The 55,310-nt window shown below is 71.1% G+C and carries 54 protein-coding genes (2 of these 54 cut by a window edge); 25 read left to right on the top strand and 29 right to left on the bottom strand.

Annotated features, from left to right (window positions below; translation table 11 throughout):
* Together H343_RS0106190 and H343_RS29135 are read left to right on the top strand one after the other, a co-directional pair.
* Positions 1 to 107, top strand: the final stretch of a protein-coding gene (locus H343_RS0106190; protein ID WP_028430436.1) for an arsenate reductase ArsC. It extends 307 nt beyond the left edge of the window; the window shows 107 of its 414 coding nt (coding positions 308-414); the start codon falls outside the window, past its left edge; the stop codon is at positions 105 to 107.
* A 127-nt stretch (positions 108 to 234) separates the two neighbouring features.
* On the top strand, positions 235 to 897 hold the full coding sequence (locus H343_RS29135) for an arsenate-mycothiol transferase ArsC (RefSeq protein ID WP_486586803.1): 663 nt from the start codon (positions 235 to 237) through the stop codon (positions 895 to 897).
* A 75-nt stretch (positions 898 to 972) separates the two neighbouring features.
* Here the strand turns inward: H343_RS29135 and H343_RS0106180 are convergent, their stop codons facing one another.
* Complete coding sequence (locus tag H343_RS0106180; protein WP_028430435.1) at positions 973 to 1,635, bottom strand: NAD(P)H-dependent oxidoreductase; 663 nt, start codon at positions 1,633 to 1,635, stop codon at positions 973 to 975.
* Between the two features lie 111 nt (positions 1,636 to 1,746).
* Between H343_RS0106180 and H343_RS0106175 the strand changes: the two genes are divergently transcribed.
* Genes H343_RS0106175 through H343_RS0106165 form a run of 3 tightly spaced genes read left to right on the top strand, consistent with a single transcriptional unit; the run spans position 1,747 to position 3,505 of the window.
* Positions 1,747 to 2,145, top strand: coding sequence for a winged helix-turn-helix transcriptional regulator (locus H343_RS0106175; protein ID WP_051264639.1), 399 nt, complete (start codon positions 1,747 to 1,749; stop codon positions 2,143 to 2,145).
* A gap of 51 nt (positions 2,146 to 2,196) precedes the next feature.
* Complete coding sequence (locus H343_RS29130; RefSeq protein WP_486586802.1) at positions 2,197 to 3,147, top strand: J domain-containing protein; 951 nt, start codon at positions 2,197 to 2,199, stop codon at positions 3,145 to 3,147.
* 16 nt (positions 3,148 to 3,163) lie between these two features.
* Positions 3,164 to 3,505: a rhodanese-like domain-containing protein gene (locus tag H343_RS0106165; protein ID WP_028430433.1), complete on the top strand. Its 342-nt coding sequence runs from the start codon at positions 3,164 to 3,166 to the stop codon at positions 3,503 to 3,505.
* A gap of 71 nt (positions 3,506 to 3,576) precedes the next feature.
* On the opposite strand, the gene H343_RS0106160 is transcribed toward H343_RS0106165, so the two are convergent.
* The 5 genes from H343_RS0106160 to paaA all read right to left on the bottom strand — a co-directional run bounded on the left by H343_RS0106160 (position 3,577) and on the right by paaA (position 7,367).
* Positions 3,577 to 4,704 carry a 2Fe-2S iron-sulfur cluster-binding protein gene (locus H343_RS0106160; RefSeq protein WP_028430432.1) on the bottom strand — a complete coding sequence of 376 codons (1,128 nt, stop codon included), beginning with the start codon at positions 4,702 to 4,704 and terminating at the stop codon, positions 3,577 to 3,579.
* Between the two features lie 8 nt (positions 4,705 to 4,712).
* Complete coding sequence (gene paaD, locus H343_RS0106155; RefSeq protein ID WP_078505075.1) at positions 4,713 to 5,291, bottom strand: 1,2-phenylacetyl-CoA epoxidase subunit PaaD; 579 nt, start codon at positions 5,289 to 5,291, stop codon at positions 4,713 to 4,715.
* Complete coding sequence (gene paaC, locus H343_RS0106150; protein WP_028430430.1) at positions 5,285 to 5,980, bottom strand: 1,2-phenylacetyl-CoA epoxidase subunit PaaC; 696 nt, start codon at positions 5,978 to 5,980, stop codon at positions 5,285 to 5,287. The genes paaD and paaC overlap by 7 nt, the downstream gene beginning before the upstream one ends.
* 80 nt (positions 5,981 to 6,060) lie before the next feature.
* Positions 6,061 to 6,348 (bottom strand): 1,2-phenylacetyl-CoA epoxidase subunit PaaB, encoded by a 288-nt coding sequence (gene paaB, locus H343_RS0106145; RefSeq protein WP_028430429.1) that lies wholly within the window; start codon positions 6,346 to 6,348, stop codon positions 6,061 to 6,063.
* Positions 6,345 to 7,367 carry a 1,2-phenylacetyl-CoA epoxidase subunit PaaA gene (gene paaA / locus H343_RS0106140; protein ID WP_028430428.1) on the bottom strand — a complete coding sequence of 341 codons (1,023 nt, stop codon included), beginning with the start codon at positions 7,365 to 7,367 and terminating at the stop codon, positions 6,345 to 6,347. Before paaA ends, paaB begins: the two co-directional genes overlap by 4 nt.
* Positions 7,368 to 7,513: 146 nt before the next feature.
* Between paaA and H343_RS29125 the strand changes: the two genes are divergently transcribed.
* Genes H343_RS29125 through H343_RS0106125 form a run of 3 tightly spaced genes read left to right on the top strand, consistent with a single transcriptional unit; the run spans position 7,514 to position 10,437 of the window.
* Complete coding sequence (locus H343_RS29125; RefSeq protein ID WP_051264638.1) at positions 7,514 to 8,224, top strand: DUF5819 family protein; 711 nt, start codon at positions 7,514 to 7,516, stop codon at positions 8,222 to 8,224.
* Positions 8,221 to 9,633, top strand: a complete 1,413-nt coding sequence (locus tag H343_RS29120; RefSeq protein WP_051264637.1) for an HTTM domain-containing protein — start codon at positions 8,221 to 8,223, stop codon at positions 9,631 to 9,633. The genes H343_RS29125 and H343_RS29120 overlap by 4 nt, the downstream gene beginning before the upstream one ends.
* 24 nt (positions 9,634 to 9,657) lie before the next feature.
* Positions 9,658 to 10,437, top strand: a complete 780-nt coding sequence (locus H343_RS0106125; RefSeq protein ID WP_028430427.1) for a TrmH family RNA methyltransferase — start codon at positions 9,658 to 9,660, stop codon at positions 10,435 to 10,437.
* Between the two features lie 213 nt (positions 10,438 to 10,650).
* Here H343_RS0106125 and H343_RS0106120 read toward each other — a convergent pair whose 3' ends face one another.
* From H343_RS0106120 to pdhA (H343_RS0106080), 9 genes are all read right to left on the bottom strand, one after another.
* Entirely contained in the window at positions 10,651 to 11,223 is a 573-nt protein-coding gene (locus tag H343_RS0106120; RefSeq protein WP_028430426.1) for a bacterial proteasome activator family protein, read from the bottom strand.
* A 67-nt stretch (positions 11,224 to 11,290) separates the two neighbouring features.
* On the bottom strand, positions 11,291 to 12,187 hold the full coding sequence (locus tag H343_RS0106115; RefSeq protein ID WP_028430425.1) for a hypothetical protein: 897 nt from the start codon (positions 12,185 to 12,187) through the stop codon (positions 11,291 to 11,293).
* A 99-nt stretch (positions 12,188 to 12,286) separates the two neighbouring features.
* A complete protein-coding gene (locus tag H343_RS0106110; RefSeq protein ID WP_028430424.1) occupies positions 12,287 to 13,264 on the bottom strand; it encodes an NAD(P)H-quinone oxidoreductase in 978 nt (325 codons plus the stop codon).
* Positions 13,265 to 13,408: 144 nt separating this feature from the next.
* Positions 13,409 to 14,554, bottom strand: a complete 1,146-nt coding sequence (locus tag H343_RS29115) for a potassium channel family protein (protein WP_078505074.1) — start codon at positions 14,552 to 14,554, stop codon at positions 13,409 to 13,411.
* Between the two features lie 13 nt (positions 14,555 to 14,567).
* Positions 14,568 to 16,085: a molybdopterin molybdotransferase MoeA gene (locus H343_RS0106100; RefSeq protein WP_028430423.1), complete on the bottom strand. Its 1,518-nt coding sequence runs from the start codon at positions 16,083 to 16,085 to the stop codon at positions 14,568 to 14,570.
* The gene (locus H343_RS29110) at positions 16,082 to 17,104 is read right to left on the bottom strand and encodes an NTP transferase domain-containing protein (protein ID WP_051264636.1); all 1,023 of its coding nucleotides are present in this window, start codon (positions 17,102 to 17,104) and stop codon (positions 16,082 to 16,084) included. The genes H343_RS0106100 and H343_RS29110 overlap by 4 nt, the downstream gene beginning before the upstream one ends.
* A gap of 3 nt (positions 17,105 to 17,107) precedes the next feature.
* Positions 17,108 to 18,631 (bottom strand): dihydrolipoamide acetyltransferase family protein, encoded by a 1,524-nt coding sequence (locus tag H343_RS0106090; RefSeq protein ID WP_028430422.1) that lies wholly within the window; start codon positions 18,629 to 18,631, stop codon positions 17,108 to 17,110.
* Positions 18,631 to 19,722 (bottom strand): alpha-ketoacid dehydrogenase subunit beta, encoded by a 1,092-nt coding sequence (locus H343_RS29105; protein ID WP_078505072.1) that lies wholly within the window; start codon positions 19,720 to 19,722, stop codon positions 18,631 to 18,633. Before H343_RS29105 ends, H343_RS0106090 begins: the two co-directional genes overlap by 1 nt.
* On the bottom strand, positions 19,722 to 20,888 hold the full coding sequence (gene pdhA, locus H343_RS0106080) for a pyruvate dehydrogenase (acetyl-transferring) E1 component subunit alpha (protein ID WP_028430421.1): 1,167 nt from the start codon (positions 20,886 to 20,888) through the stop codon (positions 19,722 to 19,724). The genes H343_RS29105 and pdhA (H343_RS0106080) overlap by 1 nt, the downstream gene beginning before the upstream one ends.
* 168 nt (positions 20,889 to 21,056) lie before the next feature.
* Here pdhA (H343_RS0106080) and H343_RS0106075 point away from each other — a divergent pair, with 168 nt between their 5' ends.
* Positions 21,057 to 21,602: an Lrp/AsnC family transcriptional regulator gene (locus tag H343_RS0106075; RefSeq protein ID WP_028430420.1), complete on the top strand. Its 546-nt coding sequence runs from the start codon at positions 21,057 to 21,059 to the stop codon at positions 21,600 to 21,602.
* Between the two features lie 31 nt (positions 21,603 to 21,633).
* Here the strand turns inward: H343_RS0106075 and H343_RS0106070 are convergent, their stop codons facing one another.
* Positions 21,634 to 22,227, bottom strand: a complete 594-nt coding sequence (locus H343_RS0106070) for a TetR-type transcription factor C-terminal domain-containing protein (protein WP_028430419.1) — start codon at positions 22,225 to 22,227, stop codon at positions 21,634 to 21,636.
* A gap of 283 nt (positions 22,228 to 22,510) precedes the next feature.
* Between H343_RS0106070 and paaN the strand changes: the two genes are divergently transcribed.
* Positions 22,511 to 24,265, top strand: a complete 1,755-nt coding sequence (gene paaN / locus H343_RS0106065) for a phenylacetic acid degradation protein PaaN (protein WP_486586801.1) — start codon at positions 22,511 to 22,513, stop codon at positions 24,263 to 24,265.
* Between the two features lie 136 nt (positions 24,266 to 24,401).
* Here the strand turns inward: paaN and H343_RS0106060 are convergent, their stop codons facing one another.
* Entirely contained in the window at positions 24,402 to 26,072 is a 1,671-nt protein-coding gene (locus H343_RS0106060; protein WP_028430417.1) for a protein kinase domain-containing protein, read from the bottom strand.
* Between the two features lie 461 nt (positions 26,073 to 26,533).
* On the opposite strand from H343_RS0106060, the gene H343_RS0106055 reads away from it, so the two are divergent.
* Positions 26,534 to 28,132 (top strand): protein kinase domain-containing protein, encoded by a 1,599-nt coding sequence (locus H343_RS0106055; RefSeq protein ID WP_028430416.1) that lies wholly within the window; start codon positions 26,534 to 26,536, stop codon positions 28,130 to 28,132.
* 114 nt (positions 28,133 to 28,246) lie between these two features.
* Here H343_RS0106055 and H343_RS0106050 read toward each other — a convergent pair whose 3' ends face one another.
* Positions 28,247 to 28,918: a response regulator transcription factor gene (locus tag H343_RS0106050; protein WP_028430415.1), complete on the bottom strand. Its 672-nt coding sequence runs from the start codon at positions 28,916 to 28,918 to the stop codon at positions 28,247 to 28,249.
* A 374-nt stretch (positions 28,919 to 29,292) separates the two neighbouring features.
* On the opposite strand from H343_RS0106050, the gene pdhA (H343_RS0106045) reads away from it, so the two are divergent.
* The 5 genes from pdhA (H343_RS0106045) (at position 29,293) to H343_RS0106025 (ending at position 35,564) form a co-directional block, all read left to right on the top strand.
* Complete coding sequence (gene pdhA, locus H343_RS0106045) at positions 29,293 to 30,702, top strand: pyruvate dehydrogenase (acetyl-transferring) E1 component subunit alpha (protein ID WP_028430414.1); 1,410 nt, start codon at positions 29,293 to 29,295, stop codon at positions 30,700 to 30,702.
* Between the two features lie 73 nt (positions 30,703 to 30,775).
* Positions 30,776 to 31,741 carry an alpha-ketoacid dehydrogenase subunit beta gene (locus H343_RS0106040; RefSeq protein WP_028430413.1) on the top strand — a complete coding sequence of 322 codons (966 nt, stop codon included), beginning with the start codon at positions 30,776 to 30,778 and terminating at the stop codon, positions 31,739 to 31,741.
* A 14-nt stretch (positions 31,742 to 31,755) separates the two neighbouring features.
* Complete coding sequence (locus H343_RS0106035; protein WP_028430412.1) at positions 31,756 to 33,306, top strand: dihydrolipoamide acetyltransferase family protein; 1,551 nt, start codon at positions 31,756 to 31,758, stop codon at positions 33,304 to 33,306.
* Between the two features lie 267 nt (positions 33,307 to 33,573).
* Positions 33,574 to 34,260 (top strand): GntR family transcriptional regulator, encoded by a 687-nt coding sequence (locus tag H343_RS0106030; RefSeq protein WP_028430411.1) that lies wholly within the window; start codon positions 33,574 to 33,576, stop codon positions 34,258 to 34,260.
* Positions 34,257 to 35,564, top strand: coding sequence for an MFS transporter (locus H343_RS0106025; RefSeq protein WP_028430410.1), 1,308 nt, complete (start codon positions 34,257 to 34,259; stop codon positions 35,562 to 35,564). Before H343_RS0106030 ends, H343_RS0106025 begins: the two co-directional genes overlap by 4 nt.
* 158 nt (positions 35,565 to 35,722) lie before the next feature.
* Here the strand turns inward: H343_RS0106025 and H343_RS0106020 are convergent, their stop codons facing one another.
* The 3 genes from H343_RS0106020 to H343_RS0106010 form a co-directional block, all read right to left on the bottom strand.
* Positions 35,723 to 36,553 carry a maleylpyruvate isomerase family mycothiol-dependent enzyme gene (locus H343_RS0106020; RefSeq protein WP_028430409.1) on the bottom strand — a complete coding sequence of 277 codons (831 nt, stop codon included), beginning with the start codon at positions 36,551 to 36,553 and terminating at the stop codon, positions 35,723 to 35,725.
* Positions 36,554 to 36,841: 288 nt separating this feature from the next.
* Complete coding sequence (locus H343_RS0106015) at positions 36,842 to 37,324, bottom strand: LURP-one-related family protein (protein ID WP_028430408.1); 483 nt, start codon at positions 37,322 to 37,324, stop codon at positions 36,842 to 36,844.
* Between the two features lie 185 nt (positions 37,325 to 37,509).
* Positions 37,510 to 38,157, bottom strand: coding sequence for a TetR/AcrR family transcriptional regulator (locus H343_RS0106010; RefSeq protein WP_028430407.1), 648 nt, complete (start codon positions 38,155 to 38,157; stop codon positions 37,510 to 37,512).
* 149 nt (positions 38,158 to 38,306) lie between these two features.
* Here H343_RS0106010 and H343_RS0106005 point away from each other — a divergent pair, with 149 nt between their 5' ends.
* Positions 38,307 to 39,065 (top strand): SDR family oxidoreductase, encoded by a 759-nt coding sequence (locus H343_RS0106005; protein WP_028430406.1) that lies wholly within the window; start codon positions 38,307 to 38,309, stop codon positions 39,063 to 39,065.
* 116 nt (positions 39,066 to 39,181) lie between these two features.
* On the opposite strand, the gene H343_RS0106000 is transcribed toward H343_RS0106005, so the two are convergent.
* The 3 genes from H343_RS0106000 to H343_RS0105990 all read right to left on the bottom strand — a co-directional run bounded on the left by H343_RS0106000 (position 39,182) and on the right by H343_RS0105990 (position 42,842).
* Positions 39,182 to 39,394, bottom strand: a complete 213-nt coding sequence (locus tag H343_RS0106000) for a DUF6458 family protein (protein ID WP_028430405.1) — start codon at positions 39,392 to 39,394, stop codon at positions 39,182 to 39,184.
* A gap of 160 nt (positions 39,395 to 39,554) precedes the next feature.
* Positions 39,555 to 40,913, bottom strand: a complete 1,359-nt coding sequence (locus H343_RS0105995) for a M18 family aminopeptidase (protein WP_028430404.1) — start codon at positions 40,911 to 40,913, stop codon at positions 39,555 to 39,557.
* Between the two features lie 87 nt (positions 40,914 to 41,000).
* Positions 41,001 to 42,842 carry an acyl-CoA dehydrogenase gene (locus H343_RS0105990; protein WP_028430403.1) on the bottom strand — a complete coding sequence of 614 codons (1,842 nt, stop codon included), beginning with the start codon at positions 42,840 to 42,842 and terminating at the stop codon, positions 41,001 to 41,003.
* 127 nt (positions 42,843 to 42,969) lie between these two features.
* On the opposite strand from H343_RS0105990, the gene H343_RS0105985 reads away from it, so the two are divergent.
* On the top strand, positions 42,970 to 43,515 hold the full coding sequence (locus tag H343_RS0105985; protein WP_028430402.1) for an SseB family protein: 546 nt from the start codon (positions 42,970 to 42,972) through the stop codon (positions 43,513 to 43,515).
* 102 nt (positions 43,516 to 43,617) lie between these two features.
* Here the strand turns inward: H343_RS0105985 and H343_RS29100 are convergent, their stop codons facing one another.
* Positions 43,618 to 45,882 (bottom strand): SpoIIE family protein phosphatase, encoded by a 2,265-nt coding sequence (locus H343_RS29100; protein WP_037902668.1) that lies wholly within the window; start codon positions 45,880 to 45,882, stop codon positions 43,618 to 43,620.
* 121 nt (positions 45,883 to 46,003) lie between these two features.
* On the opposite strand from H343_RS29100, the gene aspS reads away from it, so the two are divergent.
* Both aspS and H343_RS0105965 read left to right on the top strand, forming a co-directional pair.
* Positions 46,004 to 47,767, top strand: coding sequence for an aspartate--tRNA ligase (gene aspS / locus H343_RS0105975; protein WP_028430401.1), 1,764 nt, complete (start codon positions 46,004 to 46,006; stop codon positions 47,765 to 47,767).
* A 439-nt stretch (positions 47,768 to 48,206) separates the two neighbouring features.
* The gene (locus H343_RS0105965) at positions 48,207 to 48,446 is read left to right on the top strand and encodes a FitA-like ribbon-helix-helix domain-containing protein (RefSeq protein ID WP_028430400.1); all 240 of its coding nucleotides are present in this window, start codon (positions 48,207 to 48,209) and stop codon (positions 48,444 to 48,446) included.
* Between the two features lie 111 nt (positions 48,447 to 48,557).
* On the opposite strand, the gene metG is transcribed toward H343_RS0105965, so the two are convergent.
* The 3 genes from metG to H343_RS0105950 form a co-directional block, all read right to left on the bottom strand.
* The gene (gene metG / locus H343_RS0105960) at positions 48,558 to 50,159 is read right to left on the bottom strand and encodes a methionine--tRNA ligase (RefSeq protein WP_028430399.1); all 1,602 of its coding nucleotides are present in this window, start codon (positions 50,157 to 50,159) and stop codon (positions 48,558 to 48,560) included.
* A gap of 173 nt (positions 50,160 to 50,332) precedes the next feature.
* A complete protein-coding gene (locus H343_RS0105955) occupies positions 50,333 to 50,557 on the bottom strand; it encodes a helix-turn-helix domain-containing protein (protein ID WP_028430398.1) in 225 nt (74 codons plus the stop codon).
* On the bottom strand, positions 50,557 to 51,177 hold the full coding sequence (locus H343_RS0105950; RefSeq protein ID WP_028430397.1) for a DUF2975 domain-containing protein: 621 nt from the start codon (positions 51,175 to 51,177) through the stop codon (positions 50,557 to 50,559). The genes H343_RS0105955 and H343_RS0105950 overlap by 1 nt, the downstream gene beginning before the upstream one ends.
* Before the next feature lie 233 nt (positions 51,178 to 51,410).
* Between H343_RS0105950 and H343_RS0105945 the strand changes: the two genes are divergently transcribed.
* Positions 51,411 to 52,358, top strand: a complete 948-nt coding sequence (locus tag H343_RS0105945) for an endonuclease/exonuclease/phosphatase family protein (RefSeq protein WP_028430396.1) — start codon at positions 51,411 to 51,413, stop codon at positions 52,356 to 52,358.
* A 334-nt stretch (positions 52,359 to 52,692) separates the two neighbouring features.
* Complete coding sequence (locus tag H343_RS0105935) at positions 52,693 to 52,932, top strand: hypothetical protein (RefSeq protein WP_037902666.1); 240 nt, start codon at positions 52,693 to 52,695, stop codon at positions 52,930 to 52,932.
* A 126-nt stretch (positions 52,933 to 53,058) separates the two neighbouring features.
* Here the strand turns inward: H343_RS0105935 and H343_RS0105930 are convergent, their stop codons facing one another.
* Entirely contained in the window at positions 53,059 to 53,496 is a 438-nt protein-coding gene (locus H343_RS0105930; RefSeq protein WP_028430394.1) for a VOC family protein, read from the bottom strand.
* Between the two features lie 336 nt (positions 53,497 to 53,832).
* On the opposite strand from H343_RS0105930, the gene H343_RS29095 reads away from it, so the two are divergent.
* The 3 genes from H343_RS29095 to H343_RS0105915 all read left to right on the top strand — a co-directional run.
* The gene (locus tag H343_RS29095; protein ID WP_037902663.1) at positions 53,833 to 54,525 is read left to right on the top strand and encodes a class I SAM-dependent methyltransferase; all 693 of its coding nucleotides are present in this window, start codon (positions 53,833 to 53,835) and stop codon (positions 54,523 to 54,525) included.
* A gap of 231 nt (positions 54,526 to 54,756) precedes the next feature.
* Positions 54,757 to 55,122: a hypothetical protein gene (locus H343_RS0105920; RefSeq protein WP_028430393.1), complete on the top strand. Its 366-nt coding sequence runs from the start codon at positions 54,757 to 54,759 to the stop codon at positions 55,120 to 55,122.
* A gap of 148 nt (positions 55,123 to 55,270) precedes the next feature.
* Positions 55,271 to 55,310 carry the beginning of a PhoX family protein gene (locus H343_RS0105915; protein ID WP_028430392.1) on the top strand. The gene runs 2,054 nt beyond the window's last position, so only the first 40 of its 2,094 coding nucleotides appear in the window; it begins with the start codon at positions 55,271 to 55,273; its stop codon lies off the right edge, out of view.

Genomic DNA, 55,310 nt, shown 5'->3' with positions numbered 1-55,310 from the left:
AGGACCCGGCCGGCCAGGGCGTCCAGGCCGTACGTCCCATCCGCGACGAGATCAGGACCCGGATCGAGGGCCTGATCGCCGAGATCGCCCCCGAAGCCGCGAAGTGAACGACGGCATCCACGACGCACTCGCACCCGGACGCGCGGGAGTCACCGCCCCGTAACCACAGGGCGGCACGCGCCCGGCGGATCCCGGACAGCACGCGGGATTTCAAAGCCCGGCAAGGAGGCAACCGTGACAGCTCCCGCTCCCGGTCCCGGCGTACCGCCGCAGCGCGATCCGTATCACCCGCCGGCGCGCGCCGTGCGCCGCATGGCGCGCCGCTACGCGGGCATTTTCGGCGTGGAGACGGTCGAGTCGTACCTCGAGGAGTGCCATACGCTGCTGGCTGCCCGGGCCACCGTCACCGACTATCTGCCGCTCCTCGCCGAGCGCTTCGCGGCCGAGCGCCTCGACGCGATCGTGCGCAGCCGGGGACCGGCTGCCGGGGCCGTCCCGGAGGTGCTGTTCGTCTGCACGGAGAACGCTGGACGTTCGCAGCTGGCCGCGGCCCTGCTGCGCGGCGCCGCCACGCGGAGCGTGCGCATCCACAGCGCGGGGACACTGCCCGCGGAGTGGATCGACCCGGTCGCGCTGCGGCTGATGGGCGAGAGCGGACTCTGCCCCGGCGCCGAATTCCCCAAGCCGCTGACGCACGAAGTGGTCGCGGCGGCGGACGTCGTGGTCTCGCTGGGCTGCGGCGACGCCTGTCCCGTCCTGCCGGGCCGCAGCTACTACGACTGGGACCTGCCCGATCTCAAAGGGCTGGACATCGAAAGCGCCCGCTCGGTCCGGGACGGGCTGGCGCGGCGCGTGGAGACACTGGCCCGCCGTCTGGGGTACCGGGCCGCTGTCTGACCCCGAGTGCGGCTCCGCCGTCGCGGGCCGCCGGGGCCGCCGGGGTCGCCCCGGCGGCCCGCTCGCCGCAGGGGGTCAGGCCGCGCGGGCGCCGAAGCGTGCGGCGAGGTGCTTTGCGTGTGCCTCGGCCGCCGCGTGGGCCCTCTCGCGTGAGGATTTCGACTGGTCGATCAGGGACTCCATGCCGGGCGTGATTGGGGCCAGGGTCAGCTCCGGCACCACGAACTCGACGTCCAGGCCCATGCCCTCGCCCAGGACCTTGCCCAGGTAGTTCTGCACGAACTCGAAGCTCTCGCGCGGAGTGCCGGGACCGTAACCGCCGCCCCGGCTGGCCACCACGACCGCGGGGGTGCCGGCGCCGGAGGGCTCGGCGGTGTTCGCGGTGCGTCCCGCGAGGATCACGTGGTCGAGCCACGCCTTGAGGGTGGAGGGGATTGTGTAGTTGTACATGGGGGCGCCGATCAGCACAGCGTCCGCCTCCTCCAGCTCCCGGGCCAGGGTGTCGCGCCGCGCGTAGGCCGCGGCCTGCTCGGGGGTGTGGCTCTCCGGGGGCGCGAAGCCCGCGGAGGCGGCGACACCGTCGAGGTGCGGCAGCGGGTCGGCGGCGAGATCGCGGTAGACGACGGTGCCCTCCGGGTGCTGCTCCTCCCATGTCCTGCGGAAGGACGCCGTGACGTCGCGTGAGACGGAGCCGTCCTGCGGAAAGACGGAGGAGTCGAGGTGAAGCAGCGTGGCCATGAGGGGAAGCTCCTTTGGCTGCGTAAGGAAGTAGAAGCAAGTACGTAGCTATTGATACCACAGGTGCTTACTTTTCTGCACTCCATTGTTTCGGCGCAGTACCCTTGCCCCATGGCAGAGCTTGGGGAGCAGACTCAGAAGGACGGCGTGCCCGGCGCCGCCCCGCAGTGCACCGAGCCCGAGAGCAGCATCACGCGTGTCTTCCAGGTGCTGGGCAAGCGCTGGACCGGGCTGGTCCTCGCCGCGCTCATGAACGGGCCCGGTCACTTCGCACAGCTCCGCCGGGCCGTCCCCGGCATCAGCGAGCGGATGCTCTCCGACCGGCTCACTGAACTGGCAGGGCTGAACCTGGTCGTGCGGACGGTCGAGGAGGGCCCGCCCCTGCGCGTCAGCTATCGGCTCAGCGAGGCCGGACAGGCGCTCAGGCCCTCCATGGCGGAGCTGACGCGGTGGGCGGACGCGCACCTGCCGGAGGCGGCGGCCTCGTGCCCGGAGGAGTTCCGGTCCTGATCCTCACGGCCGAACTGGGAAGCGGGGGGCCGCTTCCGTAGGGTGGGCCCGATGAAAGCCAACCCGGAAGCGGAAGCCGACGAGCCGGACCAGCCCGGGCAGCGCGAGCAGTCCGAGGAGCGTGAGGAGGCGGCGGAGCGCGAGGAGCCGGGCACCGAGCGGCTGGAGCGCGCCGTAGGGGCGGCCGAGGCCGCCCTCATCGAGTTCGAGATCGCGGTCGAGACCTTCCGGATCGAGATCGAGAACTTCTCCCGCCTGCACCACCAGCGCCTCGGACCGATGTACGCCCGCCTCGACGAGCTCGACGCGGGCATCGCCGAGGCGACCGCCGCCCTCAGCGGAGACCCCGAGGACCTGCGCAAGGCGCAGGAGGCACGGGTAGCGGTGCTGCCGATGCCCAAGGTGGAGGAGCTCTTCCACGGCTGGATCGACTCCGAAGGGCTCTCCCCCGAGGCGACGGCCATGCTCACCGAGCAGAACGTGCGGCCGCCGGGCCGGGTCCGTCCGGGCGAGGACGCACGGAAGGCGTACCGCGAACTGGTGCGCAAGGCACATCCCGACCTGGCGCAGGAGGACGAGGAGCGCAAGCGGCGCGAGGCCTTCCTCGTACGCGTCAACAAGGCGTACGCCGACGGCGACGTGGACGCGCTCCGGGAGCTGCTCGAGGAGTGGGAAGCCGGCCCCCGCGAGGAGGAGACGCGTCCGCGGCTGCCGCACAGCGAGATCCTCTACGCCCGGCTGGAGTGGCTGGCCGAGCGCAAGGAACAACTCACCGCCATGGTCACGGAGATGGAGCAGAGCGCCATCGGCGCGATGCTGAGGATGGCGCCGGACGATCCCGACACGCTGCTGGAAGAGATCGCCGAGCAGCTGCTGGAGCAGGTCGCCGAGCGCGAGGCTCAGCTGGCGCGGCTGACGCGCGAGAGGGACGCCAGGGCGGCGGAAGCCGGTACGGGCGCGGAAGCCGGTACGGGCGCGGAGCCCGCCGGGGAAGAGAACTGAGAGAGAGCTGTTCGCCATGCAATTCGGTCAGTTGCCGCAGGTCGACGTCGCATCGGTGCCCGCCGAGGCGCTGCTGCTGGACGTCCGCGAGAACGAGGAGTGGCGGGCCGGGCGCGCCGAGGGAGCGCTGCACATCCCGATGAGCGAACTCGTCGGCAGGATCGGTGAACTGACCGAACGGGCGGGCGAGGAGGAGCGGGTCTACGTGGTCTGCCGGGTCGGCGGGCGGTCCGCCCAGGTCACCCAGTACCTGCGCCAGCAGGGCATGGACGCGGTGAACGTCGACGGCGGCATGCTCGCATGGGAGGCGGCAGGACGCCCGCTGACCGGCGACGCGGAGGACGCCCACGTGCTGTGAAAGCTGCCCGGACGGCGGACGGACGGTCCGGACGGACGGTCCGGACGGGCTGCCCCGCGGGGGGCGGCCCGTCAGCCGTCGAAGTCCACCTCGAGGGCGTCTGTCACGGGACGGGACTGACAGGCCAGTACATAGCCGGCGGCCAACTCGTCGGGCTCCAGCGCGTAATTGCGGTCCATGCGCACCTCGCCCGAGACGAGGCGGACGCGGCACGTACCGCACACCCCGCCCTTGCAGGCGAAGGGCGCGTCGGCACGGTGGCGCAGCACGGTCTCCAGCACCGACTCGCCGTCGTCCATCGGCCAGCAGCCCGAGCGGCCGTCGAGAGTGGCGGTCACGGCCGCCGCATGGGCGGTGGCGCCGTGCGCGCCCCGGTCCGCCGACCCGGCCGTGCCCGTGCCGGCGCGGGCCACTGTGCCTGTGCCGGGCCCGGCGGGTGCGTCGTCGACGTGGAAGATCTCCTGATGGATGCGCCCCCGTGGCACGTCGAGACCCCGCAGTGCACGCGAGGCACCCTCGACCAGCCCGAGCGGCCCGCACAGATACCAGCCCTCGATGTCGGCGACTGGCAGCAGCGAGGGCAGCAGCCCGCTCAGCCGCTCCTCGTCGAGCCGCCCCGTGGGCAGGCCGCTCTGCTGCTCCTCGCGTGAGAGCGCCGTCACGAGCTGGAAGCGGTCGGGGAAGCGGTCCTTGAGGTCCGCGACATCCTCCAGGAACATCGTCGAGGAAGTGGACCGGTCGCTGCGTATCAGGCAGAAGCGGGCGCCGGGCTCCCGGGTGAGCAGCGTGGCCGCGATCGAGAGCACCGGCGTGACGCCGCTGCCGCCCACCACGGCGGCGAAATGCCCCGGCCGCGGTTCGAGGACGAAGCGGCCCGAGGGCGGGAGCACGTCCACCGTGTCGCCGGGGGTCAGCTCCTTGAGCGCGTAGCTGGAGAAGTCGCCGCCCTCGATGCCCCGTATGCCGATGCGCAGGGCCTCGGGCGCTTCGGCGGCGGGCGCGCAGAGCGAGTACGTCCGCCGGGCCTCCGTCTTCGCCGTGGGGGCGCCCTGCACGGTGCGGCGGCGCAGGGCGATGTGCTGGCCGGGAGCGTACCCGTAGAGGGGACGCAGCTCGGGCGGGACGGCGAGGGTGACGGCGACCGCGTCGTCCGTGAGCCGGTCGACTGCCGTGACGCGCAGCGGGTGGAAGGTGCTCACGGCGCTCCTCACAACTCCTTGAAGTGGTCGAACGGCTCCCGGCAGGAGTCGCAGCGGCGCAGCGCCTTGCAGGCGGTGGAGGAGAACCGGCTGATCAGTGACGTCTCGGTCGATCCGCAGTTCGGACAGCGGATGGCGAGCGTCAACGGGACGGGCCCGCCGGCCGATGCCGTGCCGCCGCGTGGTGGCGCGATGCCCGAGGCGGCAAGTTTGCGGCGGCCCTCGGGCGTGATGTCGTCGGTGCTCCAGGGCGGTGCCAGGACGGTGCGGACGGTGACCTCGGGCACGCCGTGCTCGCGCAGCGCGTGCTCGATGTCGGTGGCCATGGTCTCGACGGCGGGGCAGCCCGTGTAGGTGGGGGTGAGTTCGACCTCGACGGGGCCGCCGGGTGCGGTCTCCCGCACGTCACGCAGGACGCCCAGTTCGGCGAGGGTGACCACCGGGAGCTCCGGGTCGGGAACGGAGCCCGCCCACGCGCTCAGCTCACGGCGTCGACGCTCCCGCTCGTCGTCGGCGGCGGCAGGCTCCGCCGCAGGCCCCACGGCTCCCGGGGCGGCTGCCGCTTCGCGTTCCGCGCCGGTCACCATGACGCCCCCGGGTGGCTGCGGTGCAGATGCTGCATCTCGGCGAGCATCCGGCCGAACGGCTCGGTGTGCAGACCCTCCCTGCCCGCTCCGGCCTTCCACGCGCCGTACGGCTCGGTCGTGGGGACGGTCAGAGTGGCTGAGCCGAGGATGTGCGTGACCCGCTCGCTCCAGCCCTCCCGGAGCGCGGCCCAGTCCACCGCACCGACGGGAGCGGGCCCGCCCAGCGGCTGGAACAGCTCACCCGTGAACCGCCACAGGGCGTCCACCGCCCGCTGAGCGCGGTCGTGGCTCTCCCCGGTGCCGTCGCCGAGACGTACCGTCCAGTGCTCGGCGTGGTCCCGGTGGTAGGCGGCTTCCTTGACCGCCTTCGCGGCGAGCGGCTGTCCCAGCTCGGCGAGCTGTACGAACAGCAGCTCCTGCCAGGCGGAGAAGAAGAGCTGGCGGATCATGGTGTGGGCGAAGTCGCCGTTGGGCTGCTCGACCAGCTGGCAGTTGCGGAAGGCCCGTTCCTCACGCAGATAGGCCAGCTCGTCCTCGTCGCCCAGCTCGGAGTAGAGCGCGCGGGCCTGGCCCAGCAGGTCGAGAGCGATGTTGGCCAGCGCGAGCTCTTCCTCCAGCACCGGTGCGTGCCCCGCCCACTCCCCCAGCCGGTGGGAGAGCACGAGGGCGTCGTCGGCCAGCGGCAGCAGCGGACCGGCCGGCGGGACGGTACGGCCGCCGCCGCCCCGGTCCGTGCCGGTGGCGCCGGACGCGGGAAGGGCCTCGGGGGTCACAGGTTCCGCACCCCTTCCGGCACCTCGTAGAACGTGGGGTGGCGGTACGGCTTGTCGGCGGCCGGTCCGAAGAAGGGGTCCTTCTCGTCGGGGGAGGAAGCGGTGATCCGGTGCGAGGGCACGACCCAGACCGAGACGCCCTCGGAGCGGCGCGTGTAGAGGTCGCGGGCATTGCGCAGAGCCATCTCGGCGTCGGGGGCGTGCAGGCTCCCCGCGTGGGTGTGCGAGAGGCCGCGCCTGCTGCGCACGAACACCTCCCACAGGGGCCAGTCCGTGCCGCTCATCGTGGGCTCACCGCCGTTTCCGCCTCGTGCCGCGCCGTGTGCTGTGCTGCGGGGCGGGCGGCCTGCTTCGCCGCGTACGCGTCGGCTGCTTCGCGCACCCAGGCCCCGTTCTCGTGCGCCTCACGGCGCCGGCTGATCCGCTCCTCGTTGCACGGGCCGTTGCCCTTGAGGACCTCACGGAACTCCTCCCAGTCGATCGGGCCGAAGTCCCACTGCCCCCGTTCCTCGTTCCAGCGCAGGTCCGGGTCGGGAAGGGTGAGACCGAGGGCCTCGGCCTGCGGCACGCAGATGTCGACGAAGCGCTGACGCAGCTCGTCGTTCGAGTGCCGCTTGATCTTCCAGGCCATGGAGCGGGCGCTGTGCGCGGACTCGTCGTCCGGCGGTCCGAACATCATCAGCGACGGCCACCACCAGCGGTCCACCGCGTCCTGAGCCATGGCGTGCTGTGCCTCGGTGCCCTTGCTGAGGGCGAGCAGCAGCTCGAAGCCCTGCCGCTGGTGGAAGGACTCCTCCTTGCAGATGCGCACCATCGCCCGTGCGTAGGGGCCGTAGGAGCAGCGGCACAGCGGCACCTGGTTCGTGATCGCGGCACCGTCGACCAGCCAGCCGATCGCGCCCACGTCGGCCCAGGTGAGCGTGGGGTAGTTGAAGATCGAGGAGTACTTCTGGCGGCCGGAGTGGAGTTTGTCCAGCAGTTCGTCCCGGCCGGTGCCCAGTGTCTCCGCGGCGCTGTAGAGATACAGCCCGTGCCCGGCCTCGTCCTGGACCTTGGCCATCAGGATGGCCTTGCGGCGCAGCGAGGGGGCCCGGGTGATCCAGTTGGCCTCGGGCTGCATGCCGATGATCTCGGAGTGGGCGTGCTGGGCCATCTGCCGTACCAGCGTGGAGCGGTAGTCGTCCGGCATCCAGTCACGCGGTTCGATCCGCTCGTCCGCGGCGATCGCGCTCTCGAAGGCCGAGAGCGGCCCCGCCGGGTCCTCAGCGCTCCGTGCGCCCTCGCCGAGCAGCACAGATGTCATCACGACCCCCTTGCCGGCGGCCGCAGCCGCGCTCCCTACCGACCGATCGTTCGGTTCAATGGTGAGGTGCGGCCCCATAGGGTGTCAAGGCTCGAATAACCTCTGAGGCCGTACTCGGCCGCATGAACGTGGGGAGCAGGGAGGGCATGGAGCCAGCAGAGCAGCAGGCGGCGCAGCCGGAGCCGGAGCCGGGGCCGCCGCCGGAGGACACGCGCACAACCGGCGTCGCTGCGCTCTCGCCCGTCGCGCGGACGGTGGTGGGGGTGTCCGCCGCGGTCGTGGCCGTGGCCGTGGCCGTCCATCTGGCGATGGTCTTCCTGCACGTCGCGCCCTCGAACACCCTCACCAAGCAGCACGGCCAGGCGGTCGACGACTACGTCTACCCCGAGTTCGAGCAGAACTGGAAGCTCTTCGCTCCCAACCCGCTGCAGCAGAACATAGCCGTGCACGCCCGCGCCCGCGTCGCCCTGGACGACGGCGGTACCCGTACCACGGGCTGGGTCAACCTCTCGGCCATGGACGGTGAGGGCATCAACCACAACATCGCCCCCAGCCACGTCCAGCAGAACGAACTGCGCCGTGCCTGGGAGTTCTTCAGCAACTCGCACGACGACAAGGGCAAGCCCGTCGGTATGCGCGGCGAACTCTCCGAGAGCTACATCAAGCGAATAGTCATGCTCCGCTTCGGACCGGAGCTCAACGGCGGCACGGTCGAACGAATCCAGGTCCGCTCGGCCACCACACCCGTCGCGCCGCCCGACTGGAGCGACGAGAAGACGGACACGAAGACCGACTACCGGGTGCAGCCCTGGTGGCAGGTCAGCAGCGCGGACCTCCCGGGGGGCTGGGACAAGTGACCGGACAGCAGCAGCCTCACGGCGACGCGGGCGCGGTTCCGTCCCCGCGCTCCGCACCCGACGCGCTCCCGGAGCCCGCGGACGCCGCCGTCCCCGCGGACGCCTCCGCCCCGCCGGACGCCTCCGCCCCCGCGCCGCCGGCGTCCCCGGACGAGCCGGGCCGGGACGGGCCCGTCGCCCGCGGCCTGGCCCGTGTCACCGGCGGTGCGCTCGCCCCGTACCAGACAGCCGTCGTGCGCGTCGGCTTCGCTCTCACGTGGCTCTTCTTCCTGCTGCGCGAAGTGCCGAACAGGCATGAGCTGTACGGGCCCGACGGCCCCTGGAGCTGGAAGCTGGCCGAGCGGCTGATCGACTCCAACCACGCCTTCACGGTGCTGCTGTGGTCCGACAGCGACCTGTGGTTCGAGTTCGTCTACCTCGTGGCCGTGGCCGCCAGCGTCGCCCTGCTGCTCGGCTGGCGCACCCGCACCGCCTCCGTACTGTTCATGATCGGTGTGCTGTCCCTGCAGAACCGCAGCGTGTTCATGGGCGACGGCGGCGACAACGTCATCCACCTGATGGCGATGTACCTCGTGCTGACCCGGTGCGGCCAGGTCTGGTCGCTGGACGCCCGGAGGGAGCGCCGCAGCGGAGCAACGCGGGCGGAGGACAGGGACACCCTGGGCATCACCCTGTGGTCCCTCTTCGGCGCCGTACTGGTGGGCGCGACCGTTCTCGGCGGGCTCAGCATGGGCTGGGCGCTGTTCTTCTGGGCACTGTGGGCAGCGCAGGCAGTGTGGCGGCTGGCCGGCCGCCACGCGCCCGGAAGCCAGACCCGGGGGGTCTGCGACATGCTGGCCAACCTCGCGCACAACGGGGCTCTGCTCGTCATCGTCGTCGAGGTCTGCCTGATCTACTCCACGGCCGGCTGGTACAAGATCCAGGGTTCCCGCTGGCAGGACGGCACCGCCGTCTACTACCCGGCGCACCTGGACTACTTCTCCCCCTGGCCGGAGCTGAACATCATCCTCGCGGGCAGCGGTCTCATCACCCTGCTGATCACCTACGGAACAGTCGCGGTGCAGGTCGCCTTCCCCTTCGCGCTGTTCAACCGCCGCGCCAAGAACGTGCTGCTCGCCGCCATGATCACCGAGCATCTCAGCATCGCGGTGCTGCTCGGTCTGCCGTTCTTCTCGATGGCGATGGTCGCGGCGGACGCGGTCTTCCTGCCCACCGTCGCGCTGATGTGGCTGGGCGCGCGGTTCTCGGGAGGACGGAACCGGCTGCTCGCGCGGCTGGGCCGCAAGGGGCGCGGGAAGGACGCGGACGAGGCTGAGGACGCTGACGAGGACGCAGGCGGGGACGGCCGACGTGCAGTCCCTCCAGCACCTCCGCGCCGGCACAGCGGGGACGGTGTGTCCGTACCCTGACGGCATGACCGTACGGCTGACGGCGTGAGCGCCGGGGAGGACGCCGCGGCGCTGCTGCGGCAGTGGCGTGAACACGCCGCCGGCAGTGTGCTGCTGGACGGCTTCCACGCGCTCAAGCACGCCCTGCGCTTCGAGGCGCGGGTGCCGCTCGCCCTGACTGCGGACCGCGGGGCGGCGCTCGCCCTCTCGCGTGAGCTCGCCCCCGATCTCACCGGCGAGCTGCACGGACTGCTGCGCGAGGTGCCCGGCCAAGCGCTGCACGACCTGGTGCCGAGGCCCCACCCGACCGGCGTCGCGGCTCTCGCCGTACGGGGCAGCGGGCGCGCGGGCCGCTCCCTGGTGACGGAGGGCCCGGGACGGGCCGGGGCCCGCGGGGCACCGGTGATCGTGCTCGACAATCCGCGCCACCTGGGCAACGTGGGAGCGGTGATCCGGCTCGCCGCGGGGGCGGGAGCCGCGGGCGTCCTGACGACCGGCACGGTAGACCCGTGGCATCCCAACGTGGTCCGGGCGAGCGCAGGACTGCACTTCGCCACGGCGGTCGAGCAGTGCGATCCGGAGGCTCTGCCGCGCGGCCCTCTCTACGCGCTCGACCCCGACGGCGAGGACATCCGCACGCTCACCCTGCCGGACAGTGCGCTGATCGCCTTCGGCTCGGAACGGCACGGCCTGTCCGCCGAGTTGCGGGAGCGGGCCGGCCGGCTGGTGGCGCTGCCGATGCAGCCCCAGGTCAGCAGCTACAACCTGGCCACCAGTGTCGCGATGACGCTGTACCACTGGATGGCGGGCCGGCCGGGCCCCTGAGCGCCGGCGGCACGCGGGACGGCTGAGGGCGCCGCCCGCCCGTCCGCGGCAGGCGGCTCCACCCGCGGTCGGTGGCCCTGCTCGCGGGCAGCGGTCCGTCCGCGCGTCCCGGGCGCGCGTCACATGCGTCCGTGTGTCACGTGTCCCGGGCGTCGGTGCGGACAGTCCGCACCGAGGGCGGAGTGCTGTCCGCCCGTCCGGACGGCGTGCGGGTCACAGGTACGGGCCGCCTGAGCGGGGCGGACTGCCGGGCTCCTCGTCACCGAGCGTGCCGTGCTCGGGGAGCACCCCCGGAGGCAGCGCCCTGCGCATCTGCTCGAGCTGCGCGCGCGCCGCCATCTGCTGCGCGAAGAGGGCGGTCTGGATGCCGTGGAAGAGACCTTCCAGCCAGCCCACGAGCTGGGCCTGGGCGATGCGCAGTTCGGCGTCGCTCGGCACGGACTCCTCGGTGAAGGGGAGCGAGAGCCGCTCCAGTTCCTCGATCAGCTCGGGCGCGAGGCCGTCCTCCAGCTCCTTGATGGAGCTGGTGTGGATCTCCTTGAGCCGGACGCGGCTCGCCTCGTCCAGAGGGGCCGACTTCACCTCTTCGAGCAGCTGCTTGATCATGCTGCCGATGCGCATGACCTTCGCGGGCTGCTCGACCATCTCCGTGATGGGAACGTCGCCCTGCTCGTCGCCCTCGCCGTCACCGGCCTTGGAGTCGGCACTGCCGAGAGCCATGCCGTCCGGTCCGACGACCAGGACGTGCTGGTTCTCGCGTTGCCGTTCGTTGCTCGGCTGTGTCATGACACCCATTCTGCACGCATGCCCAGGGCACCTGTCGGCCGAGTCCCGTCCGCCGTTCGCAGGAGCGTCAGCCGCGGCGCAACCGGACGGCGAGCAGGGCGAATCCCAGGCCGATCAGGGTCATGCCCGCGCCGAGCGGGAGCACCGGCGAGACGTAGGAGGTGGCGGCGGTGGCGGGGGGACGCCCCGGCCCGGCTGCGGAGTCCCGTTCCTGCGGATCGGGTGCGTAGAGATCGTGTGTGCCGAGGATGCCCCCAGCGTCGTCCGCGACGCTCCGGTCGTCACGGGCACCGCCGTCCGTGCCGCTGTCCGTGCCGCTGTCCGTGCCGCTGTGGGGAACGCCGTGGGGGCCCTCCGCGTGCTCCGCCGCACCGGGGGGCGCGTGCGCGGAGGGGGAAGGCCACGGGCGGTGCGGCTGGTGCCGGGGTGCTTCCGGAGCGCGCCCGCCGGGCGTCCGCTGCCTGCTGTCCCGGTTCCGCTCGTGGCCCCGCTCCTGCTCGCGGCCCGGCTCGTGCTTGTGGCCGGTGTGGCGCTCGTGGCCGGGGACGTCCACCTCGTGCCGCGTGTGCCGGCCGCCCTGCTCGGTGTGTCCGGTGTGTCCGGCGTGCTGGGCGCGCGCGGCCCTGCTCTCACCTTCGCCCGGGGGCGTGGAGGGGCGTGAAGTGCCCTTGCTCTTTGATGACTTCTCCCCCGTACGGAGTCCGGCTGCCGGCACCCGGACGGTGACGCCCGCGGAACTGGTCGTGATCACCCGTACCGGGAGGGCGCCGTCCTCGCGGTACGGTTCCCGCTCGCCCGGGGCCGCGACGGCCGTGGCGGCGTGCTGTTGGAGACCGGACGGCTCACTCGGCTCGTCGAGGTCCGCGTCGGGGCCGGGGGCCGCGGCGGTGAGGGTCGCGACCAGCAGGGCGGCCACCCAGGGCAGCCGAGCGGTCGCATGGAGTGTGTGGCGTCTGTGCCGCACGGCAGAGACCCTCCCATTGCGGATTGTCCAATAATGCAATCAGCGTTACATAATTGGACAAATACGGCATCTGGAAAGGTCCCTGCCGGCACCCGCTGCCTACGTCGTCAGGAGGATCTTCCCGACGTGGCTGCTCTCCTCCAGCGCCCGGTGCGCGTCCGAGGCACGGCTCATCGGCAGTGTGCTGTCGACGACCGGCCGCACCCTGCCGTCCGCCAGCAGCGGCCATACGTGTTCACGCACCGCCGCGACGATCGCCGCCTTCTCCGCCGCCGGACGTGCCCGCAGCGAAGTGGCCGTCACAGCGGCCCGCTTGGACAGCAGCGCGGCGAGGTTCAACTCGCCCTTGCGTCCGCCCTGCAGGCCGATGACGGCGAGACGGCCGTTGACCGCGAGGGCCTTGATGTTCTGCTCCAGGTACTTGGCGCCGATGATGTCGAGGATGACGTCGGCACCCGCGCCGTCCGTCGCCGCGCGCACCTCCTCGACGAAGTCCTGCTCGCGGTAGTTGATCAGCACGTCGGCACCGAGTTCCGCGCACCGCTCCAGCTTCTCCTTGCTGCCCGCGGTGACCGCGACCCGCGCGCCCACAGCCTTCGCGAGCTGGACGGCCATGGTGCCGATACCGCTGCCGCCGCCGTGCACGAGCAGTGTCTCGCCGGGACGGAGGTGGGCGACCATGAAGACGTTCGACCAGACGGTGCAGGTCACTTCGGGCAGCGACGCGGCCGTCGTCAGGTCGATGCCGTCCGGGACGGGCAGGAGCTGGCCGGTCGGTACGACGGTCTGCTCCGCGTACCCGCCGCCGCTGAGGAGCGCGCACACCTCGTCGCCGACGGACCATGTGCTCACACCCGGGCCGAGTGCGGCGATCCGCCCCGAGCACTCCAGGCCGGGGTACGGAGAGGCGCCGGGCGGCGGATCGTAGAAGCCCTGACGCTGGAGGAGGTCGGCGCGGTTGACCGCGCCGGCGGCGACCTCGACGAGCACCTCGCCCTCGCCGGGCTCGGGGACGGGGACCTCTGCCCAGACCAGGGCGTCGGGTCCACCGGGTTCGGGGACGGTGACCGCGTGCATCGTGGAGTTGGACGTAGCCATGGGGCCGACGCTACTCCCAGGCCGCCGCGCTGCGGCACCGCCCCGCACTCCCGTCCTGGTACTGGCCGGTACGCCGCCAGGACTCAACTCCCGCCGCTCCGGCGGTTGCCCGGCCGCGCAGCCTCAGCCGCCGTTGCGGTCGCCCCGCCAGAACCCCACGCCCCTGGGTCCGCCCGGCCGCCCCGGACCGCCCGGCCCCGCCGGACCTCCCTGGCCGCCGTACGCCGCGTCCTTGCCGCCCGGAACCCCTTCCGCCGGGTGCGGAGCCGCCGCCCGGTGGATCACCACGACACGGTCGGTGGACTCCAGCGGCTCGGCCTGCGGGTCGTCGTATCCCAGCAGCCGGTGGCCCCGTACGACAGTGACCACCAGCTCCTTGCACTCTCTCGGGGAGAGACCCACCTCGGCCTTGGTGACGGGACGTTCGTTGAGACTGAGCCCCGACCCCTGCTGGATCAGGTCCTCCATGACCGAGCTCGCGTTGGGGCTGAGCACGGACAGGCCGAGGAGGCGGCCGGCGGCGCTCGCGCTGGTGATCACGGAGTCGGCGCCGGACTGCCGCAGCAGGGGCACGTTCTCCTCCTCCCGTACCGCTGCGACGATCTTGAGACGGGAGTTGAGCTGGCGCGCGGTGAGAGTGACCAGCACCGCGGTGTCGTCGCGCTGCGTCGCGATCACGATCTGCTTGGCACGCCGCACCTCGGCGCGGGCGAGGACGTCGCTGCGGGTGGCGTCACCGACCACGCTCACGTATCCCTCGTCGTTCGCGGCCTTGGCCACGTGGTGGTTCGGATCGATGACCACTATCCGGTCCCGGCGTACGCCGGTGGACAGCAGCGTCTGTGCGGCCGAGCGTCCCTTTGTGCCGAAACCGACGACGACGGTGTGGTCACGCAACTTGGACCTCCAGCGGGCCAGGAGCCACTGCTCGCGCGTGCGGTCCGTGAGCGCCTCGAGCGTGGTGCCGATGAGGATGATCAGGAAGAGGATGCGGAGCGGAGTGACGAGGAGGATGTTCGCCATCCGCGCGCCCTCGGTGACCGGGGCGATGTCGCCGTAACCGGTGGTCGAGAGCGTGACTGTCGTGTAGTACACGCAGTCGAGGAAGGAGACGCTGTCGTCCGCGCTGTCGCTGTAGTCCCCGCGGTCGATGTAGACGATCATGACGGTGGTCGCCAGCACCAGGAGCGCCGCGAGGAGCCGCCGTCCGACCTGGAGTTGGGGGCTGACCTCGGAGCGAGGAAGCAGGATGCGGTACTGATCCTTCACGCGCGTGAGTTCCTCACCAGGTGAACCAGGGGAGAGGCAGCACCTGAACACCGGTGCCGGAGGCGGCACCGCCGGGTGGAATGACGGCCAGGGCGGTGGCGGTGGCGATACCGCGGAGCATGGCGGGTCCGTTGTAGTGGAGGGGACGGGCCGACGACTTGGCTGGAGAGTACGTGACCGGCACCAGCCGGGTGTCGCGGGGGTGTCCGGGCACCTCGTCCGTGAGTGACACCACCGGGTCCTGCGCGGCGGGGCTGTCGGCGAGAGTGCGTATCAGCGGCGCCGCGAGCGTCACCACACCGGAGAGCGCCGCCAGCGGGTTGCCGGGCAGACCGACGAGGAACGGGCCCTCTCCCGACCCGTCGCGGCGGCGCCCTCCGGGCAGCCGGGCCAGCAGCATGGGATGGCCGGGCCGGACGCGTACGCCCTCGATGAGCAGGCGCGCACCGACGCGGGCCAGCGTGGGACGCAGATGGTCGACCGGCCCGTGCGCCGTGCCGCCGGTGGTGACGAGGAGGTCGGCCGTGGTCGTGGCCACCGCCTCGTGCAGGGCCTCCGCGTCGTCGCCGAGCCGTCTGGTGACCAGGACGTCCGCGCCGAGCGCGGCGAGCCACGGCTCCAGCATCGGGCCCAGGGCGTCCCTGATGCGGCCGCCGTGGGGCACGCCCCGGTGCAGCAACTCGTCGCCCAGTACGAGAACTTCCGCGCGCGGACGCCTGGTGACGGTCAGCCGGTCGTAGCCCGCGGCGGCGGCGAGCCCGAGGACGGCGGGGGTGACCGGCGTGCCGGTGGGCAGCAGCCGGTCGCCGGAGCGGCACTCCTGGCCGCGGGGGCGGATGTCCGCGCCGGGCTGGGGGTGCCGTGTCGCCCGCAGGCGGCTTCCGGCGATTTCGCCGTACTCGGAGCGCAGCACCGCGCTCGTGCCCGGAGGCACGCGGGCGCCGGTGGCGATGCGGACGGCCTGCCCGTCGGGAAGCGTGCGGGGTTCGCGGCGGTCGCCCGCGAGGATGCCCCGGCTCTCCGTGTCCTCCGCCGGCTCCCAGGGGCCGGGTCCGGAGACGGCCCAGCCGTCCATGGCGGAGGAGTCGAAGGAGGGCAGGTCCGTGAGGGCGTCGAGCGGGGCGTCGAGGGTGTGGTGCAGGGCCTGGGCCAGGGGGAGGACGTGCGAGGGCAGGGGAGCGGCGGTGCGGGCGGCGACCGTACGGGCGTCGGACCAGGGGAGATCATGGACGTGGGCGTCGCCGCCGGGGGCCGCGGCGGCACTGCCGGCGCCGGCAGAGCCGTGCGTGTCGCCCCCGCCGCCCGTGCCGTCCCCGTGGGTGGCCGCTCTGGCGTCGTACGGTCCGGAGCCGGTGCCCGGCCGTGGGCGCGGCGTTCCGCCCTTCCCCGTGGCAGAGCCGGAGCCGGCACCCGTGGCCGCGCCCTCGTCCGGGCGCCGGCCGCTGCCCCGGGGGGTCGCGCCGCCCGCCCGCCCATGGGCGGAACCGTTGGCCAGGGCGATCGCCTCGTCGAGTTCGTCGGCGCCGCTCATCGTCCGCCGTCCTGCCCCCCTCCGGGCTCCTGGGACTGCGCCTCCTCGGCCCAACGGGCGGCAAGCCGGGCGGCCTTGGCTGCCGCTTCCGCGACGTCCTCGGGGCTGCCACCACGTGTGGCCGCCGCGTAGCCCACGAGGAAGGTGGTCAGCGGCGCGGCGGGGCGGGTCACGCCGTGTGCCGCGTCGCGTGCCAGGTCGAGGAGCGTGGAGTTGTCGACGTCGAGGTCGATGCCGAGTTCGGCCTTGGCCGCGGTCATCCATTCGTCCAGCACGGTGTCATGCTCCCTGATTCGTGCCCTCGCGGCGGCGACGTCGTCCCAGGTGTCGCAGTCGAGGGCGTCGGACGCGGCCGGGTGACGCCCGGCGGCGATGCTGATGCGACGAAGTCTCAGCTCAGGAAGGAGAAGCCGCAAGGGGAGCCCGGTCAGGCGTCCGTACTCGGTGTGCAGGAGCGCCAGTTCGCGGCGCAGCGGTTCGGTGCGGTAAGCGGCGAGCAGCGGCTGGTCGCGGCCGTCGTTGACCAGTGCGCCCTCGTTGCCCTTGCCGTCCCCGTCTGTGTCCCCGGCTCTGTCCCCGTCTGTGTCCCCGTTTCCGTTTCCGTCCGCTTCCCCGTCGGTCTCCGCGTCCGCGTCGGCGGGTGTCTCCTCCGCCGCGGCGAGCAGGGCGCGGACGGTCTCCCCGCGCAGGAAGGGCAGATCCGCCGAGAGGACGAGCACCACCTCGGCGGTGGTGCGGCGAAGCCCGGCGTCGAGTGCCGCCAGCGGACCTCCGCCCTGCGGCTCCTCACGGACCCACACCACGGGGCGGTGCGTCGGTCTGCGCGGGCCGACGACGACCGTGGTGGCGGCGCCCGCGCACGCGGAAAGCACGCGGTCGAGCAGGGACCGGCCGCCCACGGTGAGGGCCGGTTTGTCGGCGCCGCCCAGGCGCCGGGCGCCGCCGCCCGCCAGGACGACGGCGTCGTGCGCGTACTCGCGGCCGGGCGGTCGGCGGCCTTGCCGGTCTTCGGGTCTCACGCCCTAGAGGGTACGGAGCAGCACCGCGGGTTGTTCCACGCAGTCCGCGACATGGCGCAGGAAGCCTCCCGCGGTGCCGCCGTCGCACACCCGGTGGTCGAAGGTGAACGAAAGCTGCACCACGCTCCGGACGGCGAGCTGTCCCTCGACCACCCACGGCTTCTCCGCGATCCGGCCCACACCGAGCATCGCCGCCTCGGGATGGTTGATGATCGGGGTCGAGCCGTCGACCCCGAACACCCCGTAGTTGTTGAGGGTGAAGGTCCCACCGGTCATCTCGCGCGGCGTCAGTGTCCCTGTACGGGCGCACTCCGTGAGCCTGGCCAGCTCCTCGCCGAGCCGGGTCGCGTCGAGCGTGTGCGCGTCCCGGACGACCGGGACCACCAGTCCCCTCGGGGTCTGCGCGGCGAAGCCGAGGTGCACCTGCGGATGCTGCACCACCTCGCGGGCGTCGGTGTCCACCGTCGAGTTCAGCTCGGGGAAGTGGGACAGCGCGGATGTACAGATGCGGGCGAGGAGGGCGAGGAGCGAGATCTTGGGGCCGCTGTGCGCGTTCATCGCCCGGCGTGCGGCGAGCAGCTCCGTCGCGTCCGCGTCCACCCAGCAGGTCGCGTCGGGGATCTCCCGGCGGCTGCGGGAGAGCTTGTCGGCCGCGGTGCCGCGGAAACCGGTCAGCGGAACGCGGGTGGGCGACTGGGCGGAGGGCCGCGCGGTCTGCTGTGCCGCTGGTCCGGAGGCGACGGGGCCGGGGGTGACCGCGCCGGGGGCGGTCTTGCCGGCGGCCGTCCCGGGCAGGGCCGCCCCGGGGAGCGCGGCCTCGTTCCGGGAGCGGGCCGCGCGTTCCACGTCCGCACGCAGGATGAGGCCGTCGGGACCGGAGCCCGTGACGGCGCGCAGGTCGAGTTCGTACTCGCGGGCGAGCCGTCGCACGAGGGGGGAGATCACCGCCACCGGCCCGGAGGGGCCGTTGTGCGGGGTGGCCGGGGGACCGGGCGTTCCCGCCGGAGCCGGGCGGGCCGCCGCGCTCTCGCCGTGCCCCGCGCCCGGAGTCAGCCGGAAGCCGTCGAGCGGGCGTGTGCGGCGGCGGCGCCCCGGTGAGCCGCCGGTGCCGTAGCCGACCAGGACATTGCCGGAACTGTCCGCCCGCTCCTCACCGGCGGCGGTCGCGGTCTTCGCCGCGCCGGACCGCGCCGGTGCGGCGTGGCCGCGGGAGTTCCCGCCGGCCGTCTCCTGCGCCGTCCCGTCCGCAGTGGTCTCAGCGGGCTGCTCCGCATCCTCGGACGCTCCCACAGCGACCGTCAGCAGCGGGGCGCCGACGGGGATCTCCGCGCCCTCCTCACCGCAGCGCGCGGTGACCACGCCGCCGTAGGGACAGGGCACGTCGACCAGGGCCTTGGCCGTCTCCACCTCGATGACGGGCTGGTCCACCGCCACCACATCGCCGACGGCGACCATCCACCGCACGATCGTGGCCTCGGTCAGTCCTTCGCCCAGGTCGGGCAGGCTGAACTCGCGTACCGAAGTCATCAGCGACCGCCCCTCTCGTCCCGGTCCGAGCGCCAGTCGCTCTCCCACTGGAGCCGGGAGACCGCGTCCAGCACCCGGTCCACATCGGGAAGATGATGCCGCTCCAGCATCGGCGGCGGATAGGGGATGTCGAAGCCGGAGACACGCAGCACCGGCGCCTCCAGGTGGTGGAAGCAGCGCTCGCTCACGCGGGCCGCCAGCTCACCGCCCGGTCCGCCGAAGCCGGCCGACTCGTGGACGACCACGGCGCGGCCCGTGCGCCGCACGGACTCCACGACGGTCTCCTCGTCGAAGGGCACGAGCGACCGCAGGTCGATGACCTCCAGGTCCCAGCCCTCGTCACGGGCCGCCGCCTCCGCGGCCTCCATGCAGACCGGCAGCGAGGGCCCGTAGGTGAGGAGCGTCGCCGAGGTGCCGGGACGCCGCACCAGTGCCCGCCCGATCTCCGGCACGGCCTCCGGCTGCTCCGGTGACCAGTCCGCCTTGCCCCAGTACAGCCGCTTGGGCTCCAGGAAGATCACCGGGTCGTCGCTCGCGATGGAGCGGCGCAGCAGGCCGTAGGCGTCCGCCACGGTCGCCGGTGTGACGACGTGCAGGCCGGGGGTGGCCATGTAGTACGCCTCGGAGGAGTCGCTGTGGTGCTCGACTCCTCCGATGCCGCCGCCGTAGGGCACCCGGACCGTGATCGGCATGGGCAGCGCTCCGCGCGTGCGGTTGCGCATCCGTGAGATGTGCGAGATCAGCTGCTCGAAGCCCGGGTACGCGAAAGCGTCGAACTGCATCTCGACGACCGGCCGCATCCCGTACATCGCCATGCCCACCGCCGTACCGAGAATCCCGGCCTCGGCCAGCGGGGTGTCGGTGCAGCGCTCCTCGCCGAACCTCGCCGTCAGCCCGTCGGTGATCCGGAAGACGCCGCCGAGCCTGCCGACGTCCTCGCCGAAGACGTGGACGTCCGGGTCCTCGGCGAGTGCGTCGTGCAGGGCCCGGTTGAGCGCCTGCGCCATCGTGGCGGGTTTGCGGGCGGTCTCCCGCGGTGGATGTGTGCCTGCCGCGCCGGTCTCCACCGACGTGCCCGTCGCCGTGCTCATCAGGCCGTCTCCCCCGTCCTCGCCGTGTCTTCCCGGCCTGCGCCCGCCTCGTCCTCCGCCGCTTCGAGCTCGGCCTGCAGCTGCTGCGCCTGCTGCTGCAACTGTGTGGTCCGCCGCGCGTAGACGTGGTCGAAGAGGTCCATCGGGTGCAGCGCGGGGTCCTGGTGCATCCGCTCGCGGAGGTCGCGTGCCATGCGCTCGGCCGCCTCACCTGCCTCCCGTACGCCGGTGTCGTCCAGCAGGTCGCGCGAGCGCAGCTCGCGCTCCATCAGCGTGACCGGGTCGTGTTCGCGCCAGGCGGTGACTTCGGCCGCTTCGCGGTAGCGGGTCGCGTCGTCGGCGTTCGTGTGGGCGTCGAGGCGGTACGTCACCGCCTCCACCAGGGACGGGCCCTCGCCGCGGCGGGCACGCTCGACCGCCTCGCCGAGCACCTGGTGCATGGCCGCAGCGTCGTTGCCGTCGACGAGCCTGCCCGGCATGCCGTAACCCACCGCCTTGTGGGCGAGGCTGGGCGCCGCCGTCTGCTTCGCCAGCGGTACGGAGATCGCGAAGCCGTTGTTCTGCACGAGGAAGACGACCGGGGCCTGCCATACGGCGGCGAAGTTCAGCGCCTCGTGGAAGTCGCCCTCGCTGGTACCGCCGTCCCCCACCATGGCGAGGGCGACCACCTCGTCGCCCTTGAGCCGGGCGGCGTGTGCCAGCCCGACGGCGTGCGGGAGCTGCGTGGCGAGCGGTGTGCTCAGGGGGGCGACGCGGGTCGCCCGCGGGTCGTATCCGCTGTGCCAGTCCCCGCGCAGCAGCGAGAGCACCGCCACCGGGTCCAGGCCGCGGGCGACGGCGGCGAGCGTGTCGCGGTAGCTGGGGAAGAGCCAGTCCTGTTCGCGGAGGCAGAGGGCCGCTGCGATCTCCGCTGCCTCCTGGCCGGTGGAGGAGGGGTAGACGGCGAGGCGGCCCTGCTTCGTCAGCGCCGTCGCCTGCTCGTTGAACCGGCGGCCGCTCACGAGCCGGCCGTACAGCTCCCGGAGAAGCCCGCCGTCCAGCTCCGCGCCGGTGCCCAGCAGCCTGTGCGGCTCCTGGTCCGGCAGCAGGGGTGCCGGGTCACGGCGGGGGCGCCAGGCGGGGGGCGGTGCGGGATGGTATGCGCCGGACTGCTCTAGGACCGTCATGTCGAGCACCTCCTCGTGGGGGGCTGCTGGGGCCGGAAGCGAGTGGCTTCCCTACCGATTGTTCGGTCGCCGGCACGTTTTGGCTACAGGCGGCCCCAGCCTGTGGACAACTTGAGCGCTGATGCGTTCGATGGGTGCAGAACGTCCATCGAGGGGAGGCCGCGGGGCATGCCGGACGGACAGATTGCCGATTCGGCCGGCGACTCCGAGGGCCTCGGCGGTCCGGGCCCGCGCCACACCTACGACGAAGCAGACGCGCGCCCTCCCGCCCGCCCGCTCGATCCCGTCGACAGGGACATCCTGCGCCTGCTGCGCGCGGACGGCCGTCTGTCCGTCCGCGCGCTCGCCGAGCAGGTGCACATCTCACGTGCCAACGCCTACGCCCGCATCAACCGACTGGTGGACGACGGGGTGATACGGGGCTTCAGCGCCCGGATCGACGAGGAGCGCGCGGGGCAGGGGGCCTCGGCCTACATCACGCTCAAGATCGTGCAGGACTCCTGGCGCAGTGTCCGCGAGAAGTTGCTGCAACTGCCGGGGGCCGCGCACATGGCGCTCGTCAGCGGGGACTTCGACGTCCTGCTGCTGGTGCACACGGCGGACAACCGGTCGCTGAGGGACCTGGTGCTGACCAGGATCCAGGCGATCCCGGAGGTCATCAGCACACGCACGCTGCTGGTCTTCGAGGAGACCGACCTCGAACCGGAGATCTGAGCCGCGCGCGGCCGCGTCCGGGCCGGGGAGGTCAGTTGCGCAGACCGGAGAAGGCGGTGCGCACGACGGCCTCGGCGACCTCCTCGCTGCTGGCCGAGCCGCCGCGGCCCGCGCGCCCCGGCCGGTACCACTCCACGATGGAGTTGATCATTCCGAAGAGCAGCCGGGTCGCCAGCCGCACGTCCACGTCGGCGCGCAGGTCGCCGTCCGCGGCGGCCTGCTTGAGCAGCTCCGAGACCCGCTGGTCGAACTCGCGGCGGCGTGCCATGGCCCACCGCTCGGTGTCGGTGTTGCCGCGCACGCGCAGCAGCAGGGTCACGTACGGCAGCTCCGTCATCAGCACCTCGACCGTGCGGCGGGTGACGTGTTCCAGCCGGTCGATCGCGCGCCCCTCGCGGGACCGCGGTTCGTCCAGGACGCCGAAGAGGCCGTTGAGCGCGCGGCTTATCGCGCGGCGCAGCAGCTCCTCCTTGCCCCGTACGTGGTGGTAGATCGAGGACTTGGAGATGCCCGCGGCCTGTGACAGGTGCTCCATGGAGGTGCCGTCGTAGCCGCGCTCGATGAACACCTCCACGGCGACCTTGAGCAGCGAATCGGGCGTGTAGGTGTCGCGCTTGGCCGGCATGCCGCCGATGCTATCCACGTTATCCACAGCCTTCCGGTCCCCCTTGCCCCGACCGATCGTTCGGTAGCAGTATCTACCTGTCGCCGGAAGCCCGACAGCCCGTGCACCGCGTACAGCCCCCGCTACCCCGGTGTTGTGCACGAGCCGCAGGACCGGCGGGCCGGGCTCGTTCAGCGAGTCCAGCGAGTCCGGCGAGTTCAGTGACCTGAGCAAGATCCGCACAGCGCCAGCCACCCACCACCCACTCACCCAGCCACCCAGCTCGACGAGGAGTTGGTCGTTCGTGACCGCACCTGTGACCGCATCCGTGACCACGGCCGGCAGCGCTCCGCTCTCCGCGGCCCAACTGGTCGAGAGGCACCGCCCCACGCTCGACCGGGCCCTGGAGGTGATCCGCAGCCGGGAGTACTGGTCGCCGCACCCGGAGCACCCCAAGGCGTACGGCGGCGAGTCGGGCGCGGCCGGCTCGCTGAGCGCCGGGCAGGGCCAGGCCGCCTTCGACGCCCTGCGCGGCAGCCGCTTCGAGATCGAGGGGCAGCCCGGCACGACCGGTCCGGAGAGCGGCTGGGTGTCGAGTGAAGTCTCGCCCTACGGGCTGGAGATGGGCATCGAGTATCCCCGCCCCGATCTGGACGTGCTGCTCCCCGCGATGCGTGAGGCGATGCCGGCCTGGCGCGCGGCGGGCCCGGAGACGCGGGCCGCGGTGTGCCTGGAGATCCTGGCCCGTATCAGCGCCCGTACGCACGAGTTCGCGCACGCGGTGATGCACACCAGCGGGCAGGCGTTCATGATGGCCTTCCAGGCGGGCGGGCCGCACGCCCAGGACCGCGGCATGGAGGCGGTGGCCTACGCCTACGAGGAGCAGGTCCGCACCCCCGCGGCGGCCGACTGGTCCAAGCCGCAGGGCAAGCGCGACCCGCTCGACCTCAGCAAGCACTTCACCCCCGTGGGCAGGGGCATCTCCCTGCTCGTCGGATGCAACACCTTCCCCACCTGGAACGGCTATCCGGGCTTCTTCGCCTCCCTCGCCACGGGTAATCCGGTGCTGGTCAAGCCGCATCCGCGTGCGGTGCTGCCGCTTGCGCTGACGGTGCGCATCGCCCGTGAGGTGCTCTCCGAGGCGGGGTTCGAGGCGAACCTGGTCGCGCTGGCCGCCGAGCGGGAGGGCGAAGGCATCGCCAAGGAACTGGCTGTGCGGCCCGAGATCCGCATCATCGACTACACCGGCTCGACGGCCTTCGGGGACTGGCTGGAGAGCAACGCCCGCCAGGCCCGTGTCTTCACCGAGAAGGCCGGGGTCAACACGGTGATCGTCGACTCCACCGACGACTACAGGGGCATGCTGGGCAATCTGGCCTTCTCCCTCTCGCTCTACAGCGGCCAGATGTGCACCACGCCGCAGAACCTGCTCATCCCCCGGGGTGGTATCTCCACGGACGCGGGGGAGAAGTCCTACGACGAGGTGGTCGCCGATCTGGCCACCGCCGTGGAGAAGCTGCTCGGCGACGACGCGCGGGCCAACGCCGTCCTCGGTGCCATCGTCAGCCAACAGGTGCGTGAGCGCGTCGAGTCGGCGCCCTCGCTGGGCGAAGTCGCCCTGGCCTCACGCTCGGTCGAACACCCCGACTTCCCCGGCGCGACGGTGCGTACGCCCGTCATCCTCAAGCTGGAGGCCGCCAAGCCGGAGGCGGAGTCCGTCTGTCTCTCGGAGTGCTTCGGGCCGGTCTCCTTCGCCGTCGCTGTCGAGTCCACGGCGGACGCGGTGGCCCTGCTGCGGCGCACCGTGCGGGAGAAGGGCGCGATGACGGTGGGCGCGTACACGACCTCGCCGGAGGCCGAGCGGATGATCGAGGACGCCTGCCTGGAGGAGTGCGCGCAGCTCTCGCTCAATCTCACGGGCGGGGTGTACGTCAACCAGACCGCGGCCTTCTCGGACTTCCACGGCTCCGGCGGCAACCCCGCGGCCAACGCGGCCCTGTGCGACGGTGCGTTCGTCTCCGACCGCTTCCGCACGGTGGAGGTGCGCAGGCCGGCCTGACGGGGCCACGCGGCCGGAGGCGCTGACCACCGGTGCTGGTCACCGTGCTGGTCACCGGTGCTGGTCATCGGTGACCAGCACACAGCAGGAGGGCGCCCCCACGCGTCGCGTGTGGGCGCCCTCCTGCCGGGCGTCGTCAGTCGCCGGGCTTGCCTGTGGAGACCGTCAGTTCGATCTCGTCCTTCTTGGGGTCGAAGGAGTCGATGCCGTCGGGGGACTGCTCCAGGACCATGTTCTTGCCCCAGATGTTCTCGTCCTCGTACGAGACGTCACCGAGCTTCCAGCCGGCCTCCCGGATGCACTCCTTCACCGACGAGAGGTTCTTGTAGGTGAAGTCCGGCAGGATCTTCTTGCCCTTGTCGGAGTAGCTGTCGGAAGCGTTCTCGCACCGGGTGGACTCGATCGTCTTCGACTTGTCCTCGGGCTTGAAGTCGCCTTCCTCTTCCTCGCCCCCGCCCGATTCCGTGCCGGGCTCGGCCGATCCCTCGGTCGCGGACGGGGTCGGCTTGGTCACCGGCGTCTTCTTCTCGTCCCCGCCCTGAACCACCACGAGCGTGACGATCACCGCGACCACCACGACGACCGCCGCGATCACCGAACCGACGATCACGCCGGTGTTGTTCTTCCCCCCGCCGTTGCCTGACGGAGTCGGGGAGAGCGTGTACGGCGGCGGCGTGTGCGCACCGCCCTGCTGGGCGCCGTAGGGCCCGCCGTGGCCGTACTGCCCCATCGGGGTGTGGCTCGGCGGCGGCGGGGTGGAAGGCCCGAAGCCGCCGAACTGCTGCTGGTAGGGCTGCTGGGCGCTGTTGGGCGGCGGGGTGCCCGCCTCGTTGACCGGCGGGAAGACCGCCTGGCCGACTCCGGCACCGCTCTGCGCGGCGGGCCCGCCGGCGACGATGACCGGGGTGGCGCCCGAGGCCGCGCCGGTGCCGCCGATGCGGGAGCACTCCTCGTGCATCATCTCTGCCGACGGGAAACGCTCGTTGGGGTTCTTCTTCAGCGTCCGCGCCACGAGCGCGTCTACGGCGGGCGGCACCGTCTGATTGATCGAGGAGGGCCGCGGCGGCTCCTCCTGCACATGCGCGTACGCGATGGCGAGGGGGGAGTCCGCGTCGAAGGGGAGCCGGCCGGTCAGCAGTTCGAAGAGCATGATGCCGACCGAGTAGAGGTCGGAGCGGGCGTCCACACCGCGCCCCAGCGCCTGTTCCGGCGAGAGGTACTGCGGGGTGCCGACGACCATGCCGGTCTGTGTCATCGACGTCACACCGGACTGCATGGCGCGTGCGATGCCGAAGTCCATGACCTTGACCACGCCGCGCTTGGTGATCATCACGTTTCCGGGCTTGATGTCCCGGTGCACCAGGCCCATTTCGTGACTGACCTCGAGGGCTGCCAGCACATCGCCGGTGATCTTCATGGCCTTCTCGGTGGGCATCGCGCCGTACTGCGCGATGTCCTCGTCCAGTACGTTGCGCAGGGGTTTGCCCTCGACGTACTCCATGACTATGTAGGGCACGAGCGCGCCGTCGATCTCGTCCTCGCCGGAGTCGAAGACCGAGACGATGTTGGTGTGCGTGAGCTTGGCGACGGACTGGGCCTCGCGCCGGAAGCGTTCACGGAAGGACTGCTCGCGGCCGAGTTCGGTGTGCAGCGTCTTCACCGCGACGCGGCGGTCGAGCACGGAGTCGTAGGCGAGGTAGACCGATGCCATGCCGCCGGCCCCGAGCAGGCTCTGCAACTGGAAGCGTCCGCCTCCGACCGTACGGCCCACATACTGCGCGGCTGACTGTCCGCCGTCGTCGCTCATCTGACTGCTTCCCCCTCGGCGGCACGCCCCCGCGCAGATGTCTTCAGGGGCAGTTTCCGGCCCCGCAGATCCGGTGGTTCCGGGATCTCACTGATCCCGATTCTCGCCCAAGTCTGCCGGAGGGCTCCCCCACGTCAAGTTCAGTGCCCGTTCCGTAACCGGATGCGCAAGCTCTTGCCACAACTGTTCCGACATCGGTGCGGCGCTGCTCTTGCGCTCAGTGCGGTCCGTCACAGCGGCAGCGGGCGCGAACCGCGTGCCGGGCGCCGCCCGCCTGCGAATTTGCCAGCCGGGTACCGCAGCCGATTTGATGGCTGTTCCCCGTCCCGCCCATGCAACTCTCCGAGCCTGTAGCCTCCGAAGCGGAGCGGGGCGTCCCCGGCGCGAGCCAGGGTGGGCCGGATGTCAGGGGAGTACGCACCCGCGCGACCCACGGCATTACCGACTCACGGCGAGGACCAATGGCACAGACGCAGGCCGGCGGGGGTCCACCGGACCCCGACGCCGTGGGCGGCTCCATGGCCGATTCGCCGGAGTTCTGGGGCAACAACGGACTCGTCGGCGACGGCCGCTACCGCCTCTCGTACCGCCTCGGACGCGGCGGCATGGCAGAGGTCTTCGCGGCCGAGGACCTCCGTCTCGGCCGTACGGTCGCGGTCAAGCTCCTGCGCTCCGATCTCGCCGAGGACCCGGTCTCCAAGGCCCGCTTCACGCGTGAGGCGCAGTCCGTGGCCGGCCTCAACCACCACTCCGTCGTCGCGGTCTACGACTCCGGCGAGGACATGATGGGCGGCAACCTCACGCCGTACATCGTGATGGAGCTGGTCGAGGGCCGCACGATCCGCGACCTCCTGCTGAACGCCGAAGCGCCCCCGCCCGACCAGGCGCTGATCATCGTCTCCGGTGTGCTGGAGGCCCTGGCCTACAGCCACCAGCACGGCATCGTGCACCGTGACATCAAGCCGGCCAACGTCATCATCACCAACACCGGCGCGGTCAAGGTGATGGACTTCGGCATCGCGCGCGCCCTGCACGGGGCCTCCAACACCATGACGCAGACCGGCATGGTCATGGGCACCCCGCAGTACCTCTCCCCCGAGCAGGCCCTCGGTAAGACCGTCGACATCCGCTCGGACCTGTACGCCACCGGCTGCCTGCTCTACGAACTCCTCGCCCTCCGCCCGCCGTTCACCGGTGAGACCCCGCTCTCGGTCGTCTACCAGCACGTACAGGACGAGGCGGTGCTGCCGTCCGAGGTCTCGGACAACGTGCCGCCGGAGCTGGACGGTCTGGTGATGCGGGCGCTGGCGAAGGACCCGGACGACCGGTTCCAGAGCGCGGAGGAGATGCGCGGCCTGGCGCAGTACGGGCTGCAGATGCTGCACGAGCAGGGCGGCCACACCGGCGGGCTGTGGAACACGGGCCCCGTCGCGCACGCGGGCGGCGCCACTCCGGCCATGGGCGTCCCGGGTGCCGACGCACGCCGGCACCCCGGGCACGGCGACACCTCGCAGTTCGCGCCGCCGATGCTGATGGGCCGTCCCGACCGGGACGACGGCGGCTTCGACGGCGGACCGCGCGGCGACGACAGGCGCCGGGGCAACGGTGTCAAGTACGCCCTCGTCGCCTTCCTCGCCGTGATGGCCGTCGCGGCGGGCATCTACCTGGCGGGCCCCTTCGGCGGGGACAACGGGAACAACGACGTCAAGCCGGACTCCTCGACCTCGGAGCCGAAGGATGAGGAGACCACCGAAGAGCCCTCGGTGACGCCGACCGAGACCGAGGAGGAGCCGGGCTCCAGCACCGGCGACACCGGTGACGTCACTCCGTCCCAGACGCCTTCGCAGACTCCGAGCGAGACCGAGACCACCCCGTCGGAGGAACCGAGCGGCACTCCGACAGAGACCAGCTCGGGCGGCAGTGGCGGGACCAGCAGCGGCGGTTCGTCCGGCGGCAGCAGTCCTCCGGACGACCCGCCCTCGGAGGACACATCCGGCGGAGACCAGGGCGGCGGCGAGAACGGCGCCACCACCTCCGGCGGGGGCGAAGCCGAGGACTGAGCGGTCCGCAGGGTGCGGGCGGCGTCAACGCCCTGCGTCCGGACCCGGGACGCAGGGCGTGTGCCGTCCTGAGGGCGGCACGCCCTGCCGCCCCTGCTCACTCCGCCGCCGGGCTCACTCCGCGGGCTCCTCGCGTGCCGCCTGCCTCCGCGCGAGGTAGGCGGCCGCCTGCGTCCTGCGCTCCATTCCCAGCTTCGCCAGGAGCTGGGACACATAGTTCTTGATCGTCTTCTCGGCCAGGTTCAGCTCGTCCCCGATGGCCCTGTTGGTCATCCCTTCGGCGATCAGGTCGAGGATTCGGCGCTCCTGGTCCGTGAGGGCGTTGAGGGGGTCGTCCGTACGGCGCGCGGCACCGTCCCGCAGCCGCTCCACCGCGCGCCGCGCGGCGGCCGGATCCAGCATCACCCGCCCCGCGGCCGCCTCCCGCACGGCGTTCTGCAGTTCCTTGCCGCGGATGCCCTTCAGCACGTAGCCGGCCGCGCCCGCCATCACGGCGTGCAGGAGTGCCTCCTCGTCCGGGAAGGAGGTGAGGATCAGGCAGGCGATGTCCTGGTCGCGTGAGCGCAGTTCCCGGCAGACCTCGATGCCGCTGCCGTCGGGGAGCCGTACGTCGAGCACGGCCACGTCGGGCCCGGCCTCGGGGATGCGTTCGAGGGCTTCGGAGGCGCTGTCCGTCTCGCCGATCACCTCGATGTCGGGTTCCGCCGACAGCAACTCGTGCACACCCCTGCGGATGACCTCGTGGTCGTCGAGGAGGAAGACGCTGATATGCCTGCTTTCTTCCATTTTTTCAGTCTCACACACTGGTCCCCGCTCCGCCCTTCCCGCATTCCGCAGCCGCGGGATACCGTGCAGGGGTCCACGAGGCCCCTGAGGCCGTGACCAGTGATGTCCCTGATTCTCCGGCTCGTTCGGACCACCGGCTGGCTTAGTTGGAAATCCGAGCAAAGTTGCAGGTCAGGGCAGTTTCATGCATGTATGGAGACTTGGGCACGGCTGCATCGGGCCTCGACCGAGTTTTCAAGTCACCGCTCGGTCACCGTCCGTGACGCACCCACCCCGTGCGCCGTACGGGACCGGGCGAGCCTCCCTCCGCCCGAGGGGCGGGGGATCCCCAGGCCACCCGGCGACCCCGGAGGCCGGACAGAAGAGGAGCACACGTGACCGTGGAGAGCACTGCCGCGCGCAGCAAACCGCGCCGCAGCAGCACCGGAGGCAAGGGCGCCGGCAAGAGGACGCCGTCCGCGCAGAACGGGGCCGGCGGTACGGCCGCTGCGGCAGCCGCGCCGGGTGCGGAGCGCAAGACGCCCAAGGCCGCCAAGACCGCCAAGGCGGCGAAGCCCGCCAAGACCGCCAAGGCCGCCAAGACGGCCGAGGCAGGACGGGCGTCCGGGACGGCGGCGGCGCGCAAGCAGCCCGCGAAGACGCGGACGGCGGGGAAGCCGGGCGGCACGCGAAAGGCCCGTCCTTCCGCGCAGCAGGCCGAGGCCACCGGCACGGAGCTCGTGCAGCTGCTGACCCCCGAGGGCGAGCGGGTGGAGCACCCGGACTACGCCATCGACCTCTCCGCCGAGGAACTGCGCGGCCTCTACCGCGACATGGTGCTGACCCGGCGCTTCGACGCCGAGGCGACCTCCCTCCAGCGGCAGGGCGAACTGGGCCTGTGGGCCTCGCTGCTGGGCCAGGAGGCCGCGCAGATCGGCTCCGGGCGGGCGCTGCGTGACGACGACTACGTCTTCCCCACCTACCGCGAGCACGGCGTCGCCTGGTGCCGCGGAGTGGACCCGACCAAGCTCCTCGGCATGTTCCGGGGTGTGAACAACGGCGGCTGGGACCCCGCGAGCAACAACTTCCACCTCTACACGATCGTCATCGGCTCCCAGGTGCTGCACGCCACGGGCTACGGCATGGGCATCAACCTGGACGGCGCCGACTCCGCCGTCATCGCCTACTTCGGCGACGGCGCGTCCTCGCAGGGCGACGTGGCCGAGGCGTTCACCTTCTCCGCGGTCTACAACGCGCCCGTCGTCTTCTTCTGCCAGAACAACCAGTGGGCGATCTCCGAGCCCGCCGAACGCCAGTCGCGGGTCCCTCTCTACCAGCGCGCGAGGGGCTACGGCTTCCCCGGTGTACGGGTCGACGGCAACGACGTGCTGGCCTGTCTCGCCGTCACGCGTGCCGCCGTGGAGCGGGCCCGGGGCGGCGAAGGCCCCATGCTGGTCGAGGCGTTCACGTACCGGATGGGCGCGCACACCACCTCCGACGACCCCACCCGCTACCGTCAGGACGAGGAGCGTGCGGAGTGGGAGGCCAAGGACCCCATCGCCCGGCTGCGCGCGTATCTGGAGAAGGACGGGCTGGCGGAACCGGAGTTCTTCGCCGCCCTCGAGGAGGAGAGCGAGGCCATGGGCAAGCATGTGCGGGAAGCCATCCGCACCATGCCCGACCCCGACACCATGGCGATCTTCGAGAACGTCTACGCGGACGGGCACGCGCTGGTCGACGAGGAGCGCGCTCAGTTCGCCGAGTATCTGGAGTCCTTCGCCGAGTCCGCCGAGGAGGGCCGCTGACATGGCCGCCGCCGCTTCCACCGCCGCTCCCGCCGCCGCTTCCTCCGGCGGGACGGGCCCGGACGTACGCAAGATGCCCATCGCCAAGGCGCTCAACAACGCGCTGCGCACGTCGATGGAGAACGACCCGAAGGTCCTGATCATGGGGGAGGACGTCGGCAAGCTCGGCGGTGTCTTCCGCATCACCGACGGTCTGCAGAAGGACTTCGGGGAGCAGCGGGTCATCGACACCCCGCTGGCCGAGTCCGGCATCGTCGGTACCGCGATCGGGCTCGCGCTGCGGGGCTACCGTCCGGTCGTGGAGATCCAGTTCGACGGTTTCGTCTTCCCGGCGTACGACCAGATCGTCACGCAGCTCGCGAAGATGCACGCGCGCGCCCTGGGCAAGATCAAGCTCCCGGTCGTCATCCGTATCCCCTACGCGGGCGGCATCGGCGCCGTCGAGCACCACAGCGAGTCGCCGGAGGCACTGTTCGCGCATGTGGCCGGGCTCAAGTGCGTCTCGCCGTCGAACTCCTCGGACGCCTTCTGGATGATGCGCCAGGCCATCGAGAGCGACGACCCCGTCATCTTCTTCGAGCCCAAGCGCCGCTACTGGGACAAGGGCGAGGTGGACGTCTCCGCCATTCCGGCTCCCCTGCACGCCGCCCGGGTCGCCCGGCAGGGCAGCGACGTCACACTCGCGGCCTACGGGCCGATGGTGAAGACCTGCCTGGAGGCGGCGACAGCTGCGCAGGAGGAGGGGCACTCCCTCGAAGTGGTCGACATGCGCTCCATGTCGCCGATCGACTTCGACACTCTCCAGAAGTCCGTGGAGAAAACCGGCAGGCTTGTGGTGGTGCATGAGGCCCCCGTCTTCCTGGGAACGGGTTCGGAGGTGGCCGCCAGGATCACCGAGAGGTGCTTCTACCACCTGGAGGCTCCGGTGCTGCGCGTGGGCGGGTTCCACGCGCCGTATCCGCCGGCCCGGCTGGAGGACGAGTACCTTCCGGGTCTGGACAGGGTGCTCGATGCCGTCGACCGCGCGCTGGCGTACTGAGGAGAGTCGTGACGATGACTGAGAGCGCGACCCGTATCCGTGAGTTCAAGATGCCCGATGTGGGCGAGGGGCTCACGGAGGCAGAGATCCTCAAGTGGTACGTCCAGGCCGGTGACACGGTCGCGGACGGCCAGGTCGTCTGCGAGGTCGAGACGGCCAAGGCCGCCGTCGAACTTCCCATCCCGTTCAACGGCTCCGTGCACGAGCTGCGCTTCACCGAAGGCACCACGGTGGACGTCGGTACAGCGATCATCTCCGTGGACACCGATCCGTCCGCGGGGCCGCTGGGCGGCGCCGGCGGCACACAGGCGGAGGCCGAGGCGCCCGCCGCGCCGCCTGCCGCGCCGCCCTCCGCCGGGGACGCGCCCGCGGGTGAGGGTGAGAAGCGGCAGCCCGTGCTCGTCGGCTACGGCGTCGCCGAGTCGCCGACCCGGCGGCGGCCGCGCAAGCAGCCCGGCGCACAGGGCGGCGGAGGCGCGGGCGTGGGCACCGCGGGCGCGGCCGGTGCACCGCGGGAGTCTGCGCCGGCCTCCGTGCAGGAGGCCGTGCAGCGGGAGTTGAACGGCCACGGGGAGCCGTCAGCCGTCACCGACGTCACCGGCGTCACGCCGAACGGCCTGCCCACAGGATCGCGGCCGCTGGCCAAGCCGCCGGTCCGCAAGCTCGCCAAGGACCTGGGCATCGACCTGACGTCGGTGATACCGACCGGCCCCGAGGGCGTCATCACGCGCGAGGACGTGCACGCCGCGGCCGCGCCCGCCCCGTCCGTCCCCGCGCCCGCCGCTCCGCCGCGGCAGCCCTCGTCGCCCGGGGTGACGCCGGGCGAGTCGGCCGGTGCAGAGGCGGTGGCCGGCGGTGCGGAGACCCGTGAGACCAGGGTGCCGGTGCGCGGCGTACGCAAGGCCACGGCGCAGGCCATGGTCAACAGTGCGTTTACGGCGCCGCACGTCACGGAGTTCGTCACCGTGGACGTGACGCGGACGATGAAGCTCGTGCGGGAGCTGAAGCAGGACCCTGACATGCAGGGGCTGCGGGTCAATCCGCTGCTGCTGGTCGCCAAGGCGTTCCTGGTCGCCCTGCGCCGTCACCCGGAGGCCAACGCCTCCTGGGACGAGGCGAACGGGGAGATCGTCCAGAAGGGTTACGTCAATCTGGGTATCGCCGCGGCCACACCGCGCGGTCTGATCGTCCCCAACATCAAGGACGCCCAGGCCAGGACCCTTCCCGAACTGGCGGAGGCACTCGGGGAGTTGGTGGCCACGGCCCGTGAGGGCAAGACCAGCCCGGCTGCGATGCAGGGCGGCACGGTCACGATCACCAACGTCGGCGTCTTCGGTGTCGACACCGGCACGCCCATCCTCAACCCCGGGGAGTCGGCGATCCTCGCCTTCGGCCAGGTGCGTCAGCAGCCGTGGGTGCACAAGGGCAAGGTCAAGCCGCGTGACGTGACGACTCTCGCGCTCTCCTTCGACCACCGCCTGGTGGACGGGGAGTTGGGATCGAAGGTGCTCGCGGACGTCGCGGCGGTGCTGGAGCACCCGAAGCGTCTGATGACCTGGACCTGATGACCCGGACCTGATGACCGGACCTGAAGACCCGGGCCCGTCGGCCTGAAGGACCCATGGACTGACAGGACCCATGGGCTGACGGCCGGCGTGTCCAAGACGTCCGCGATGCCGGGCATCTCCCTCACCGGGAGGTGCCCGGCACTCGTGTGCGCCCTGCCCTGCCCGCAGCTGTCCTGTCCATGGCTCCCCTGCCCTGTCAGCCACCCGCCGTCCGCATCGCGGACGCGTCACCCCATCCATCTGTCTTGTATCTAAGCTGTGCACATGCCAGTTTCCGTCACCGGTTCCACCGATCTCACCACCGGCGCGCTCCGGCAGCCGCCCGCCGCCGAGCGCGTCTACACGCACGTCAAGCGGGCCGTGCTCGACCGGCGCTACGAAGGCGGGATGCTGCTGACCGAGGGCGAACTCGCCGAGGCCGTCGGCGTATCGCGTACCCCCGTGCGGGAGGCGCTGCTCCGCCTGGAGGTCGAGGGGCTCATCAAGCTCTACCCCAAGAAGGGCGCCCTCGTCCTGCCCGTGTCGGCGCAGGAGATCACCGACGTCGTCGAGACACGGCTGCTGGTCGAGCAGCACGCCGCGCGCAAGTCCTCCGAGGAGGCGCACGCCGGGCTCACCGCCCGCCTGGAGGAACTGCTCGCCGAGCAGCGCGCACACGCCGAGGCGGGCGACCTGACAGCCTTCGCCGTGAGCGACCGCTGCTTCCACGCGGAGATAGTCAGAAGCACGGGCAACGAGATCCTCACCCGTCTCTACGACCAACTCCGCGACCGGCAGCTGCGGATGGGCGTCGCCATGATGCACGCACAGCCCGAGCGGATCGCCAAGAGCATCGCCGAACACGCCGAGATCATGGAGGCGGTGCGCGCCGGGGACGCCGAGGCCGCCGCCGGAGCCGTACGCCGCCATGTGACCTGGGTGCGGCACCTGGTGCACGGTGGTGCGCGGTGACCGCTGCCACCTCCCCGGCCGTCCCCTTCCGGGGCGACCCGCCCGGCGGTGCCCGCGGCGTCGCCGTGTGGGGCCTGGGCGTCACCGTCTACTTCGTCGCCATCACCTACCGCACCAGCCTCGGTGTCGCCGCTCTCGACGCCACCGAGCGCTTCGACATCAACGCCTCGGCTCTCTCGACCTTCTCCATCCTCCAGCTGCTCGTCTACGCCGGTATGCAGATACCGGTCGGGCTGCTCGTGGACCGGCTGGGCACGAAGAAGGTACTCACGCTGGGCGTGGTGCTCTTCACCGCCGGCCAGTTCGGCTTCGCGTTCTCGGACTCCTACGCGGCGGCACTGGCCTGCCGCGCGCTGCTGGGCTGCGGCGACGCGATGACCTTCATCAGCGTGCTGCGGCTGGGCTCGCGCTGGTTCCCCGCCCGGCGCGGCCCGATCATCGCCCAGGTCGCCGGGCTCATCGGCATGGCCGGGAACCTGGTGACCACGCTGGTGCTCGCGCGGGTGCTGGGCACCTTCGGCTGGACGCCGACCTTCGCGGGCAGCGCGCTGGCCGGAGTGCTGATCCTCGTGCTCGTCGTGGTCTTCCTCAAGGACCACCCCGAGGGGTACGAACCGGAGCCCGCACCGCACCTGGGCGGCGGCTACGTACGCCGTCAGATCCGGCGGGCCTGGCGGGAGCCGGGCACACGTCTGGGCATGTGGGTGCACTTCACCACCCAGTTCCCCGGGATGGTCTTCCTGCTGCTGTGGGGGATGCCGTTCCTGGTCGAGGGGCACGGACTGAGCCGTGCCGCCGCGGGTGAACTCCTCACCCTCGTCGTGCTGGCGAACATGGTCGTCGGGCTCGTCTACGGGCAGGTCATAGCCCGCCACCACGCCGCCCGCGCACCGCTCGCTCTCGGTACGGTCGCGGTGACGGCCGTGGTGTGGGCCATGGTTCTGCTGTGGCCCGGAGAGGCACCGATGTGGCTGCTGGTGCTGCTGTGTTCGGTGCTGGGGGCCTGCGGACCCGCCTCCATGATCGGCTTCGACTTCGCCCGTCCGGCCAATCCGCCGGAGCGGCAGGGCACGGCCTCCGGGATCGTCAACATGGGCGGTTTCACCGCATCGATGACGACACTTCTGGTGGTCGGCGTTCTGCTGGATCTGACCGGGGGCAGCTTCCGGATCGCATTCGCGTGCGTCTTCGTGCTGCAGGCGCTGGGCGTGACGCAGATCCTGCGGCTGCGCCCGAGCGCGCACCGCCGCGAGCGTGAACGAGTGGTGGCCAGCAGGGTGGAGGCCGTGCACGTCCCCGTGTAGCGCGCGGCGGGGGACGTGCCGGGGACGGACGCGCCGGGGGACGGCCGGGGTCTCACGCAGCGCGCCGCCCGCAGGATTTCACGGGCGGCGCGGCGGCGAACTCTCCCGCGTGAGGGTGCGGGAGCCGCTTCTGCGCGAGGTGACGTCGGCTTCCGCCGTCACGGGGTGACGGCGAAGTTGTCCAGGATCGACTTGGCCAGCTTCGAATCGCCCTCGATCTTCACCTGGTCCGGGACGGCGTCGGGACGTACGCGCCCGGCTGCGAGCCGCACGTACGTCTCCCAGTCCATCGAGAACGTCACCGCGGGGCCCAGGGACGGGCTGCCGTCGACCGTGCCCCGGCCGTCCGCGTCCACCCGGACCGTACGCATGAACTCCAGCGGTCCGCTGACGTCGAAGACGACCGCCGTGTGGGGCGGGGCCGCCGCCTTCTTCGCGACCACCTTCGGCAGTCCGAGCGTGAACAGGTCACGTGCGACGCCGGCGCCCGCGGAGTCGAGGTTCCCCGGTGTGTTCAGAGCCCGGCGCAGGTCCTGTTCGTGCACCCACACGTCGAACGCCCGCAACCGCATCTGGTGTTCGAGGGTGACCTTCGAACCGCCCGGCATGATGTCCCGCACCTCGGTGTCCGGGGTGCGCTTCTCGTTCCGCAGCTGCCGGGAGCGGCGGATGATCGTGTACTCCAGCTCGCTGGTCATCTCCGGACCGGTGTGGTGCCGCCGCACGTCGACCTGGATCTCCATGTGCCGGCTCGGCTCGTCGACGACGTGGTAGAGGTCGCGGGGCAGGGTGTGGATCGGCCGCGGATCGCCCAGAAGCTCGCACTCCATACCGATGATGTGGGAGACCACGTCCCTGACCGACCACCCCGGGCAGGCGGTCCGCCGGTTCCACTCGCCCTCGGCGAGCGGACTCACCAGTTCTGATATCGCTTCGATGGACTCGGTCCAGGCGTCGACGTATGGCTGAAGGCTTGGATGGTCGGTCACGAGACCCCTCGGGCGGTACGGACGTTCGCGGTCTGGGTGCGGTGCTCTCAAGTTACGCTGCGCGAGGGCAGCCCGGCAGTGCTTTTGACTGACGATGCTAGGCCCATTCGTCCCGCTCCAGCGCATCGACGGTGGTACTGTGCGCACCTGTTCGGCGCAGATGCGCACGGAACCGGACGAAGCCCTCAATTCTCTTGCCGGGTACGGCAGTTGGCCGCACCCGCCGCATGCACCCGCACCCGCCGCACCCGTGGCCCGGCAGTGCCGCGCCCCCGCGCGGGGCCGCCCTCAGTCGTCGCCCGCAAGCGCGTCGACGCAGACCGCGACCGACAGCAGCATCGCCACGTCGGTGTCCGGGTGCTCGATCTCGACGGCATAGGTGTCCCGCACCCGGAACCACTTGCGTGAGATGCGGGCTGCCCGCCTCCCGTCGTACTCGATGTCGTACTCCTTGTCGAGGACGCTCCCGTGCACCGTCAGGCGCCCACCGCCGGCGAGCTCGGCCCGGAACCTGTTGCGCAGCGGCGTGAACCGCTTCTTGCGCACCGTGACGACCGTCTCCCCGTCGCGCTCCACCTCCATCGTCGACCGGAGACTGACCATCCTCTTCCGGATGACCGCGACGACGTCCCCCCGCACGTCCTTGAGTTCGAAGGTCTGCCGTACCCGCAGCGCCTTCCCGTCCACGAGGAAGGCGTGCTCCCCGTGCTCGTCGTCGATCCAGAAGTCGTCGCCGATGCCGAAGATCCGTTCACGTACGAGGTATCTCATAGGGTCACGCCTTCCCCGGATGCCCGCGGAATGCGCACCCGGGGCGGGAACGTCGCCGTCGAACATGGCTTCACACGCACGCGTACGCGCCGCCCCCGAACTGAGCGGCACTGACCGGCAGCCCCCGCAGAGTTCCGGGGCTCCGGGGGCGGGCGCCGTCCGCACCCGCAGTGGCGCCGGAGCCCTCAGGAGTGCTGCGAGTCGTTGGCGCTGCGGCCGTAGCGGGCGAGCATCGTCGTGACCGCCTCGTCGACCGCGTGACCGACGTCGGCAGGTGGGGGGCTCCAGCCGGCGAGCAGCATCCGCGGCCACAGGACGTAGTTGGCGATCATGCCGAGGAACTGGTTGGTGGCGCTCTCCGCGTCGGGTACCACCGCAGTGCCCGCGGCGTGCTGGGCCTCCAGGTAGTGCTGGACGGAGATGAAGTAGGGCAGCTTGCCCAGCTCGAACTGAGCCCGTCCCAGTTCCGGGAAGCGCGGCAGTTCGGCGATGACGATGCGGAAGAGGGCCGCCATCGCGGGCCGGCCGATCAGGTCGGCGTACTGGCGGCCGATGGTGCTCAGGCCGGCGCGCAGGTCACCGGGCTGCGTCGCGGGGGCCGCCGGGTCCGGCCCGCCCTTCCAGTACTCGGTGACGATGGCTTCGAAGAGCGCTGCCTTGGTGGGGAACTGCTTGAACAGCGTGGACTTCGAGACGGCCGCTTCCTGCGCGATCTTCGCCAGCGAGGTCCCGTCGTAGCCCCGTTCCAGGAACAGCTTCGTGGCCGCTGCGGTGATCGCCTCGCGCTTGCGATGAGCGAGTCGTTGATGGTGCGCGGAGAGTCCTGCGGTCATGGGATCAGTATGACTCATCACGAGGCGAGTCACTTGACTCGCCACTGCGCGGATGTTTACGTGGTCAGGGAGGCGAGTCACTCGACTCGCATTCGGTCGGCGGGAGCACTCCCAGCCGGCGTCGTTCCGTTCCGGAAAGAGAAGCACTCATGGAGTCAGGCAAGATCGCATTGGTGACCGGCGGCAATCGCGGGCTGGGCCGGGCTACGGCCCTGGCGCTGGCCCGGCACGGGCTGCGCGTCATCGTCACCTGCCGCGGCGACGCGCAGGAGGCCGAGGAGACGGTCAAGAACGTTCAGGAATCCGGCGCCACGGCTGCCGCGCTGCGGCTGGACATCAGCGACGTGGCCTCCTTTCCCGCCTTCGTCTCCCACCTGGCTGCGCAACTGGAGCGCTGGGACGCGACCCGGCTGGATGTCCTGGTCAACAATGCCGGGATCGGGCTGTTCGGACCGTTGGAAGCGGTCACGGTCGACGACTTCGACGCGGTGATGGACACCAACGTGCGCGGCACTTTCTTCCTCACCCAGGCGCTTGCGCCCCTGCTGGCCGACGGGGGACAGATCATCAACGTCTCCTCCTCCCTCAGCCGCCACACCAGTGCCGGCACCTCGGTCTACTCGGCATCCAAGGCGGCGGTCGAGGTTCTCAGCCGGACATTGGCCGTGGAGCTGGGGGCGCGCGAGATCCGCGTCAACGCCGTCGCGCCGGGGCCGACAGCCACCGACTTCAACGGCGGCGCCATGCGGGACGACGCGCAGATGCGCGAGGGACTGAGCGCGCAGACCGCGCTCGGCCGCGTCGGTCGACCGCAGGAGATCGGCGACGCGATTGCCGCGCTCGCCTCCGAGGACCTGCGATGGGTCACCGCCCAGCGCCTCGAGGTGTCCGGTGGCGCCCTGTTGTAGGGCCCCGGCCACACCGTGTGCCCGTCCCGCACCTGGCAGAACCGGGAGATGTATCAGACGCGGGCCTTCGTGCCACCCCGGCGGGACGGTTGCTTGGGTCTGCCGGCGGCGCGCGCTCAGTCGAGGTGGCGGCGCTCCTCCTCGACGACCATCGGTGCCGCCGCCCTGCGCCGCTTGAAGATGCTGATGTAGACGGAGAGACCGATGAGCCCGGCGGCGATCAGTACGAGGCCCACCACGTTGAGATCGACGACGTCCGTGTTCCAGTCGACGGCCAGCGTGAGAATGGCTCCCAACGCCAGCATGCCGATGCAGAAGACGATGCCCATGGTTCCCTGCCTCCGATTGGCGTCCGTACATCGCCCGGGTACCCGCCGTCGACGGCGTCAATCAGCGAGGCGGACCAACGCGGCGCCGGGGACCGGGACTCGGCGGGTGCCCGTCCGGACTCCCTCTCTCGCGGCCTGTGTTGGGGTCGGCTGCGGGCGGTCAGCCGCTGAGGAAACCGCCCAGGCACCTGGTGAGCAGGTAGGGGTCCTCGGCGCCGCACAGTTCGCGTGCCGAGTGCATCGAGAGGATCGCCACACCGATGTCGACCGTCGAAATGCCGTGCCGGGCGGAGGTGATGGGCCCGATCGTGGTGCCGCACGGCATCGCGTTGTTGGAGACGAACGCCTGCCAGGGCACGCCTGCCCGCTCGCACGCGGCGGTGAAGACGGCACGGCCGGGGCCGTCAGTGGCGTAGCGCTGGTTGACGTTGACCTTGAGGATCGGCCCGGCGTTGGGCATCGGGTGGTGCCCGGGGTCGTGCCGTTCGGGGTAGTTGGGGTGCACGGCGTGTCCGGTGTCCGAGGAGAAGCAGACGCTTCCCGCCAGCGCGCGTGCCCGCTCCTCCCAGGAGCCGCCCCGGGTGCGGACGGAACGCTCCAGCACCGTTCCCAGGAGCGGCCCGTCCGCGCCGGTGTCGGACTGGCTGCCGTTCTCCTCGTGGTCGAAGGCGGCCAGTACGGGGATGGCGGGCAGTTCCTGCTGCCCGGCGGCCTCCGCCAGCGCGACCGCCCCCGCGTGCACGGACAGCAGGTTGTCCATGCGGGGGCCCGCCAGCAGTTCCTCGTCCCGGCCCAGATAGGCGGGCGGTTCCACGCTGTGCACCATCAGGTCCCAGCCGGTGATCTGTTCGGCGGGGATGCCGGCCTGCTCGCCGACGAAGCGGATCAACTCGCCCTCGCCGGGCGTCCCGAGTCCCCACACGGGGGTCATGTGGCGCTGGCGGTCGAGCTTGAGCCCGTCGTTGGCCTGGCGGTCCAGGTGGACGGCGAGCTGGGGTACGCGCAGCAGCGGGCGGTCGATGTTCACCAGCCGTGTCGAGCCGTCGCGCAGGCTCAGGCGTCCGGCCAGACCGAGGTCCCGGTCGAGCCAGGTGTTGAGGAGCGTGCCGCCGTAGATCTCCACACCGATCTGGCGCCAGCCGCCGCTGCCGGAGTCCGGTACGGGCTTGACCCGCAGGTTGGGCGAGTCGGTGTGGGCCCCGACGATGCGGTACGGCGTCGCGGGACCGGCGCCCGGCGGCACGTACCAGGCGATCAGCGCGCCCCCGCGCAGCACGTAGTGGCCCCCTCCGCGCGTCGCGCCACCGCCTTCCCGCTGCCCTTCGGAGCCGGATGCGGGCCAGGCGTCCTCTTCGCCGAGCTGCCGGAAGCCTGCCTCTTCCAGCAAGTCGGCCGCGTTGCGCACCGCGTGGTACGGGGTGGGCGAGGCCGAGAGGAAACGGATGAGGCCGTCGCTGTGGTCGCGGGCCGGGCCGGGCGGAGGGGTCTCCGTGGAGGGCTGCTGCGGGCTAGGGGTCATGAGATCAGCATACGAAGGCGGAACGTCCTTCCCCTTCCCCGACGGGAGGAGAAGGACGTTCCGCGTGTGGGAGTCGTCCGAGGCGGCTCAGAAGGCCGCTTCGTCCAGCTCCATCACGGACGCGTCGATGTTCTCGGCCAGCGCGCGCTCCACCGCCAGCGAGGGCAGGACGGATGTGGCGAAGAACTTCGCGGCGGCGACCTTGCCCTCGTAGAAGGCCCTGTCCTTGGCGGACAGGGGCTTCACCGAGGTCTCGGAGAGCTTCTCCGCCGCGACCGTCGCGCCGCGCAGCAGCAGGTAGCCGATGACGACGTCGCCGGAGGCGAGCAGGAAGCGCGTGGTGTTGAGGCCGACCTTGTAGATGGACTTGACGTCCTTCTCGGTGGCGGCGAGGTCGGTCAGCATCGTGCCGACTATGGCCTCCAGGTTCACGGCCGCGCGGGAGAGCTCCTCGCGTGCGTCGGCCAGGTCCTCGCCGCCCTGTGCCTCGGCCAGGAACTTCTTGATCTCCTCGGACAGCGTGGTGAGGGCCTGTCCCTGGTCGCGGACGACCTTGCGGAAGAAGTAGTCCTGGCCCTGGATCGCGGTGGTGCCCTCGTAGAGGGTGTCGATCTTGGCGTCCCGGATGTACTGCTCGATCGGGTACTCCTGCAGATAGCCGGAGCCGCCGAGGGTCTGGAGCGACTGCGCGAGCTGCTCGTAGGACTTCTCGGAGCCGTAGCCCTTCACGATCGGCAGGAGGAGGTCGTTCATGCGCTGCGCAGCGGAGGCGTCCTCACCGCGGAACTCCTTGAGCATGATCTCGTCCTGCACGGACGCGGTGTAGAGCACGAGCGAGCGCATGCCCTCCGCGTACGCCTTCTGCGTCATCAGCGAGCGGCGCACGTCGGGGTGGTGCGTGATGGTGACGCGGGGCGCGGTCTTGTCGGTGAACTGCGCCAGGTCGGCGCCCTGTACGCGCTCCTTGGCGTACTCCAGGGCGTTGAGGTAGCCCGTGGAGAGCGTCGCGATGGCCTTCGTGCCCACCATCATCCGCGCGAACTCGATGATCTTGAACATCTGGCGGATGCCGTCGTGCTTCTCGCCCAGCAGCCAGCCCTTGGCGGGGGCGTTGGCACCGAACGTCATCTCGCAGGTGTTGGAGACCCGCAGGCCCATCTTGTGCTCGACGTTGGTGGCGTGGACGCCGTTGCGCTCGCCGAGTTCACCGCTGTCCCAGTCGAAGCCGTACTTCGGGACGATGAAGAGGGACAGGCCCTTGGTGCCCGGGCCGTGCCCCTCGGGGCGGGCGAGGACGAAGTGCACGATGTTCTCGGACATGTCGTGCTCACCGGAGGTGATGAAGCGCTTGACGCCCTCGATGTGCCAGGTGCCGTCGTCCTGCTGCACGGCCTTGGTGCGGCCGGCGCCCACGTCCGAGCCCGCGTCCGGCTCGGTGAGCACCATGGTGGAGCCCCACTGCTTCTCCGCCATCAGCTTGGCGATCTTCATCTGCTCCTCGGTGCCCTCCTCGTGGATGACACCGGCGAAGGCCGGACCGGAGGCGTACATCCACACGGCGGGGTTGGCCCCGAGGATCGTCTCGGCGAAGCCCCACAGCAGCGAACGCGGCGCCGTGGTGCCGCCGATCTCCTCCGGGATGCCCAGACGCCACCACTCGGCGTCCATGTACGCCTGGTAGCTCTTCTTGAACGCGGCGGGGACGGGCGCGGTGTTGGTCTCCGGGTCGAAGACGGGCGGGTTGCGGTCGGAGTCCTCGTAGGACTCGGCCAGTTCGTTCTCCGCGAGGCGCGCGATCTCTGCCAGCACGCTCTTGGCGGTGTCCACGTCCATCTCCGCGAACGGTCCGGTGCCGTACACCGTGTCGCGACCGAGCACCTCGAAGAGGTTGAACTCGATGTCGCGGAGATTCGACTTGTAGTGCCCCATGGCAACGGCTCCGTGTGGTCTCGCTCGCCGGACAAGTGGTCAGTGTGTCTTGCCTACGATGATGCTACCCGTCGGTAATAAGAAGCAAGCCCCAATCCGCCAACTGTGACTGGTTACTCTTTCTCCTATGTACGGCTACGACCAGACCGCGTCCGCAGGGCAGGGCTATCAGCACGGCGGGCAGCAGCACGGACACCAGCAGTACATGGCCCACCAGACCGCCCCACCTCCCTACGGCCAGCAGGGGCAGCACGGGCAGCAGGGCCAGCACGGCCAGCACGGCAACGGAGCGCCGCTCTACCCCGAGCCGTCGTCCCCGCCCTCCCTCCGCGAGACGGTGAAGGCCTTCACCAACGGGACGCTGACCAGCGAGGACTTCCAGTCGATCTTCTCCACCTCGAAGGTCTACTGCCCGCGCGGCGAGACCCCGGGCTTCCTCGCGCTGCACAACACCCAGCAGCCGGTGATCCCGATGTTCACCACCCTCAAGGAGCTGCGCCGCTACGCCGGCAAGGAGTCCCGGTACTTCGTGATCACGGGCGCCGAGGTGCTGGACCTGCTTCCGTCCGGCTACGGCTTCGTGCTGGACATGGAGGGCGAGCACCGGGTGGTCTTCGACGCCAAGGCCGTCGAGGAGATGGTCGACTTCGCGATGCGGCGCATGTACGGCTGAACGCCGAACGGGCCGAACGGGCCGAACGGGCCGACGCGGGCGGCCGGTTCGTCCGGGAGGCGGTGCCCGGCCCGCGCGTGCGCCCGCCGCCGTCCACGCCGCTCAGTTCACCGGCGGATCGTCCTCGCGCATCTCGAACCAGATGGACTTGCCCTCGCCCCTCGGGTCCACGCCCCACGCGCCGGCCAGCATCTCCATCATCACCAACCCCCGCCCCGACGAGGCCAGTTCGCCCGGAGTGCGGCGGTGCGGCAGTGCGTCGCTGCTGTCGCCGACCTCGACCCGCAGCACCCGGCTCCCGCGCGGGCCGCTGCACTCGGCGACCACCAGCGCGTCGCCCTCCGTGTGCACCAGGACGTTGGTCAGCAGCTCCGAGAGCATCAGCACGGCGGCGTCGATCTGCTCCTCGTGCACCCAGTCGTAGAGCATGCCCTGGAGCTGGTGGCGCGCCTCGCCGATCCGGTCCGGCTCGGCCTGGGCGACCGTGAGCGTCGTACGCCGTGTCACGCCCTCCGCGGCCTCGGTCCGCTCCGCCGCGTAGGCGGGGTCGAGGGAGAGCAGCAGCACAGCCATGTCGTCCTCGCGCCGGTCGGCGAGCGGACCCGCCTCGTCGCCGTTGAACGGGGCGTGCGAGGTCTCGACCAGGGCGTTCGCGAACCTCTCCAGATCCTCCGGTGCCCGCGCCCCCTCGGTCTCCTCCTCGGAGACCTGCCGGATGCGGCGCCAGCCGGAGTCGATGGTGTGACCACCGGCCTCGATGAGCCCGTCCGTGCACGCCAGCAGCGTCTCGCCCGGATCCAGCACCAGCCGCGTCGTCGGGTACTCCGTTCCCGGTTCGATGCCGAGCGGCAGCCCGCCGGCCGTGGGCCGGATCAGCATGGTCCCGTCGGCCAGCCACAGCGCCGGGTCGGGGTGCCCGGCACGGGCGATGTCGAGGATGCCGGAGACGGGGTCGGCCTCCATGTAGAGGCAGGTGGCGAAGCGGTCGTCCTCGGAGTGGTCCTCACCCTCCGCGCCGCCCGGCATCAGCTCCGGATGCCCCATGCCCGCCAGGAAGCGGGAGGCGCGGGAGAGGACAGCGTCGGGGCGGTGACCCTCAGCCGCGTACGCCCGCAGCGCGATCCGCAGCTCCGCCATGATCCCCGCGGCCCGTACGTCGTGCCCCTGCACGTCGCCGATCACCAGTGCCGTACGGCCCGAGGGCAGGGGGATCACGTCGTACCAGTCGCCGCCCACCTCCAGGCCGCCGCCCGAGGGCACGTAACGGGCCGCCAGCCGCATCCCCTCGATGAACGGCCTGCGCGCGGGCCGCAGGGTGCGCTGCAGCCCGGCGGCGAGCTGCAGCTCGGTCTCGTGCATGGACGTGCGCGAGATCGCCTGGGCCAGCATCCGGGCGACGTTCACCAGCATGGACCGCTCTTCGGTGGAGAAGTCGAGGGGCTCGCCGAAGGCCACCATCCACGCGCCCAGGACGCGGTTGGAGACCGCCAGGGGCAGGAACGCCCACGCTTGGTTGCCGACCCGTTCCACCTTCGGCCAGACAGCCGGATACCGGCTCCGGTAGTCGGCGGGTGCCGGGAGGTAGATCGCCCGTCCCGTCCGGCAGACCTCGGCTGCCGGGTGGTCGGCCTCCACGGACATCTCGATGAAGGGCAGCAGATGCTGCGGCACGGGCCGCTGGCCGTGGGTGCCCACCAGCGTGAGCTGGTCGCCCTCCAGGCTGAAGACCGCGAGTGCCCTGGGTGTGAAGCCGGGCATGGCCAGAGAGGCCGCCACCCGCAGCACCTCGGCGGTCGTACGCGCCTCAGCCAGGGCGCGGCCGGTGTACATCAGGAACGCCTCACGGCTGAGCTGCTCGTCCTGCGGGGGACGCGGGGGTTCGGCGGGGGAGTCCGGAATCTCGGAGACCGTCCCGATCATGGACAGCGCCGCGCCCTCCCCCTGCGGCGTCATCCGCACCCGCACCGTCCGCAGGACGCTGCCGTCCTCGGCGACGACCCGCAGCACCGACTCGGCGAGATTCCACTCGGTCAGGGCGAGGGTGGCCGTGGACATCAGCTCCACGTAGTCGGCGACGTGGATGCACGACCGGACGGTCATCTCCGGGAGCGTGAGCGTCTCACCGGGGAGGTCCGGGCTGTCGTCGGGGGGACCGGGGGCCGAGTGGGCGGACGGCCCCCCGGACGGTTCCGCGGGGCGGTCCGTGCCGGGACTTTCCGCGGGCACGGAGACCGGCCTCGTCCCCTCCTGCCTGGCCGGAATGCCGAGGAGGTGTGCGGTGAACAGGTCGACGGTGGAGGCACCGGTCGTACCGTCCCAGCGCCAGAGGCCGGTCCCGCTGGCCCTGAGCACGTCCTCGGTGCGCATTGCCCCACTTTATGTTGCTTCTGGAAAGCAGGGCGAGTGGGGCTGAGCCAGGGCGGTACTCTGAGGGCCGACCTCCGAGTAACTGTCACGAGTGACTGCCGATCCGACGACTGGATGAATGATGCATCGGTACCGTTCCCACACCTGCGGTGAGCTTCGTGCCCCGGACGTCGGAACCGACGTCCGGCTGAGCGGGTGGCTGCACAACAGGCGGAACCTGGGCGGCATCCTCTTCATCGACCTGCGCGACCACTACGGCATCGTGCAGCTCGTCGTACGGCCGGAGCACACTGAGGTGCACGACCGGCTCAGCTCGCTGTCGAAGGAGTCCGTCCTCCGCGTGGACGGCCGGGTCAGCGCACGCGGTGCCGACAACGTCAACCCCGAGCTGCCCACCGGCGACATCGAGGTCGAGGTCGCCGACGTGGAGGTGCTGAGCGGGGCCGAGCAGATCCCCTTCACGATCAACGCCGAGGACGGGGTCAACGAGGAGAGGCGCCTGGAGCACCGCTTCCTCGACCTGCGCCGCGAGCGCATGCACCGCAACATCATCCTGCGCTCGCAGGTCATCTCGAAGATCCGCGAGAAGATGGCAGGCCAGGGCTTCAACGAGCTGGCGACGCCGATCCTCTCCGCCACCTCCCCCGAGGGCGCCCGCGACTTCCTCGTACCCTCGCGGCTGCACGCCGGGAAGTTCTACGCGCTGCCGCAGGCGCCTCAGCAGTTCAAGCAGCTGCTGATGATCGCCGGCTTCGACCGGTACTTCCAGATCGCGCCCTGCTTCAGGGACGAGGACGCCCGCGCGGACCGCTCCCCCGGAGAGTTCTACCAGCTCGACATGGAGATGAGCTTCGTCGAGCAGGAGGACGTCTTCGAGGTCATCGAGAAGGTGATGACCGACCTCTTCCGGGAACTGGGCGGCGGACGGGAGTGCACCTCGCCCTTCCCGCGCGTCCCCTTCCGCGAGGCGATGCTCAAGTACGGCTCCGACAAGCCCGATCTGCGCGCCCAGCTCGAACTGGTCGACGTCTCCGACGTCTTCGAGGGCTCGGGCTTCAAGGCGTTCGCCGGCAAGCACGTACGGGCGCTGGCGGTCCCGGACACGGCTGACCAGCCGCGCAAGTTCTTCGACCAGATGGGCGAGTTCGCCGTCGAGCAGGGCGCCAAGGGGCTCGCCTGGGTCCGCGTCGGTGAGGACCGCGGCCTGACCGGCCCCATCGCCAAGTTCCTCGACGAGAACGACGTCTCGCAGCTTCTGACGGTGCTGAAGGCCGAGCCCGGCACGGCGGTCTTCTTCGGCGCGGGGGAGTTCGACGAGGTATCGAAGATCATGGGCGCGGTCCGTGTCGAGGCCGCCAAGCGCACCGGACACTTCGAGGAAGGCGTCTTCCGCTTCTGCTGGATCGTCGACTTCCCGATGTTCGAGAAGGACGAGGAGACCGGCGAGATCGAGTTCTCGCACAACCCCTTCTCCATGCCGCAGGGCGGGCTGGAGGCGCTGCGCACGAAGGACCCGCTGGACGTCCTCGCCTGGCAGTACGACATCGTCTGCAACGGCGTCGAACTCTCCTCGGGCGCCATCCGGAACCACGAACCCGAGATCATGTTCGAGGCGTTCGGGATCGCGGGCTATTCGCAGGAGGACGTCGAGCGTGAATTCGGCGGCATGCTGCGCGCGTTCCGCTTCGGCGCCCCGCCGCACGGCGGCATCGCCCCGGGAATCGACCGCATCGTGATGCTGCTCGCGGACGAGCCCAACATCCGCGAGACGATCGCCTTCCCGCTCAACGGCAACGCGCAGGACCTGCTGATGGGCGCCCCCAGCGAGGTCGACGAGGCCCGCCTGAAGGAGCTGCACCTGTCGGTGCGCAAGCCGAAGCTGTAGGGGGGCGGCGCGAGCGGCGTCCGCGTCGCCGGTCCCTGCCGTGAAGCGGCCGTGTCACGGTTGCCGCAGATCCACGACGGTGTAGGAGTCGAGGCGCACGACCAGCTGCCCGGCGCGTGTCCAGCGGATGCGGGAATCGTCGTAGCTCACTGCGGCGGCTGTCCATGCACAGGGACGAGGGTGGCCCGGCCGGTAGAGCGCGCCGTGCACGCCCGCCGGTGTGTGCGCCCGTACGCGTAACGCCACGGAGCGCTGTTGCAGATGCGGGCAGATCCGCACGGACTGCACGGCGCACGGCTCGCAGACCGGCGGGTGGGAGGTGGTGAGGTCGTCCGGCCAACTGCGAGGGCCGCCCGCGCCCCGCCGGCGACCCCATTTCCGGCTCGGTGGCCAGCGAACGGTGTGCACAAGCGCTGGAACAGCGCTGGAGAATGCATGCATGCCTAATGTGCAGGTCAGGAATCTCGACGACAACGCATACGCCATACTGCGTCGGCGCGCGGCGGAATCGGGCCGGTCACTTCAGGAGTATCTGAGGGTCACCTTGGAGCGGCAGGCGCAGCGCCAGTCCGCCGAAGAGGTACTTGGCGCCGCTCGCGCGGAGCTGACCGAGCCGGTGTCGATGGAGGCCATCCTTGAGGCGCAGCGTGACGGGCGGGAAGGCAGGAGCGGCGAGTGATCGTCGTCGACGATGCGGTGCTGATCGCTGCCCTCGTCGATGCGGGGCCCGACGGAACTGCCCGGTGAGCCTGACCACGACCGTGCTCACCGGGCGTACGGGGATGCCGCCTCAGTCCTCCAGCCGCGGGAAGAGCACCGCGCCCTTGGTGACCGTCGCGCCCGCCGGGAGCTGTCCCCAGCGGGCCGCGTCGCCCACGCGCTGGTCCGCCAGCGGGCCGAGGTGCGGTTCGGCGCCCAGCGACTCCCACAGCTTGCCCGACGTCTGAGGCATCACCGGGTTCAGCAGAACCGCGCAGGCGCGCAGCGACTCGGCTGCCGTGTAGAGGATCGTCGCCAGCCGTGCCTGCGCCTCGGCGGACTCGTCCTTGGCGACCTTCCACGGGGCCTGCTCCGTCAGATAGCCGTTGACCTGCTTGACGAAGTCGAAGACCGCGGCGATGCCGCCGGCGAAGTCCAGTTGCTCGCCGATGCGTTCGTCCGCCTCGGCGACGGCCTTGGCCAGCCCGTCGGTGATCGCCTGCTCCGCCTCGCCGCTCGCCGTGGCCTCCGGCAGGGCCCCGCCGAAGTACTTGCCGACCATGGCCGCGACGCGGGAGGCGAGGTTGCCGTAGTCGTTGGCCAGTTCGCTGGTGTAGCGGGCGGTGAAGTCCTCCCAGGAGAAGGAGCCGTCCTGCCCGAAGGCGATGGCCCGCAGGAAGTACCAGCGGTAGGCGTCCACGCCGAAGTGGCTCGTGAGCTGCTGCGGCGAAATGCCCGTCAGGTTCGACTTCGACATCTTCTCGCCGCCGACCATCAGCCAGCCGTTCGCGGCGATCTTCCCCGGCAGCGGGAGGCCGTTGGCCATCAGCATCGCCGGCCAGATCACCGCGTGGAAGCGGAGGATGTCCTTGCCCACCAGGTGCACGTCCGCGGGGAAGGTCCGCTCGAAGCGTTCCTGGTCCGCGCCGTAGCCCACAGCGGTGGCGTAGTTGAGCAGCGCGTCGATCCACACGTAGATGACGTGCTTGTCGTCCCAGGGCACCTTCACGCCCCAGTCGAACGTCGAGCGGGAGATCGACAGGTCCTCCAGGCCCTGGCGTACGAAGTTCACGACTTCGTTCCGCGCGGACTCGGGCTGGATGAACTCCGGGTGCTGCTCGTAGTGCTCCAGGAGCTTCGGGCCGTACTCGGACAGCTTGAAGAAGTAGTTCTCCTCCTGGAGCATCTCCACCGGCGCCCGGTGGATGGGGCACAGCTTCTGCCCGGCGAACTCCCCTTCGCCCTCCAGCAGTTCGCCGTAGGTCTTGTACTCCTCGCAGCCCACGCAGTACGGGCCCTCGTAGCCGCCCTGGTAGATCTCGCCCTTGTCGTAGAGATCCTGGACGAACTCGCGGACACGCGCCGTGTGCCGATCCTCCGTGGTGCGGATGAAGTCGTCGTTCTTGATCCCCAGATGCTCCCAGAGGGGCTTCCACGCCTCCTCGACGAGCTTGTCGCACCACTCGCGCGGGGAGACCCCGTTCGCCTGGGCGGTGCGCATGACCTTCTGACCGTGCTCGTCCGTGCCGGTGAGGTACCACACCTTCTCGCCGCGCTGACGGTGCCAGCGCGTGAGGACGTCGCCTGCGACGGTCGTATAGGCGTGGCCCAGGTGCGGAGCGTCGTTGACGTAGTAAATGGGGGTCGTGACGTAGTACGCCTTCGATCCCTGCTCTGATCCAGTGGCCGCCATGCCGAAAGCCTATCGGCCCGCCCGCAGATGCAGCGAAGCGGTTACACACCGTGAGTGTCTGCGTCGCTCGGGTCGTCGACGGCGGAAATGTGCCGGGAATCCGGGCCCGGGGCCGCACGGCTGACGACGTGCGCGACGGATCGGTACCCGGCCGTCAGGTCTCCGGGAGAGGTTCAGTCTCTGCGGATGCTGAGCAGGTCGCCGGGCTGGCAGTTCAGTTCGCGGCAGATCGCGGTGAGGGTGGAGAAGCGGATGGCCTTCGCCCGGTCGTTCTTGAGAATGGAGAGGTTGACCACCGTCACCCCGACCCTGGCTGCGAGTTCGGACAGGGTCATGCCGCGCTCGGCCAGCAGTCGGCCCAGGTGGACCTGGACCCGGTGCTCCTCTTCCGGTGGCATCAGACCAACCCCTCGGTATCGGCGCGCAGCTTCGTTCCGCGCCGGAAGACTTCTCCCAGCGCCAGGATGAGGAAGGCCAGCAGTATGTACTCGCCGGTGAAGCTGACCGAGAACGGGACCTGCTCGGCCATGGGGGTGTCGCGCACCAGCATTTCCGTGGTGAGCGCCGGCAGCACCGGGGCAAGGACGGCCTGCACCAGAACCGTGAGCCCTATGACACTCAGGCGTCGTGCGTTCACCGGCACGAAGACGTCGCCGCCGCTCAGGGTCCGGGCCATCTTGAAAAGGAGGGCCAGGATGAGGAGCAGAAGCAGGCTGCCGACGATTCCCGGCAGGACGAGCAGCAGGCGCTGCCCCACGTCGGGGGCGGTGAGGACGAGATCCGCCCGGTGTGTGCCGGTCAGGGTCATGCCGTGGCCCGTCACCGCGTCGGTCACGGTTCCCGGTATCCGGGTCGCCGTCCCGGCCTCGACTTCGCGGGTGTCCGCCGGATCCGACTGACCGGCCACCCCGAGGGCCGGAAGCAGTACTCCGAAGACGCCGACCAGCACACCAGTCAGGCCGACAGCCGCCTCCAGCAGCCGGCTGTCGGTCTGGCTCCACCAGGACTTGGCACCCATGATTCCCCCCTGTCCGCCGAAGCGTATCGCTTATCGATACCATCGATAAACGATACGCTTCATGTCAAGTGGATGTACCTGCAGGAAGCGCGGTGTGCGCCTGCTCCCAGGCGCACAGAGGCGTGCAACACGGGCGTCGGTGCGGGAGACGCCTCCACCGGAGAGCTGTTGACGCCCCCCGCGCGCCTCTGCATGCTTGCGCGCGTACAGAACTTCACACACGGGGACCGGACATGGAGGGCGTCATCCGTCGCGTGATTGCTCCGCCGGGCGGTGCCGTGGCGGCGGCGGGCCTCATCGCCGTGGGCCTGCTGCTCGCCTCCTGCGCGACGGACCCCCCGCCCGGGAAGCCGGAGTCGCAGGAGGGCGCCTACACCATCGGCCAGTTCAACATGGCCGGCGGGACGACCGAGCACGGCGCGAAGGGCCATGTGGCCCCCGACGCCCTCGCCGCGGACGTGCAGGACCGCGAGCCGGCGTTCGTCTCGCTGCAAGAGACGTGCCGTGACTGGACCGAGAGGCTGGAGGAGCGGCTGCCCGGTTACACGGTGCTCTTCAGTCCCGTCGACAACCTCGCCAGGAACCCCGGGAGCCCAGCCCGCTGTCATCACCCCACCGACTTCGGCAACGGTCTCGTCCTCCGCGACGACGTGGGCTTCGACGAGGACGACCCCGACGTGCACCGGCTGGGCTCCACCTCCGGTGACGAGTACCGCGAGATGGTCTGTGTGCGCTCGCAGTCACGGAAGGCTGTCGCCTGCTCGGCTCATCTGACGCCCGGCCGTGGCGAGTACCTGGCGAGCCGGAAGCGGGAGACGGCGAAGGTGCGGCGCGTGCTGGCGTCCGAGTATCCGGGTCACTCCGTCCTCCTCGGCGGGGACATCAACGACCTCCCCCTGTCCGGTGTCCTGGGCGGCCTCTATCACCGCGACTACGGTGGCGGGGCGCGCGGCGGGCTCAAGGAGGCCGCGAGTCCCTGCGGAGACGAGGTCGGGCGGGAGCACCGGACGGCGCAGGTGCCGCGGGACCGGTACGAGCCGTGCAGGTCCGGGGAGCCCACCCACAGCAAGGGGAAGATCGACTACCTCTTCGTGTCTCCGTCGGTGCAGGTGAAGTGGAGCCGTGTGACGTACGCGGAACACTCCGACCACAAGCAGGTCTGGGCGGGCGTGGTCCTGTGACGGACCAGTGGTCCGCCGCCCTCCGCCCGTGGCCCGGCGGTTCGGCCGGCGGTGAGGACGGTGTGGGTCCGGTGAAGGTTCTCAACTCCGGTGCGCTGCCTGCCGTGTGACGGCCGATGAACCGGCCGGGCCCGCCTCACGCAGCCCTTTCCCGCAGGCCGAGGCCGTTTCGCGGCCCGGACGTCCCGTCCCGGCATGGTCATGAATAGGAAGATCAAGTGAGGATCATGGGGGAGGCAGGTGTCATGTCTGGCGTAAGCCTCCGCCGGAATGCTCTGATCCCACGACCTCCGGATTACCGGACGGGTGTTCCCGCTCATCGATTGGACACTTCATGCGTAACGCGACTGACCGGATCGAGACTGCCGAGCTCTCCGACGCCGACCTCGACAATGTGTCCGGCGGCGTGGGCGTCAACCTGCCCGGCGGACTCGGCGGCGCCGACGTGGCCGCCGTTCCGGGCGGCGTCGCCGCGAGCGTGGGCGCCAACGTGCCCGGCGTGGGCGGCGTCTCCGGCGCTGTGGGCGCCGGCCTCGACGGTGTCAGCGGCAGCGTCAGCGGCGGTCTGGCCTGATCCAGTTCCGCATCGGGGCCCCGGAGCGCACACGCCGAGTGCGCTCCGGGGCTTCATGCTTGCCGGGCCGGGCCGACCCGGGGCCGACCCGGGCGGGTCCCCGGTCGGGGCGTCGCCGCCCGGCGCTCATCCGGTGGCGAAGACCTGCGAGTCGTCCGCGAACGCCTTGAACTCCAGGGCGTTTCCCGCGGGATCGTGCAGGAACATCGTCCACTGCTCGCCGGGCTCCCCCTCGAAGCGCACGTACGGCTCGATGACGAAGCGGGTGCCGGCGTCGCGCAGCCGGCCGGCCAGCTCGTGGAAGGCGGGGACGCTCAGGATCAGCCCGAAGTGCGGTACGGGCACGTCGTGTCCGTCGACCGGGTTGTGTGCGCCTCCGCCGCGGTGCCCGGGGGCGAGGTGGGTGACGAACTGGTGCCCGTGCAGGTTCCAGTCGGTCCAGCTCGCCGCGCTGCGCCCCTGCTCCAGGCCGAGCACGTCACCGTAGAAGCGGCGTGCGGCCTCCAAGTCGTCGACGGGCATGGCGAGATGGAACCGCGGAACGGGGGAGTCGAGGGTGCTCATCGTTGCGCGCAGCCTTTCTGTTCCGGCGGTAGGTGACGTCCGTGCGTGCCACGAGCCCCGGGCCGGGGGGTGCAGGGCCCCGGGATCGGTGGCGTTTGAAAGGTTCACACGGCGCGCGGGGAGGAGGGAACGGCCACGCGTGTCCGGCCTGCGGCGCAGGCTCCGGGCCCGTCTTCGCGGGCCGTCCGGGGGCCGTTCCGGGGGCCGTTCGCGGGCGGGCTCCGAGAGTGAGGCACGTTCGGGTGAAACGTCCTCGTCCCCGGCCGCCGGGTCAGGGACAGCGCATAGCGTGCCGAACGTGGTGACACTCCCGCATCGCACGCACTGAGGAAGCGCATGCCACTCACGTCGAAGAGCCTTTCCGAGTACTGGGACACGTACAAGCCGCACAAGGGCGAGGGCGAGCCTCCGCCGCCGCAGGTCGACTCCTTCGAGTGGACGCAGCATCCCGGGCACGGCCCAGGCGCCGGATTCCTGGGAGAGCCCCGCACCGCCCTCGAACTGGGCTCGGCCGAGGGCAGGGAGGCCGTCTACCTCGCCCGCAGGGGCGTGGAGGTGACCGCGCTCGACCTCTCTCCCGCTCAGACCGCCCGAGCACGGCTGTGGTGGGAAGGGACTCCCGGCCTCTCGTTCGTCAACGCGGAGGCGTGCGACTACCTTTCCGGCAGTCCGAGCACCTTCGACGCGGTCTACTCCCGGTGGGGGGCCGTGTGGTTCACCGACCCGGAGGAACTGGTCCCGCTCGTGGTCCGGCGGCTCAACCCCGGCGGCGTCTTCGCCTTCTCGCAGGCGGAGCCGATCGAGGGCTACTACGGGCCGCAGGCGATGTACGGCAACGGACTCAGCGGACGCAGGCTCACGGTGCTGCGCTGGTCCTTCTCGCCCGGGATGTGGACGGACGTGCTCAGGAGCAGCGGGTTCACCTCCGTCGAGGCCCGCGTCCTTCCCGCGCCGGAACCCGACCACGTGGGCACGCTCATGGTGCGGGCGAAGGCGCCCGCGAAGTCCCCCGCACGGCGGCGCCGTTAGCCGGTGTCGCCACCCGGACGCCGTCCAGGGCGGCGTCCGGACCCCGGCGCTGACACACGTTGGTGCCTCAGCCCTCGGGGCGTCGCCCGTCCCCAGGCGGCTGTCCGCGCGGGAGCCGTGACGGGGCGGCTTGGGATGCCGCTTGGGACGCCACTGCCGGACGCCACTGCCGGACGCGGCTTCGAACGGGCGGCCGGAACTGGGATCGCGGGCAAGGCGTCCCTGAGTGGCATGAGGCAGCGTGAGGAGCAGGTCCCCGCCGTCACCGGTTGCCTGCTGGCGTTCGTCGCAGCGGGGGCCGGCTTCGCCGTGTGGTTCCGCGGCGCGGGGCCCGCTGTGCGCGGGTCGTTCGAGGGGCAGCGCGAGTGGAGCTTCGTGTACATCGAGCTGCCGTGCGTGCTCGTGGGGTTTCCCCTGGTCACCGTTCTCGCGTGGGCCTGGATGCGTGCCGCGCTGCGTGGCCGGACGGGGCGCACCATGCGCAACGTCGTCTCCGGCGCGGTCGTGGTCCTGACGCTGGTGGTGTCCGGGCTGTCCGCCGACGCCTGGCTGGCCCACCGCGTGGACGGCCTGGAACGGCTCCATCAGGAGGAATGACGGGCTGCGGCGGCCCGGTCCGCCTTTCGCTGCTCCCGTCCGCGAATGCGATGGCGGTTCACCGACGGTTCACCTCGCGGTCGCTCCCCGGCGGGCAGGAGCCCATAGCGTCCACGTGCAGACACGGGAGACCCGGAGGGGACGGACCATGCGCAAGCTGCTTCCGATGCTCGGCTCGCACCAGGGCG

The organism is Streptomyces sp. TAA204 (genome assembly GCF_000424965.1).
Note: the sequence above shows the minus strand (reverse complement) of the source record. Positions and strands in the feature narration are given on the sequence as shown.

Bases quoted from the DNA above. Each gene is read 5' to 3' on its own strand.
- aspS (WP_028430401.1), top strand. From the start codon at position 46,004: ATGCATCGGTACCGTTCCCACACCTGCGGTGAGCTTCGTGCCCCGGAC.
- H343_RS0106000 (WP_028430405.1), bottom strand. From the start codon at position 39,394: ATGGGCATCGTCTTCTGCATCGGCATGCTGGCGTTGGGAGCCATTCTC.
- H343_RS0106120 (WP_028430426.1), bottom strand. From the start codon at position 11,223: ATGACACAGCCGAGCAACGAACGGCAACGCGAGAACCAGCACGTCCTG.
- H343_RS0106175 (WP_051264639.1), top strand. From the start codon at position 1,747: ATGGCAGAGCTTGGGGAGCAGACTCAGAAGGACGGCGTGCCCGGCGCC.
- H343_RS0105995 (WP_028430404.1), bottom strand. From the start codon at position 40,913: ATGACCCCTAGCCCGCAGCAGCCCTCCACGGAGACCCCTCCGCCCGGC.
- H343_RS29130 (WP_486586802.1), top strand. From the start codon at position 2,197: ATGAAAGCCAACCCGGAAGCGGAAGCCGACGAGCCGGACCAGCCCGGG.
- H343_RS0106015 (WP_028430408.1), bottom strand. From the start codon at position 37,324: ATGAGATACCTCGTACGTGAACGGATCTTCGGCATCGGCGACGACTTC.
- H343_RS0106075 (WP_028430420.1), top strand. From the start codon at position 21,057: ATGCCGGACGGACAGATTGCCGATTCGGCCGGCGACTCCGAGGGCCTC.
- H343_RS0105920 (WP_028430393.1), top strand. From the start codon at position 54,757: ATGAGGCAGCGTGAGGAGCAGGTCCCCGCCGTCACCGGTTGCCTGCTG.
- H343_RS0106070 (WP_028430419.1), bottom strand. From the start codon at position 22,227: ATGCCGGCCAAGCGCGACACCTACACGCCCGATTCGCTGCTCAAGGTC.
- H343_RS29125 (WP_051264638.1), top strand. From the start codon at position 7,514: ATGGAGCCAGCAGAGCAGCAGGCGGCGCAGCCGGAGCCGGAGCCGGGG.
- H343_RS0105985 (WP_028430402.1), top strand. From the start codon at position 42,970: ATGTACGGCTACGACCAGACCGCGTCCGCAGGGCAGGGCTATCAGCAC.
- H343_RS0106050 (WP_028430415.1), bottom strand. From the start codon at position 28,918: ATGGAAGAAAGCAGGCATATCAGCGTCTTCCTCCTCGACGACCACGAG.
- H343_RS0105950 (WP_028430397.1), bottom strand. From the start codon at position 51,177: ATGGGTGCCAAGTCCTGGTGGAGCCAGACCGACAGCCGGCTGCTGGAG.
- H343_RS0106040 (WP_028430413.1), top strand. From the start codon at position 30,776: ATGCCCATCGCCAAGGCGCTCAACAACGCGCTGCGCACGTCGATGGAG.
- H343_RS29105 (WP_078505072.1), bottom strand. From the start codon at position 19,722: ATGAGCACGGCGACGGGCACGTCGGTGGAGACCGGCGCGGCAGGCACA.
- H343_RS0106090 (WP_028430422.1), bottom strand. From the start codon at position 18,631: ATGACTTCGGTACGCGAGTTCAGCCTGCCCGACCTGGGCGAAGGACTG.
- H343_RS0106010 (WP_028430407.1), bottom strand. From the start codon at position 38,157: ATGACCGCAGGACTCTCCGCGCACCATCAACGACTCGCTCATCGCAAG.
- H343_RS0105955 (WP_028430398.1), bottom strand. From the start codon at position 50,557: ATGCCACCGGAAGAGGAGCACCGGGTCCAGGTCCACCTGGGCCGACTG.
- H343_RS0106100 (WP_028430423.1), bottom strand. From the start codon at position 16,085: ATGAGCGGCGCCGACGAACTCGACGAGGCGATCGCCCTGGCCAACGGT.
- H343_RS0106060 (WP_028430417.1), bottom strand. From the start codon at position 26,072: ATGAGCGACGACGGCGGACAGTCAGCCGCGCAGTATGTGGGCCGTACG.
- H343_RS0105935 (WP_037902666.1), top strand. From the start codon at position 52,693: ATGCGTAACGCGACTGACCGGATCGAGACTGCCGAGCTCTCCGACGCC.
- paaD (WP_078505075.1), bottom strand. From the start codon at position 5,291: ATGGTGACCGGCGCGGAACGCGAAGCGGCAGCCGCCCCGGGAGCCGTG.
- H343_RS0106110 (WP_028430424.1), bottom strand. From the start codon at position 13,264: ATGCACGCGGTCACCGTCCCCGAACCCGGTGGACCCGACGCCCTGGTC.
- metG (WP_028430399.1), bottom strand. From the start codon at position 50,159: ATGGCGGCCACTGGATCAGAGCAGGGATCGAAGGCGTACTACGTCACG.
- H343_RS0105990 (WP_028430403.1), bottom strand. From the start codon at position 42,842: ATGGGGCACTACAAGTCGAATCTCCGCGACATCGAGTTCAACCTCTTC.
- H343_RS0105930 (WP_028430394.1), bottom strand. From the start codon at position 53,496: ATGAGCACCCTCGACTCCCCCGTTCCGCGGTTCCATCTCGCCATGCCC.
- H343_RS0106055 (WP_028430416.1), top strand. From the start codon at position 26,534: ATGGCACAGACGCAGGCCGGCGGGGGTCCACCGGACCCCGACGCCGTG.
- H343_RS0106165 (WP_028430433.1), top strand. From the start codon at position 3,164: ATGCAATTCGGTCAGTTGCCGCAGGTCGACGTCGCATCGGTGCCCGCC.
- H343_RS29100 (WP_037902668.1), bottom strand. From the start codon at position 45,882: ATGCGCACCGAGGACGTGCTCAGGGCCAGCGGGACCGGCCTCTGGCGC.
- pdhA (WP_028430421.1), bottom strand. From the start codon at position 20,888: ATGACGGTCCTAGAGCAGTCCGGCGCATACCATCCCGCACCGCCCCCC.
- H343_RS0105945 (WP_028430396.1), top strand. From the start codon at position 51,411: ATGGAGGGCGTCATCCGTCGCGTGATTGCTCCGCCGGGCGGTGCCGTG.
- H343_RS0106180 (WP_028430435.1), bottom strand. From the start codon at position 1,635: ATGGCCACGCTGCTTCACCTCGACTCCTCCGTCTTTCCGCAGGACGGC.
- paaA (WP_028430428.1), bottom strand. From the start codon at position 7,367: ATGACATCTGTGCTGCTCGGCGAGGGCGCACGGAGCGCTGAGGACCCG.
- H343_RS29095 (WP_037902663.1), top strand. From the start codon at position 53,833: ATGCCACTCACGTCGAAGAGCCTTTCCGAGTACTGGGACACGTACAAG.
- paaB (WP_028430429.1), bottom strand. From the start codon at position 6,348: ATGAGCGGCACGGACTGGCCCCTGTGGGAGGTGTTCGTGCGCAGCAGG.
- H343_RS0106005 (WP_028430406.1), top strand. From the start codon at position 38,307: ATGGAGTCAGGCAAGATCGCATTGGTGACCGGCGGCAATCGCGGGCTG.
- H343_RS0106035 (WP_028430412.1), top strand. From the start codon at position 31,756: ATGACTGAGAGCGCGACCCGTATCCGTGAGTTCAAGATGCCCGATGTG.
- H343_RS0106030 (WP_028430411.1), top strand. From the start codon at position 33,574: ATGCCAGTTTCCGTCACCGGTTCCACCGATCTCACCACCGGCGCGCTC.
- H343_RS0105965 (WP_028430400.1), top strand. From the start codon at position 48,207: ATGCCTAATGTGCAGGTCAGGAATCTCGACGACAACGCATACGCCATA.